Below are 54,429 nucleotides of genomic sequence, written 5' to 3' on the forward strand. Positions count from 1 at the left end.
CTTCTTTATAATCAAAACAATGGATTTTAAATAGTGTTTCAAAAATTTTCTTATGTTGTAAACTCAAATATTTTTCATCCCGTAATAGCCGATAATGAGAACAAGGTATTGCAACATTGGAAATAGATTTCTCTTCTGATAATTTCAAAAATTCCTCAGCAACATTAACGATTAACAAAGCAGTTAACTCTTCAATATTTTTTTGATTTGAAAATGTTTCAAAAATACTAATTCTTTTTACTAAATAATCATCCCAATCGTATTCAACATCAAAATTCACTTTAATTGCAGCAAAAATTTCAAATACTCTATCCTGTCTCTTTATAAGATACTCAACTAAAAGCTTGCCAGCATCATTAAATCGCCCGTTTCTAGACAATAAACTGAGTATTTGGATTATTGGATCTATAATCTCATCATTTCCTTTTTTTGTTTGAAATTCCGATTGAGATACATTGTATTTTATAACTTCTTCCTCTTGTATTTTTCTAAAAACATAAGCGAATGCTTCCGTAGGTACAAATGCTCCAAATCGAATTAAAAATTCTTCTCTATTTTCTTCCTTTATCATTGCAAAGTTAACATATTTTAGTTCATTAGCTAAATACTCCGACCACTCTTTTGAAGAATCATACCCATCAATATGTGCGAGCATTTCTGTAATTTCATTTGCATAAGTAGGATATAATTTACTAAAAAAATTCCTAATTTTGAAAATTTGCCTGTTTGAAATAAAGTCAATCAATACAAAATCAGATAAACTTTGATCACTAACTTGAGCAATTCTGCTTTGGAATATATCACACAATTCTTTTTCATGCAGGTGAGTAACTGCATCTATGAAAACAGCAACATCTAATCTAAAAAAAGACAATAATTCATTCAAAAGTTCATGATTTTCAAGATCAACTTTGTTCATAAAACTAAGAATAAATAAAGTCACTTTTTCATTTTTGGAAATGGAATTTTCTTTAAGAATTTGATTGTAATAGATATCTAATATTCCTTTACTATTTTCAAAAAAATCACTGTTCCTATTTTCCATCATTGCTGCTAAAACAGCTATTCTAGGATTATTGTGCGCTAGTTTCATAATTTTATTTATGGCGTTTGTGTTAATCTCTGAAAGTACTCTTTTAATCAGCATTCCAAGTTTGATATCATCCATTAAGGGGACTTTTTCAACTCTGGTTTCAAATGATTGTAACAGAAAGCTTATTTCAAAAATTGCATATTCTCTAACTGTAAGAATGACTTTCAAATTTTGTTCATACTCTTTTAGTTTCAAAAGATTAATGATAGCGGAAAAATTGGTAATCGTGTTTGCATCATCTAAAAACAAATAATTTGGCCTATCATTTTCCAATGCATCCTTAATATCTTGATAGACAGGCAGGCTATTACTTTTTACGCAAATAACATTGCTATCAACTGATAAACACTTACATATTTCAATTGCCAGTTTAGTCTTTCCAGCACCTGGTGCACCAGATAATAAAAGTATTTGACTATCGTTTAGTTTATCTATTGACGTATGAATAATGTTCCTATCATCAATATACTTAATATTTAAAGGGGCATTTGTTTTACTTTTATCATGAATCTCGATAAATTGCTTGATAGACCAAACCTGTTCAGTTGTTTCAGCAATTCCTAAATACTCTCTTACTACATCCTGATATCTAAACTTTAGTAAATCCTGCGCTAATGTATCTATCCCTATGAGGGTCAATTTTGCTGGCTTAGCTAATTCTCTAAGTTCATTATCTTTCTTCACAGATAGATTCGATGACGTATGACAACAAATTATTTCTTGAATACTTTTTTTATCAACTTTTGTTTTAGTAATTGCGTCCTTAATATCTGATTCTAATTTTGCTGTTGAATCTTTTCTTGTTCCAGACATAACAAATGTATATCGCTCCACTTGGTCAGAAAAATTGTATGAATCAGGATTTCCGATTGTTGTTTTATCTGTTCCCTCCATGGACCCCAGTGAAACGATATTTTCCCAATTCATTTTTATATAAATGTATTTATCACACAATTGCTGAAACTTACCGCCCTCTAATTGTTTAATTTCATTTTGAATTCTATTTAATCTTGACATTATTACACCCCATCGCTCATACTTCTATTCATACTTCACCGATAGTTTACATTACCTACTACGGGGTTCACAATATGACAACTAACTTTAGTTACCATGATTATTGTCCATGTCTGATTCGAAAAAACGTAAATCTGAAAATTAATATATTGATCACGTTTTTATAGTTTAGACTACTTATATGAGAGGTGGTGGTTTCCTTGCTAAACAAAAAAAACATCTATCAGAGTGCATTACCAAAAATCAATGAGAATATGATTGTTATTAGACCACATCCTTTATTATGCCCATATATTGCCAACTACACTTTTACCGATCCCAGCACAATGCCTCACCAGCAAACGATCCTCCCAACTATCAGTTCAACCCTCGTTTGTACTTTTCAAAACGGACATTTCACTGCTGGATTGCGGGGCGTCAATACTAAACCAACAGCGATCGCCAACTATGCGCGTCAATTTGACTTTATGTTTCTAATCGAATTTCATGCCGCCGGATTCTATCCATTTTTAAAGATCGATCAGCATTACTTGGCCGATGACGGCTTTCTCCTCTCAGAGTTGGATCCGATCTTACATAAACAAATCGCTGAAGGATATTACACAGCCAAAAGTATCCTTGAGCTGACCAATAAACTTGATAAGATTTTTTTGACTAGAATCAATGACGCCGAAGTCAATCCTACCTTTCAGATTGCTTTCGAAAAAATCCTCTCATGCAATGGAACAATTCGCGTCAAAGATTTGGCTACTGAGAGCTACTACAGCGAGAAGCAAATGAATCGCCTATTCAGGAAATATGCTGGCGCAAAAGTCAAAACCTGTTCGCGCATTATTCGTATGAAAAAAGCCGTTGAGCTGTTGAATACCGAAACCAATATTGGTTTGCTTTTTGAACGAACAGGACATCATGATTACGCTCATTTTGTCCACGACTTTCGCGCAATCTATGGAATCACTCCGAAGGAATATCTAGAAAAGATGTCACTTTTTTACAATGACCCTTACAAACTGTGAAGGTATACTTTTTACTATAGAAATAAAAAGGTGGTTGATTTTATGTTTACACCCTACATCAGTTTTAATGGTGATTGTGAAGAAGCTTTTTTATGGTATGCGCAGCTCTTCAATGGCAAAATTCAACATATGGCTAAGTATGATGACATTCCCGAAAATCCTGAAATGCCGTTAGACAAGCGGTTGAAAAACAAAGTCATGCACGCGCGACTAGCCGTGACAGAATTTGATGGATTAACCGGCGCTGATTATCTGGAGCCGGTCGAGAAAAATGGAAACATTGCTATTCAGGCACACTTGCCGGTAGAATCATCAGCTAGAAAAGTCTTTGCGGAATTTGCAAAAGAAGGAATTGTGGTAACGGCAATCGCTAGCAATCCGCCGCCCGACGATGCCAGTATCAGCGGATGTGTGAAGGATAAATTTGGCGTGACGTGGATTATTTCAGCGATGAAGGAAAGCTAATTCAATAATAAGGATGAGCCAATAGCCAAACAGCTATTGGCTTTTTACAATACGTTGTTTGACCTGATAGATAAATCCTGTTACACTCAGATTGACCTAACAGGTAAAGGAGTGATAACTTTGACAGAACTCAATACAAATGATCCCAAGATCCAAAATATTTTGAATGCGGCGTTGAAGGAGTTTTCCCAACGAGGATATGAGGAGGCTTCGACCAACCGGATCGCTAAGGCAGCTGGAATATCCAAAGCATTAATGTTTCACTATGTAAAAAGCAAAGAGGAATTGTTTTTACTCTTGCTGGACTATTGCCAAAAGACAATTGCTGAGGATTATTGGAATAGGCTGGATTGGCAGGAAAAAGATATTTTTAAACGCCTACTGCAATCCTATACATTGCAGATTGATTTGAAGAAGCAGAATCCGTGGATTTTTGATTTTACCAATTTGCCGATCGAAACAAAATCAGAAGCGATCAATCAAAAAGTAGCACACAAGGCCAAACAACAGCCTTCCCATTGTGCAGAGGACTTCTTTAAAGATATTGATGAAACAAAATTTCGGAATGGACTTGACGTTGCTCGTTGTAAGCAATTGATTCTTTGGGGAAATATTGGCTTTACAAATGAGATATTGGAGGAACTAAAGCATGCCGATCATAGTCAGATCGATTACCAAGCGATCATTGATAAATTGACACAATATCTTGAAGATCTTCGAACCGTTTTTTATGGAAAATAATTGAGGGATGATTGATGAAAAGAATGCTGATTATCGCTGGCGGCGTCCTAATTTTTTGGTTAATCATTTCGTCACTTGCTGCCAAAAATAATCTGCAACAGAAAGAAGGTTCTGTGATGCATAAAGAAACTGTTATTATTGACTTTCCGCTGCGTGGCGAATGGTACACGGAAACAAGCCCGGCTGATCGTGTTCCCAGTCATGGAACGGATCGCTTTGGACTGAGCTATGCCTTTGATTTTATTCAAAAAGATCAAAAAGATGACTCGCATACTGGCGGTTCGGCTAGTTATCTTCTTGGCGGCATTCCATTGGAAAAGTATTATTGTTTTGGCCAACCCGTCTATGCCTCGTTTGCTGGTGAAGTCGTCACCGTGAAGAACAATACCTCTGATGGTGAGAAGGCTTCTTGGCTTCATGACCAGATGACTGCGATCCGGCATTCCCTTTTCTTCAATCCAGAACGAGACGGCTTTGAAGCAATTGCGGGTAACTATGTCATCATTAAACAAGCCGTAGGTATCTACGCTGCTTTTTGCCATCTGCAAAAGGACTCGATCACTGTTGCTGAAGGCGAAAAGATCACACAAGGAACCTATCTGGGAAATGTTGGGCATTCTGGTAATTCCACTGAGCCGCATTTGCATTTCCAGCTAATGGATTCTGCTATAATCGAATCAGCAAATGGTCTTCCCTTAGTTTTTGCAGCCTATGAAAAATTCAATGGTACGTCTTGGGAGATCGTCAAAAACCAAATTCCAGCTACGGGCGATCGGATTCGCTCACTGAAATAAATGCTGACAGAAACTAGGTGAAGTCCTTGAAAATGACTAATTTATATAAACCTCAGAATCGACAAGACCTGAGAGAATGGTTGGCAGAACATGCTGCCACTACAAAAGATTGCTGGGTGGTGATCGATCGCGATCAATCGAACCTGACCTATTTGGACATCGTTGAAGAAGCCCTTTGTTTTGGCTGGATCGACAGCACGAAGAAAAAGCTTTCTGAAACAGAAGTCGCACAGCGATTGTCTCCTCGTACCAAGAAAAGTCAGTGGACAGAGCTGAACAAGGAACGGGCCCGCCGTTTGATTTATTTGAATTTAATGACGGATTTAGGCAGAATGACCTTGCCTGATCTATCCCCAGATAGTTTTGTGATTGATCCGCAAATCTTGCAGGCACTTGAAGCAGACCCTGAAATTCTGCAAAATTTTTCAGCCTTTCCTGAACTCTACCAACGGATCAAGATCGACAATATTCAACGCTATGGCGCTGATGCTGAGCTCTTTGATCGAAGGCTGCAGAAATTATTGATCAGCACTAAAGCAAACAAAATGTACGGTGTCTGGGACGATGGCGGACGCTTAAGTAACTATAAAAATGAATGACCAGTCAAACCTCGGAAGTGAATCAATTGATTTACTTCCTTTTACTTACTCAAGCCTTCTTTTTAATCGTTCGAACAACCGGTCTCTTGTTTTCTCTTTTGGTAGCGAAGATGCTATTTTTTCGTCTTCTAGTTTTACTAACAGCCTGAATCGAATTGGATGCGTTCCTTCTATGGCACTAAAATCTTCCAGTATTCCACCCTCTGGCAGCATCGCTGCGACCAAATCTAATGCCTCTCTTTGAGAAATGTCTTGTGGTTCCATTCCCTTAGGCAGTTCAAATAAAATTTCCTGCATTCCAGGTATGACTTGTCTTTGCTGAAGGATCAGCTTTTTCGGATCTAAAATTGTGGGTTCAGCCTTCTTCTCGCTTATCACTTGAACAGGTGCTGTTTCCTGTTTTTGTGCTTTCGTCTGTCTCTTCTTGCGCTCTTTCGGCTTTTTCTCAATAATCCATCGCTCGTTTGTTTCAATAAATTTAGCCGTAACGACCTTTTCGATAAAATTAACACCATCTTGTTCAAAAACATCCAAGGTCGCTAACTTTTCTAGTGACGTCTTGATTTCTGCGTCTGGCTTGGTTGGATCGGCATTTTTCATGCGCCACGTGTGTTTTCTCCCGTTACTTTTTTCAAATGTCGCTGATAGACTGATCATATTTTTTCTCCCCTTTCTTCATTTATTTTTGAATTCAACGTCAAGAACCTGCCAAATTTGCTAATGGTTCCTTGATGAACTGATCGCGGAGTTTTTCGATTTTTTCGCTTAAGTAATTTTTGATTGAAAAAAGCCGGATGGAAACGACTTTCCATTCGTTTGAAGAAAAGTAATCTTTGAAGTAGAAATAATAGCGGCGTAGAATCCGGGAGGTTTTGGTTTGGAGCAATAATTTTTGAACAAGGTCCTTCATGAAAAATGAGAAGCCTTCATCACCTAATTCATCCCGTACCTGAAGCGCTACCAAATATTGGATCGTCGAATTTACATCACGGGTATCTTCATAATAGTCGTTGATGCGCTTTTGCAAGGTCTTTGGTTTTAACGAAAAAATCTGCTGAGTCGTAAATAATGGTTTGGACATCATAGTGCTCCTTTCATTTTTGGTTTGTGATCACGCCTAGACTATAATCCTCTTAAATTACTCTTGTCAATCGGCAAAAATTTTTAAAAGGCTCTTTTACAAGACCTTTTCATGCACAAATCCCTTCGTTATTCGGATCAGTAAAAAACTATCTTACTTCTTTATTTTTTATTAAAAAAAGAAAAAGTGAATTTCCTCCTATTTTGCGTATCTTATATTTTCGTTATCACCGACAAGTAGCGTAGAATGGACATAGAACGTTAATGAAAGGTTGTTTGCGATGGAAAATTACGTTACCAGAATCGATATTCCCGAAGTCGATGAATACCTAGCGCTGCGTCAGATTTGCGGCTTATCCACTCGAGGTAAAGAAGCGAGCAAAACTGGCCTATCTAATAGCATCTATTCAGTTATTATAAGAAACAGCGATCAGAAGTTGGTCGGTATGGGGCGGATCATTGGCGATGGCGGCACCGCTTATCAGATCGTCGATATTGCCGTTCACCCAACTGAACAAGGAAAAGGACTCGCAAAAGAGATCATGGACTTATTGATGACTTATGTTCACAACGAGATTGATCCCCAGGCTTACGTGAATCTTATCGCTGATCTCCCAGCAGATAAATTATATAAACAGTTTGGATTCGTTGAGACCGCGCCGGAAAGTATAGGCATGTATCTGAAACGATAAAAAAATAGGATTCCTTCGCGAAGGAATCCTGTTTTCTCGTTTATTTGGTAAACACTACAAAGCCTGGTAATTCTGGATGATCGATCACGAACCCTTCATGAATCGAACGTGCGCCCCAGAAAATCATCAAATCGCCTGCCGCCATAAAAATGTTGAAGGCCGAGAGCAAGATCAACTCTGTATTCGGAAACAGCAGCGATAGGAGAAAATATCCGCCGCCTAGTACAATCACCGGTGCCAAGACACCGATTTTATACGCTTTTGCCTCTAAGGCTTCTTTGCAATGGCAATAGGGCATTAATTCTCTAACATTGAATCCAAAGCTAATACTTTTCATTTTATTTTTAGCATAGTTCGCCCACGCCAATCCATGAATCAGTTCATGTACTGGAATTGAGACAATAAACAAAATGATGAACAGGAGAAAATTGATCTCCCACAATGGCGATGCGGCCGCTCCCCAACGCCAAAAATAACCAATCACGACCAACACGATAAACGGTATTGGCAACAGCATTCCCTGTGTTCCAGCTTCCTTAGCAGAAAAGGTTTTATCCTGCTTGTGATAATCCCTTTCCTCCATTTCTTGACAAAGCGCATCAAACAGCTCATACTTTTTGTTCTTCTTGCTTCTCCGCTTTCTTTCCATACCATAACCCCCTTTTTCCTATGTCCCCACATAATTTTTAACACCTTTTTTAACCCTTCCTATGGTCATAATATACGTTTTCACACTGCCACGTCAAAGGTTGGATACCATTTACTGTTTTTGTGAAAGAAGTCGGATTTTTTTGAATCACTTCTAGGAGAAAGATTGAATCCCCTCTTTTTAGATGTGTCATATTTGTTATAAATAAATAATCTTTACGGCAAGTCACCATGAAATAATACCGAGTGCTCTGGATGTACTTTGATAAACTCACGTAAACTTTTTCGTCTAATTCGCCCTGATTCTCTGCTCTTTTTTGGACAGCATTGCAGCCTTGAGCTATCTCATACTAACAAAACAGCTAAAATCACTAATCAATCGATCAATAATTCTAGCTGTCTCGCTTAAACTGTTTCCTTTTTAGATAGTCCATGCAATAGGGACTGATCAACGCTAAGAAAGCAATCAACAAACAAACTGTCGTCAAATGAGTAAAAATCTCGTAAGCCGGATAGATCGCACTAAAGGCGATTAAAAACCAGAAAGCTATCTGAAGAATCCCGCTTACTATGCTGCATACCCGATGAGCTTTTTCGTTTCTGCTTGAATCCATGCTTATTTTCCTCCCGTATGAATGCCCGACTACTTGTCAATAATTCAGTGCAACAACAAAAATAACCTTACAGAGAACGCTTACACTATATATAAACCAATCTCCCCTTACTATTATTATAAACGCTTGTTCATCGTTTCACGTTTTCGTTTTTTTGATATTTCCGTAAATTATTGGTAAATAGAAACAGTAATAATTACTATTATTTAGAGAAATAAGGCCAACAGCTGCTGCCATTGACCAATAGAGGTTTCTTCATTACTGAAGCTAAAAATAAAACAACTCTTCAAACTTCACATCCAAAGCGATGCACAGGATCAATGCTAATTTGGCGGTGGGACTGAATTGTCCGGTCTCAATCGAACTGATCGTTGTTCGTGAAACGCCGACTAGCTTAGCGAGCGCTGCTTGAGATAATTTTTTTCTTTTCGGGCTTCGTTTAAGTGTTTTTTTAAGACTAATTTTTCTTCAGACATACGACTCACCTAGACCGCTTTTGTGCCCGAGCGTAACTGGGCAATATGTAAGATGATGAAGATGAGTCTGACTACTAAATAGATCACACCAAAAAGTAATTCCCTGCGTCGTCTTAAGTAAAAGTATCTGACTAAGAAGTCTGTTGTCCCATAAGCAAAAGCCACTGCGTAAAGCCCAAATTTAAAGCCCCTATCCATGACCAGCTGGATCAGAATAGTAGTAAGTAGTAGGACTGACAAATAAATATTCGAAAAAAAACGGCGAAATCAATCGCTGGCTGATTCAAAACCTCATTCTAACGCAGTTTCTGATTAATTTGTTCAATCTCACGTTTGTATTTCAAATAATAAAAAATCCAAATAGCAAAGAAAATGAAGAAAAATGATAACGAAGCGGATAGCACTACCTGCCATTTAAAGGGAAACCATTGATTTAACCATGCAGCGATCATAAAAGCGATAAAGCTGCCTCCCATATGGATCAATGTTTGCGCTAAAATCGGCAGACTCTTCACGTTATAAATCAGACTCAGCAAGCCAATCACCACCGACAGTAAAACAAAGCTTACCACAATTTTTCTAACCTCACTATCTGCAAAGATGAAGGCAAACAGCATACAGATCGTACTGCCGATCCCGATCGATTGACCTAAGATTTTAACTATTTTTTTCATGATAACTCCCCCTTTTAAATTCCTAAATGACGTTTCAGCTGATCAACAAAACGACGGGAAACTGTGATTTTCTGCTGATTTTTTAAATAAGCGTACATACTGCCTGAAAAGGCGAGTTCCAGTTTTTGAATTTCCTTTGTATTGACCAATGCTGATTTTGAAACCTGCAGGAATTGCTCGCTAGGCAGTTCTTCCTTTAGTGCGACCAAAGATTTGCGAAAGGAGTAATTTTCCTTAGCTGTATAAAGCGTGACGATTTTATTGAATACCTCCAAGTAAACAATCTCCGCTTTGTTTAAAAAGATGAACTCATCCTTCACCTTAATCACTAATTGATTTTCTTGATAATCCTCTAAGCGATCAGCAATTTGCTTGCCGAGTTTTTCCTCCGCCGCACGAATGTGCACCTCTGGCTCTGTCCACTTTTTCTCGATCTCCATTTGAATCTTCAACCCTTTAAACATGTGCCACCCCCATCTGTATTCTTATAGTAAGCCATTTTGCATGATGAAAATAGTCGTTTTTCCTTTCCGGTAGGGTGCGTGTCCTATCCGGTAAAAGACGAAAAAAGAATCCTGTTTTCAAGGATTCTTTAGAAATTATTCTTCTGTTTGGCGCATTCTAAATATATCTACCTTTCGCTCTTCAGCCATTCGATCCAAGTTTTTATCCAAATAATCACAGGCTTCTCTATTAGAATTGGCGCGTTCAAAAACCTGGATCATGCCAAATGAATCTTTAACTTCGACACCATGAGTGGTCAGCACCTTAGACAATGCTTCAAGCACCGTCAAATCTTCACATTCAAAATGAAGAAGAAAATCACTTTGAAAGAACAGTTTTACCCTCAAATCTAAGTGGAATCTTTTTACGGTAATACTCATGATCGCGGTTATTTTTTTGACCGGATTTAGCTCGATCATTTCAATCGCTGAATATGGCAGAAACTCTAAGACAGGATCTTTTTCTTTATTTGTCAGCAGATTCAGTTCGTGGATCGCAAGACCTTCATCGTCAAAAGTCACACAACAGATCGGCGGGAACTTGGTAGGCATCACAGGATACAGCTGATCGTTGATTCTAATGGTAGTCATTAATATTCGATTTTTAGCAAACTCTTTAAAAGTCCGACTGTCCATCTAAAGTCTCCCCTTTTCCAATTGTATCTACTATCTTCATAGTAAACACGATTTTCCGCAGCGTCAATAGCTGCTACTACCATCAAAAAAAATATCCGAGCGAAGATTCCGCTCGGATTACTATTACTTTCCTTGGACCATTTCAACGCCAGCAGGTTCAGTTGCATAATCACATTCGCTATCCGTTTCCATGGGTCTTTCTTTTAAATCAACCGCTAATTGATGCTCCTGCAGCATACCGATCTTTTGGGTGATCAGTACTAAAAGCTGCTTCAAACTTTCTTCTGAATTGATCTTATTCTCAACGATCGCCTGACAAAGATATTCGATCTGATGACTTTGCTCGAATAGCTCCAAGTAGCTCTCGCTATGGTGATCGCCTTCACGAATTAAGTGCCAATCCGTATCATGATAATATGTATCATACATAATGAAATCTAGACGATACACAGCTAGTACGAATAAGTCTCTCACCTTTTGGCTTTCTCTTAATAGCTTCGCCAGTTCTGTTGAACCGTTTCTAATTTCTCCACCCAACTCTACCAACACGGAATAATTGTTTTGATATTCCTTTTTCAGCTTAGCAAACAAACGCGCTGTTTTGTTGATTTCCTTCTGCTTCTCGCGATATCTCAAATACTGAAACATCAGCAACGCTGCTAAAAATGAAAAGAAGCAGCCAAAGAAAGCCGTTGAGGCATTAACAAATGTTTTAATCATATTGATGTGTTCGCCGAAAAATTGCCTATTGAAATAGATCAGACCGATACTGACCACCGCAATGACTTCACCGACCAATAAAACGGCTAAAGAAACAATCGCTAGTTTTTGTTTTTCTGAAATCATTTTTCACCACACATTCAGGTTGAATGCTTCTCCTTATATTTTTTCTCCCAAACCCCTAAAAATAAGAACTCTCGCCTCCTTATTTTACTCATTAAACACTCTAGAAATTAATTTCTACATATTTAATTAATAAAATGACTTTTTTATAACAAAATAGATATTTTAGCGTTTAATAACGTTTTTTATTATATCATTTATTGATTATTTAATAAAGTCCTCATAAAGTTTTTGGATAAAAAATTTTATTTATAATTTTTAGTGAAAATGAATAATTCACATAAAAAGCACCATTGCTTACGAATCGTAAGCAATGGTGCTCGTTGCTATTTCATATTGTTATAGACCGGTTCGGAGACTTTCAAGGCTTCCGCATAGCGATCAACAAGGGGTTGATAAACGTCATGCAGCTCCATATTTGGTACAAACTTCTTTGTTTTTGTAACGAACTTCTTCGCGGTCTCCTGCATGTTATCAAAGATTCCCACACCATGACCCGCAATGATCGCTGTTCCCCACATCGCTGCATCGCCGCGATCAAGATTGTAGAAGGTCTTGCCCGAGACATCTGCCATCATCTGCATCCAAACTTCTGACTTGGCACCGCCTCCGATCACATTAACAACCTCGGTATTATACTCTGGATATAACTTATCAATATTCCGCATTGACAACGCAAAATCAAAACTAAAGCTTTCCAAAAGTGCCCGATAGAAATGTCCGATTCCATGGCACCAGTCAAAATTGTAGAACATGCCCTTAAGCAAACCATTTAACGGCATCGCGCTGCCGCCCAGCAAACCGATCGCACCTAGATTATTTGAACCCGGTTCGACCTTCTCTACTTCGGCTTCCACTCGTTTGAAGGCTTCAGAGATTTTCTCGCCATCTTTGCGCACGAAGGTATTGACGAACCAATCGATGGTGATCCCAGACCCAGCAATGAAATGCGTTGATAAGAAATGATTAGGAATCGCTGATCCTAAAACATCCAAACGGCCTTCCGCCATATCAGGACGATACTCCTCCACACAACAGCTGATTTCCCCATAAGAGCCCGCTTCAAAAATCATATCGCCGGGTGTCACGATCGCCGCACCTAATGCACCGGCTACCTTGTCGCCTGAACCAGAAACCAGAGGAATTCCCGCTTTCAACCCTGTTTTCGTCGCTGTTTTTTCTGACAGATGACCACAGACTTCACTGGCGTTGACAATCTTCGGCAAATACTTCTGATCCAAGTCAATGGCAGCACAGATCTTGTCTGACCAAGCATTTTGGTTGATATCCGATAATCCGGTCCATGCCAGATAGGAACGATCAATTGTTGCCTCTTCAATCGGAATATCACTCAGCTTGCCGATAATGTACGAACTGATCATCATATATTTCGCAATTTTCTTACTCTCCTCTGGAAAATCCTTCGCAAACCACTCGAATTTCGAAGCCATCTGGGGAGAATTCGTCCCTGCCAGCTCAAGAAAATCATTTTTCAAAAAGGTCATTTGCCGTTCCGCATACGGCATATAGCGTGTATCCAGAGAACAGGACCAAGTCGTGATGTCGTTCCAATCCTTGTCGACCCCGATAAAACCAGCCATCTGCCCTGTGAATCCAATGGCGGCGATCAGGTCTGCGTCATCACCGATCGTGACGACGACTTTCTTGATACAGTTTACGACTGATTGAAATAACTCATCGCCCTTTTGAATGAAGCTTCCCGGACTCGGCCGATAATCCTTCACCGGCTCAAGTTCTTCAGCGATACATTGACTCTCCGTGTTATATACTCCCGCTTTAATAAAACTCGTCCCAAGATCAACTGACATTAATAGTTGTTTACCCACATTTCCACCCCGTTCTCTCTTTATAGCGCTTGCGCTAACTCGATATGTTCCCCATCTGGACCGCGGAAGAAGATCCATTTACTACCGTTTTTCAGCATCGCAGGCTCATGAACCAACTCGTCAGTCTCAAATTCAATCCCTTTTCCCGCTAAATCAGCCATAACGCCTTCTAAGTCGTCTACTTGAAAAGCGATGTGATCAATCACACCATCCGTGCGGACATCACTTTCCTTGCGCTGAACCAGTTCCAATACAGCAGTGCCACTTTGTACGATTGATACGGTAAAATCAGTATTGTCCGCTCCGCCGAATTGGCAATCCCAAACAACCTCAGTTCCCAAGAAGGTACTGTAAAACTCCTTTGATTTTTCAACATCATTTACGAAGATCCCTACATGTGCTAACCCTAAAATTTTTGTCATTATTTATCCCTCTTTCTATAAGAATAGTGATAGTAAAAAGCCTGCCGCGATGCCGCCAAGGACTGCACCTGAAACATTCGTTACTGATTTTCTTAAGCTGCCGCCCATTGCTGCGGATGCGACATACACACCGATCCCTGCTGCCAACCCCATATCGACCCATGAAACGCCGCTTTGAAAAATCATCGGACTGCTGATACCATGATTGATCGTCCAAACCGTCCCTACGATAAAGGCTGCTGCCATCCAGCCGCCGATTGGGCCCCATGATTCGACCATTTTTCCCCAGATCATGCGAACCATGAACGGGAATAGAAATCCTCCTGCGAAAGTTGCTACTGCTGCTGCTATCGTCATTTTTACTCCTCCAATCCTACTTGAATCTTCTTATCCGCCACTGTCTCAGATTCCTTTTCCGCGTCTTTTGCCATATTCTTTTCAATTGCTGCCGCGACCAAACCGCCGCAGATCGCCCCTAACGCGACCATCCCGATTGTCGGTAAAGCACCCGTCAAAGCACTGACGTCGTTTAAGAAAACATCGCGGAAAATTCCGGCTACTCCGATCGCCAACCCCATATCAACAAATGCCGCGTCGTCAGGATTGCCTACCAGGTTCACATAATGATTCATGAACCACATCGGACCGATAATAATAAGTGCTGCTAGATAACCGCCGAAAATCCCCACTGAGCCAAGCTCGCCCCAGACTGCCATGACCAAGGAACCCGCGATCATGTACCCAATAAAAGCTCTTAAAAATTTCATTTCCATACCTCCTGTTTTTTATCTATTCCAACGAGTAAAAGCCAAAGTACGGTCAACCTGCACTTTTACTCGTTCAAACCTTCATCCCACCGTATGTTGCCGCTTACATTTTTAATTCAAGGAAAGAAACGTCTTTCTTTCCTCCTGCTTCTATGGTGTAATAACAACCTTCATCGCATTATCCCTTATGATGGCTGAGAAGCCTTTTTCGATCTCAGTCAAAGATACTTCAGTGCTGATGTATTTCTTCAAATTTAATTCTTTTGCTTCCACCATTGCTAAAATTTCCCGCATCAGTGCTGGTGTCGTCGCATGGACACCACTGATTTGCAGCTCCTTATAATGGATCGCATTGGAATCGATGAATCCAGTGCTCTCGCCGACTAATCCGCCAAATAATGAGATGCGCCCCATCTTCGCTGCGATTTTTTGCGCTTCTACTTGACAGCTGGGAACTGAGTTCGCGACAATCACGACATTCGCACCGCGTCCGCCAGTGATTTCGTTGATTCGTTCTTCGGTATTTTCCTTTGAAGGATCAATCCAGATCAGCTCCGGTACAAATTCGCAGGCTTGCCGCGCACGAACTTCGGCTAGTTCGACGATGATCAGCTTCGATGCTCCGCGAATCTTCGCCAACTCGATGTGCATGCAGCCAATAAAACCAGCCCCATAAACGACTACATAATCATCTTTCTGCACATTGACATACTTCTGAGCATTCAAGGCACAACCGATTGGCTCAACAAGTGACGCTTCTTCATCTGTTACCGTATCAGGTGTCTTGATCAGATTTCCCATCTTCAACGCCTGTAGTGGAATCTCGATATACTCAGTAAAGGAACCATCATACTGAAAGCCGATCGTCTGCAGATTGTCACACATATTAGAATGACCTGTTTGACAGGACCAGCACTCACCACAGCCTATTGCCGGTGCCATTAATACCCGATCGCCTTGCTGAAAATCAGTCTCCACATTTTTACCCAGATGATCAATTGTTCCAGAAAATTCATGGCCTAGTACTCTCGGCGGCGCGATCTTTTCGCTGCCCTTCAAATAGGTGCGGACATCGGTGCCGCAAATCGAAGTTTTATGGATTTTGACGATCAGGTTATCATCCGTTTCTTTGGGTTTTTCGACATCACGCAGCACTAATTGCCGCTCTTCATTCATTACATAAGCTAACATCACAGCTCTTCCTTTCTAGGCTTCAGGTCCATTCGGATAAAACATGACCTTGATGAAATAAAATGGATCTTGATCGATATCTTGGAAAACCTTCGGCACATCATCCAAGGTTAAGCGTTGAGTGATCAATAAATCTGGATTCATCTTCTTCTCTTCCATCAAACGAACCGATTCGGTCCATTCTTTTCCTGGGAAAGGTGCAGAGAATGAATTCCAGCTGCCGATCACGCTGATTTGATAACGTAGGATTCGATCAACAGTCGGTGCCGGGAAGGTCAAACTGTGGTTACTAATCCCTAGATAAACCACGCGACCCATTTTAGAAGCACTGGCTACCGCTTGCGCTTGGCAAATCTCGGTGCCTGACATTTCCAGTGCAACATTCACGCCCTCGTTGTTGGTCAATTTTAAAATTGTTTCAATCGCATCGGTTTGCTTACTATTAATCGTAGCTGTTGCCCCTGATTCTCTCGCTACTGCCAATTTCTTGTCATCAATATCAACAGCAATGATCGTTTTCATCCCGATCGCTTTGGCGTATTGCACGGCGAACATCCCGATCGCGCCTAAGCCAAATACTGCGATCGTATCACTGGCTTTGGCATCTGCTCTGAGAAAAGCATGGACGGCATTAGCCGCCGGATCAACCGTTGCCCCCCATTCGTAAGGCATGTCATCCGAAAATTTCAAACAATTCTTTTCCTTCACTGCTAAGTATTCCGCAAAGGCGCCATTATTCCGTGAGCCGTAATACTTGTAGCCCTCTGATAATGAGAATTCACCTTTCTTGCTCCAAGGATCGTTGTAGTCTGGTAAAAGCGGAGCAACTGCCACTCGATTTCCCAGCGCTAAATCTTTCACATCCGAACCTAATTCAACTACTTCACCAGCAAACTCATGTCCCAGAATAATTGGTAAGACATGCGGACCTTTTTTATTAGCCCGCGGAATATCTGATCCGCAAATCCCCACCGCTTTGATTTTCAATAGTACCTCATCACTTTGCGGCACTGGTTTCTCCACATCATTTTCGACCCGTAAATCTTTGACCCCGTACATTTTTACAGCCTTCATTTTTTTGTCCTCCCTATTTCTTACGATACAATTTGAATCCCGTTAGACGTTCCCAGACGAGAAGCACCTGCTTTGATCATCGCTTCCGCATCTTCCTTCGTGCGAACACCGCCGCTGGCTTTGACTAAAGCTTTATCGCCCACTGTTTGTTTCATTAAAGCTACGTCGTCAACCGTCGCGCCACCTGTCGAAAAGCCCGTCGACGTTTTGACATACTCCGCTCCCGCTTCTACCGCTAGTTTACAGACCAAGACTTTTTCTTCATCGGTTAACAAAGCTGTTTCAATAATCACTTTGACTAAAGTCGAACCCGCTGCTTCAACGACTGCTTTGATATCTGCTAGGACAACCTCGGTTAACCCGCTCTTCAAAGCACCAATGTTAATGACCATATCGACTTCTTGCGCACCTTCTTGAATCGCTTGTTTCGCTTCAAAGGCTTTGACTTCCTTCGTATTTGCACCTAAAGGAAAACCGATCACCGTACAAACTTTTACGTCGCTGCCAGCTAATAGATCGGCTGTTTTTTTCACCCAAAAAGGATTGATACATACCGAAGCAAAATCATTTGCTAAGGCTTCTTGGCAGACCTTTTCCACTGCTTGTTCCGTGGCATCCGCCTTTAAAATTGTGTGATCGATCATTTTGTTCACTTGTTCCATTTACAAACACTCCTTGTTTCTTTAATTATCTATTTATTAGAAGTTCTCGAAAGAACCTGACTAATCATTTTTTTGCTTCTTGATCAATGAAAGCAACTCGATAGCTGCTGCCTCATCGATAAAGATCGAATTGACATAGCCGCCGTTCAATGCTCCTAGTAGCGACTGGGCTTTTTCCTTTCCGACAACGATTGCGATTGAATGATCCTTTTCTTTGATTTTCTCCAAATTCACCCCAACGACGCGATTATATAGTTCCGCATTCTCATGCGTACCATCCTCTTTGAAGTAGCGCGAACAAATATCGCCAACATACCCCTCACTCCGCAGCTGGTGATAATCGGCTTTTCTGAAGTAACCCGCTTTGACCAAAACAGAATCATCGCTGATACTGCCGACACTGAAGATCGCGATGCGCGCCTTTTCCGCAAATTGGATCGTCTCTTTGATCGTCGAATCCTTTAAAAAAGCTGCCGCAATTTCCGAAGAGTCAACGATCGATGGCGTGCTTAATCCAAATCCAGTTGCATGAAAATGCTCAGCAAATCCTTTGATGACATCATCACTCATAGATGAAACATTATTGCGGGAAACGCCGCCGTTCAGCTGAACGATTTTGATATTTTCCTTCTTTTCGATATGCGATAAGTTTTTTGCGACCGACTTCATGGCATTTCCCCAAGAAACACCGATCGTGTCATTATCCTCAACGATCTGATTCAAATGTAACGACAACGCGTCGGACAGCTGTGAGTATATTACCTTGCGATTATCCGAGATCGCCTCCACGACACTGACATGTTTCAAATTAAATTTTTGGAAGAGCTTTTCCTCCAGATCACTGACACCGATCGGCGGTAAATCCAGGCTGACTTTGACATAGCCTAAGGATTTAGCCTTGTTGATGATGCGGGAAACCGAAGCTTTGGAGATATTCTCCATCTCCGCAATCTCCTCCATCTTCATGTTTAACAAATAATAATTCTTAGTCACTCGTACAAGCTGTTTAAGATTGATCTTCTTCATAGAAAGCGTCCCTTCTGTTTTTGAAACTTTTCTCATGTATTGCAACTTTTTACACACACATTATAGAGCTTGTTTTTCAGATGTCAATCATTTTTTTGGAAAAGTTTGAAGAAAAAACACAAAAAAACTCGAAACACCTTTTTACAGCGTTTCGAGCAGTGATCCTTTATTTTTCTATCAACCCTTCAACCTGCGGCAATCCAATTCCGGCGGTGTAAACTTCAACCAATCCAGATGGCAACTCAAGATCATCCGTATGCCCTTTGACATTCATGTGAATGGTATCTTCCTTGTCTGCCAATATCTTTTCTTTGAAATCGGGATCAGACAATGCTGCCACTCCCATTGAAGCTACATCGCCATAGTTCAACGCATCCAGCGCTTCATCTGCTGAACGAATTGTTCCTGAGATAACAACTGACACTCTGCCTGCGACAAATTTCTTGATCACTAAGCTGACTGGATCAGTAAACTCACCTCTTTGCGGCATCGCTTTGTAGGCATCCTTACCAAAATTACCGCCAGCTGCTGAAGACAGATCAAGGAAATCAAGGTCTTGTTCTAATAGCTTATCAATCAATTTTAGCGAATCGTCTAAATCATAACCAACCATCTCACCATGAATTTCTTCGGGTGAGATTCGGTAGCCCACGATCGCTTCAGGATTTTCTTCCCGTGCAACTTTTATGACTTCCTTGGTCACTTCGATCGCAAAATTCATTCGTTTCTCAAAGGAGCCGCCCCAATAATCCTCTCGTTGGTTCGAATAACTGGAGAAGAACTGCTGAATCAAATAATGATTCGCGCCATGAATCTCTACCCCATCAAAACCAGCCTTCAATAAGCGTTTAGCAGCTAATCCGAAATCCTTCACCACTTGCCAAACTTCGTCTTCGGTCAGTTCTGTTACTTTATATTGTAAAAATGGAAACTCGATAGCGCTTGGTGCATAGGCCTTGCCGGTCACATAGCAGCCATACGCTCCTTCACGTCCAGGATGCTGGATCTGACCGATCGCTTTACTGCCATTGCTCTTCATCGCTGCCGCCATCTTACTGTAAGCGTCGATCGCATCGTCATTAAAAATCGACAATTGCTTCGGATGGCCTTGGATATTTTCCTGAACGGTGATCGCCCCAGTAATCAACAAATCAGCAAACTTGCTGCGTCGCTCAAAATACTTGATATCTTCTTCCGTTGGTCGCCCTGTTGCCGGATCAGCGGCAAAAACCACCATCGGACACATGGCGAAACGATTCTCTAAACGCCCGCCATGCTTTAAAGCGATCGGTTCAAATAATGGTGCATACTTTTCCTTCATTTCGATTCCTCCTTCAATAAACTAAACTCTTGCATGTGTCGTATACCAGCCACCATCAATTGTGATCGTCGCACCGGTGATGAAGCTAGCTTTAGCCGATGCCAAGAAAGCAAACAGTTTTGCCGGTTCCCAATCTTCCCCGATCCGCCGACTAGGGATTGCTTTCAACGCCGCTTCTGTTCCCAGCATTTCCCACGCTTGATCCGGCATCAAATTTGTGCGGATTAATCCCGGGCAAACCGCATTTACCCGAATGAAGGTATTGTCGCCCTCATCAATTTCCGTCACCGCTTTTGGTCGACCGAACATATCTGCTGGATTATTATTTAATAGTGCCGCTGCACTTTGTCGCGTATAGTTCAGCAACGCTGCTTTCAAAACATTGTAAGGAACTGAGTCCCCAATCATGAAGGATGCCACTGAAGCGGTATGAGTGATACTTGGATTTTCCGACTTGCGCAAAAGCGGCACGCAGTATTTAGTAAACAGCGCCGCATGCAGCACATACAGCTGGAATGCTCGTTCAAACTCGCCCGAATCAACCTCTTCAACCGTACCCACGATCGCTGAACCCGCATTACAAATCAAGCTGTCCAGCTTGCCAAATTTTTCCTTCGCAAAAGCCACTGCTGCTTTGATCTGCTCTTCATCGGTCACATCACATTTAACCGGCAAGAAGTTTTCGCCCAACTCCTTCGTTCGACTAAAATTTCGTCCGATCCCGATCACTGTTGCCCCCTGATCCAGAAACTCCTTGGTTGTCGCCAAGCCGATGCCGGAGGTCGCGCCAGTAATCATTACGATATAATCTTTTAACATTTTATTTTCCCCCTTAGTTACTGACCGTCATCAAGCCGCCGTCGATTAACACATCGGCGCCATTGATGTACTGTGCATCCGTCGAGGCTAGAAACGCGATCAAGTCCGCCACTTCTTCCGGTTTTCCTGTTCGCCCGCAAGTGACCTTCGCCATCTGATCGTACATCGCCAACACATCATTTTCTTCCATATTAACACCATCACGCTGGAAAATCGGTGTCTGGATAAAGCCTGGTGACACACTGTTGCAGCGCACGCCAATAAAGCCCTGGGCTTGCTGCTTGGTATACAGCACCACGGCGTTTTTCGCTAAGTTATAAAAGGGATTTTCAGAGCTGACAGTTCGGCTGGCGGCAGAAGCGGTGTTAATAATACTTGCGTTGTTTTTCGGAGCATTTAGTAAAAGAGGATACAATTCTTTGGCAAACAGCATCGGTGCCCGTAACAAGAGACTGAAGCAGCGGTCAAACTGATCGACCGTCACATCACGAATCGTGGTGTTCTCACCAAACCCCGCATTGTTCACAAACACATCCAATTCATTACCGAAAGTTTCTTTGATAAACTCACACGTCTTCACGATCTCCTCAGCATCCCGCACATCACAGGTCCGAGGAATAAAACGATCACCTAAATCCTTCGTCTTGCTAAAATTCCGACCGATCCCAATCACCGTCGCGCCCTCCTTGATAAACAGCCGAGCCGTAGCCAGACCAATACCAGAAGTTGCACCAGTAATCACAACTTTGTAATCTTGGAACATCGTTCTACCTCCTAAATTCGTTTAAAAATAGGACAGCTGAATTTGTTCAATTGAGAGACTGTTTGTGGATTTTGCTTACAGACATGTGTCTTGATGGTTCAAATAAAATGGGGAAATAGTTATGATGCTAGTTTAATGATAGCACTAATCAAGGGTGTAGAAAACGGGTTCATGAAAAATGCACAAAATGTTTTATTTGTGAACTAGCTTTTACTGGCTCTGTTATCGTTCACTGTCGAATGAAAGCTTTTTAATCTAATAGCCAGCTTTCTTATAGATTAAATCCAGTCTTGACATTCAATTTCGATTAAGATACGGTTAATCAAAGAAGTTTTATTCAAAGATTGGGGAAATGAGTATTTTGGACGACGAGGACTCGTTGTGTTTTAAAAAAAGATGTTCGTGTGATTAATAATAATGATTTCAACGTGCGCTGTTTGCATACAGGGTGCTTTTTTGCATTGGTTGAAAAATATAAGGAGGAAGCTTTTTGGATAATTTAAGTGTCATGATGGTTGTATTGGTAATTTTGCTGGCTCTGTCAGCGTTCTTTTCTTCGAGTGAAACGGCCTATTCTTCATTGAATCGAATCCGCATCACTAAATTGGCAGAGGAAGGGAATGATAAAGCAAGGAGCGTTTTGGAATTGTTTCATAATTTCGATCGGCTCTTGTCAGCAATCCTAATTGGAAACAACATCGTGAATATTGCTAGTTCTTCGATTGCAACCGTGATATTTGTCCGCTATTTTGGCAACATTGGTGTGACACTTTCGACGGTTGTGATGACGATTCTGGTTTTAACCTTTGGTGAGATCTTTCCCAAAACATTGGCAAAAGAAGCTCCTGAGACGTTCGCGCTTGCGGTTGCCCGTCCGTTAAAGGTTTTGATAACCATTTTTTACCCACTGACGCTCTTTTTCGCTGTCCTAAAAATCGGGCTAATGAAACTATTACCAAATAGAGAAACAACCCCATCGATCACCGAGGATGAATTGATGATTCTTGTAGAGGAAGCAGCACAAGAGGGTTCGATTGATGAAGAGGACGAACTGCTGATCAAAAGTGTGGTCGCATTTAACGATTTGGAAGTACAGAAAATTTTTATCCCACGTACGGATATCATTTCCATTAACAGTAAAAAGAGTACAGAAGAAATAGCGGAAGTTTTTGAATCCTCCGGCTTATCTCGCCTGCCCTATTGCCAAGACAGCATTGATGATGTGACCGGCGTGGTGAATCAAAAAGATTTTTATTACCATGTATTAAAAGGTGAAAAATCAATAGAAGACATCGTTAAGCCAATCAGCTTTATCCCAAAAAGTATGAAAATTTCCGAGCTAATGAAAAAATTTCAAGCCGATCAAATCCATATCGCAATCATCATCGATGAATACGGTGGGACCGCTGGTCTCGTTACGCTAGAAGATATCATTGAAGAATTGGTTGGGGAAATCTGGGATGAATATGATAGTAAGAAGCTGGACTATTACAAACTGGCAGATGGCAGCTTCCTAGTAAATGGACGTTCAGACTTCGATTGCTTAGAAGAGCTTTTCAATATTACCAATACCACGAACTCAATCTCCGTCGCAGGATATATATTGGCTTCAATCGAACGAATCCCTATGGAAGGCGAAACGATTCAGTTAGATGGGTTGGAGATTACTATTTCGAAGATGCGGAATCGTAGGATAGAGGAAGTGGTTATTGAGCCGGTTGCTGAGGGTGGGTAGATGGATGATGTTAGGTTGCGCAGGAGTATTGGTAGGATGAATAAGACATTGTCTCGTCATTTTATTTCGTGACGAGACTCGTTTTGTCTTCAAGCGTTATTTTTACCTAGCCAAATCTTCTATAAAAAAAGAAACCCTGTATATAAGGGTTTCTATCACATAAATGAGTTATTCTTCTAAACACTGAACAGTCAAACTTCTACTTCTATCAAACAGACTGCTTTATCGTGAAGGAATAATTATACCGCATTAATGGTGCAATCGCTTCGTAATATCCTCCTCATATGAAACTGAAATTCAAAATGCATCTATTGTAAAATGATTGTGAAAATTAGATCACTGACAGAGATTTCATTGAAAATAGTAATACAAAACGGTGACATTGATGATGGTACAATTATGGCTAGGCAAATCTTTTTTTAGTCAAGGAGGATAAATCATTTTCAAATGATTAATAACCTTTAGACACGATTGGTATAATTTCTTTATTAATCATCAATATTCTCTTTGACAACGTAAATATCCTCCGCAATGTTCTTTAAAGATACCTGAATTTTTTCACTTGCAAAAATCTTCATTCTCCTAGGACTACTTTTTGTTACATAAATGCAACCGTTATCCGATGACAAAATATTGTATCCTAATAAATTAAATATTGGGTTCATAAAAAACTGATTATTCTTAATATAAAAAATACCTATTATAAAAAATAAACTGAAATTTACAAACAAACTTCTGTAACTATTAATATCCATCGAAATTAATGGAACAATGTAGGTTACGATATATCCCAAAGTGTCCGCTCTTTCAAAATTAGTCCCTTGCACATGACCTGGAGAACCTTCAGCTTTAATATAGAAAATAAAAAAAGAAAAAATACTCACTGCTGATGCGATTATAAATAGAATAACCGCTATCCAAAAAAAACTCTGTGGTGAGATAATTTTGGGAATAAACTGGTGTAAAAAAGCTTTCACATTTAACAAAGCTCCTCGATCATCCCGAATTCTTATATTTTGAATTAACAACAAAATGAATAATGGAAAAAAAGAGGATAAATACAATAACGTCTTGTTAATATTGTTCAGAAAACCATTTCTCATGATTGCATCACATCCTTTTTATTTCAACTTATCTTCACCAAGCTTTCCTTGTAACAAAGTAATATAGTATTTATCAGCAATACATGATAAAATTTGAGTTCTCTCTTCTCTAGTTCCTTTATAGTCAATATTACCATTAGAATCCATTTGGATAACCAAAGACATATCTTTAATTACATTTGGCAATTGATCAATGTGATTAAAAAAACCATTGATTAGTTCAGGAGTATTCACAATTTTTGTCAGTCGTTTTGTAGCAGTACCATCATTCTTACAATCTCTTTCAAAAGTAGAAAAGTTATTTATTTTTTTATATCCTTTAATTACTTCCATTGCCTGATCGGTTTTCCCTGAAAAATAATCACTTAAATCGAAAATAGTTTGCAATGCATATCTGTTTATTATAAGTGCTTCTTCTCGATAGACAATGATATCTATATCCTCGTCAATGCCCACCACCTCATCTTCTAATTGAACAAAATTATTTCCAGTAAAGCGCCCTCTAACTCCTTTACGTAATTTTTTTTGTTTATTGAATCTTCTAAAAAAATAGAAGTTCTCTCCAGATAGATTAAAATTAATTACATAATAATTTATTTTATCTAATTTCATTTCAGTTAAATCATGGCATCGATTTTCCTCGAAATTAATTTGATTAATAATTGAATCAATTTTACCTACTTCTAAAGTTGCAACATCTATAACATCATCAATTTTGCCTAATTCGTTATAGGGCTGTTGTTCATATTGGAAAACGGGATAATCCAACACTCTCAAATACATATCTACAATATTCTCTCTCAAACTCTTCGAAATTTCTGGAACGAATGAAGTAATCCCGTTTTTACGTTTTTCAACAAATGAAAGTTTCACACTACCGTTATTACGAAAGTTTAATCCTAGCATACTATTTTTTAAATCTTCAATATTCAAAATTCAATCCTCCATCGATTTAATTTGTTAAGTAAATTAAATCAGACGCGTGTTAAAAAAACAATTGTTTTTGTTAATAATTCGTTTTCTATCTCTTTTGAAACTATACCGAACGTACGTTCTATAGTCAAGACCTTTCTCTTTTGATTTTTTAAGGTAATTTACTTTCCAATTAAATTTAGTTGTCTCCTACTGATTCTATTCCCCATCCGATAATAAATTGGATTCCCAACCATAGTCTGTTAAATACTGATGAACTGGAACAATTTCTTCTTTAAATGTACTTATAAGATATTTACCGAGTATTTATGTCCGAAGACCACATCCTTATCAATGTATCGAAATCGTTCTCTCTGTCCTAAGTTTGAACTAGCTTATCCAAACAATCATTCTTCTATTTCAAGCTTAAGATTTGCTTCATCTAATTCAAAAATTATTCCGATTTTCGTGAGATCAAAATCTTATATATTTAGCATTTTAGCCACATGTTTTTTGGCTTTTTTGTTATGACTGTTTGGCACATTTTTGAAGAGCTTTCGTTCTGTTACACAGATCATTATCTCTTATTTTTCTGAGTTATTGGATGTAAGTCTGATTTTTGGAGTCGGTACGAAATCCATCCACGTTTCAGTTCTAAACATGTTTAAGTTACCATGATTATCTATACTCATGGAACTCCACAAATGATTGAAGATACAGGTGAAAAATTCGTTAATTACATTGGTTTTTTAGACGGTGTAACCAAAGAAAACATACAAACAAAAAAACTAGAACCCCCATATATCAAGGTTTCTAGCTTATTAACAAGTATTACCCCACAGACCCTTCCACTTAGAGTCTCTAATACCAATAAGTGATTTTATCCGTCATAGCAACAAAACTGATAAGAAATCGGAAACACTTTTATCAATAAATATCATTGCATCAAAATGTTTCCGGTGTAAATTTCGGTGTAAAAAACTTGGGGCACATAGGTAAGGAAATTACTATTTATACAAGGATTCACCGTTTGTTTCAATAACTTCTTGATACCAATGGAATGAATCTTTCTTGAATCTATCATACGTTCCATTTCCTAAATCATCTGCATCAACATAAATAAAACCGTATCTTTTTTCCATTTGAGAAGTAGAGGCACTAACAATATCAATTGCTCCCCATGTTGTATAGCCCATTACCTCAATACCTTGTGAAATAGCGATATCTACCTGCTCAAAATGACGTCTAAAATAATCAATTCTATAGTCATCATGTACTGTCCCATCTTCAAAGGTATCAATCGCTCCAATACCACTTTCAACAATGAATAAAGGAATACGATATCGATCATAAAGATCAATCAGTCCAATTCTCAAGCCCACTGGATCAACTTGCCACCCCCATTCACTAGTATCCAAATATGGATTCTTAACACTAGTAATAAGGTTGCCACCAACTTTTTCCATATTTTCTTCATCCACCGTTTTAATCATAGACATGTAGTAACTAAAAGATAGAAAATCTACTGTATGCTGTTTTAAAATTTCGTCGTCTCCGACTAGCTTTTCAATGACTATTCCTTCTTGTTCTAAATATTTTTCAACATGTTTTGGATACTCACCAAAAACTTGTACATCTGAATAGAAGTAATTGTCACGATTATGCTTTTGAGCGAGAACATTGTCTCCGGGATTTGAAGTTAACGGATAGGCTAATGTTCTAGTAAGCATAGCCCCAACTTGAGCATTTGGATTTTTTTCATGAATATATTTTGTAGCTAAACCGCTAGCAATAAATTGATGGTGTAATGCTTGATAAATTGCTGCTTCTGCTTCCTTCTTCGTTTCATATTTTTCTTCAACTACACCTACAGTTGTGAAAGGATGACGAAACACACTATCAATTTCGTTGAACGTTAACCAGTAAGTGATATACTCTCCAAAATTATCAACACAGACTTTAGTAAAGCGATCAAAAAATTCTACCACTTCTCTTGAGACCCAACCATCATAATGGTTTACCAAATATAATGGCATTTCATAATGAGACAATGTAACTAAAGGTTCGATTCCGACTCTTCTCATTTCTTTAAATAGATCAACATAAAAATCAATACCTGCTTGATTAGGTTCTTCTTCGATTCCATTTGGAAAAATTCGTGTCCAAGCAATCGAAGTCCTTAAGCATTTCATCCCTAATTCTTTAAAGAGAGCTAAATCTTCTTTATAGCGATGATAAAAATCAATTCCTCTTCTTTTTGGCCAATATTTTGTATCATCAGTTTTCATGCCTTCTTCAATTTGCTCTGGGCTAACATGCCATTGACTTACATAGTCCTTCACATCTAACTCAGGACGTAACTTTGCAACATCTGCTACTGATAGTCCTTTTCCTCCAATATTCCAAGCTCCTTCTGCTTGATTCGCAGCGATTGCGCCACCCCATAAAAAATCTTTAGGAAAATTACTCATTGTTTTGAACGGCTCCTTCTAGTTCTGTATTTATCACTAATTTAGTGACATCTGCTTGATTTCTGTCTACTACTTTAAAATGTTCTTCCTTAATTCCACCAGTAAAAATGAGCATTGTTGTCGGATCAAATCCTTGCTCTTTAATCTGTTTCAGATCAAATGAACCTAGTTTTTGACCTCTTATCACACTTTCTCCTGGTTTTACTAAAATATTGAAAATACCTTTTTCCAAATCAACAGTATTTAAACCTATGTGAATAAGTATTTCTGTCCCGCTTGGCGTTTTGATTCCTACAGCATGCCCGGTAGGGAAAACAGTTACTATTTCGCCTGAAACAGGTGAATATAATTGACCATCGGTTGGATACGCAGCCAAACCTTCCCCCATTGCCCTTGAAGAAAACACTTCATCTTGAACATCATCAAGAGTAATGACGTCACCGACTACTGGTACTTCGACAACTAGCATTCCTTGATTTTCAGAAGAAAGCTCTTCTTTCGCACCGACTTCCCCCAAGCCAAGGAAATATGTTAGTACCGCGGTTCCAAAGAAAGCTACTGTGATCCCAATCAAGTAGTAAACAAACGTATCTCCAAAGAAAGCTGGTAATGTTGTCAATGCCGGAAAGACATAAACAATCGCTTTTGTTTGCATTGCTCCCATGAAGGCTCCTGTAACTGCCCCAACAATGGCTTGTGCAATTAATGGTTTTTTATACTTTACTGATAACCCATACACGATAGGTTCAGTTATCCCACCTAAAAGTGCAGGCAATATAGAAGATAAAGCCAAACCTTTAGTGTCTTTATTCTTCGATCTCAAAAATACACCTAAAGCAACACCAGCACTTGCGAATGTTGCAGCAGCGATCATTGGACGCAAAGTGTCATAACCATAAGTTGCAAGATTATTTACCATAATTGGCACAACTCCCCAGTGGATACCCATCATTACTAAGAAAGTCCATCCTCCACCGATTAAAGCTCCTGCTAACAAACCACTTTTATCACTAATAAAGTTCATGGCATTCCCTAAGCCATCACCCAACATCACACCAATTGGACCAATTACTAAAACCGTTAATGGGACCATTATCAACAATGCCACCAATGATAAGGCAAATATCTCCATGCTCTTAGGAATAATCTTCTTTAATAATCTCTCAACATGAGAATAAACGTAAATTGAAACAATAGCCGGAATGACTGTTCCCGAATATCCCATCAAAACAGCAGGAATACCAAAGAAATCTACAGTTACACCATTTTCCGTTACTAAAGCAGTAAAATTGGGTTCTAATAAAGCTGCAACGATTGCTAATGAAATAAACATATTTACTTTAAATATTCTTGCAGCACTGATTGCTAAAAATAATGGCAAGAAATAGAATACACTGTTTCCAGCAGCGGATAAGATTTTATAGGTACTTCCATCTGCACTTAAAAAGTTATAGGTAGTTAAAACAACGAGAAGAGCCTTTAACATTCCTGCACCAGCTAATGCAATAATGATTGGGTTGAAAATTGAAGATAAAACATTGAAGAACCGAATAATGATATTTCCGGATTTTTCTTCTTCTACGTTATTTTCTCCGTTATCTTCTAGCGCATTTGTGATAGTATAGTTACTCATAATAGTTTGAAAAACATCTGAGACATGGTTGCCGATTACAACTTGAAATTGTCCATTACCTTCAATTACTGAGAGTACGCCATCAAGATTTTGAATAGTCTCTTTATTCTCTCTAGCAAGATCACCATTTTTTAATTTGAATCTTAGTCGTGTGATACAGTGATATAAACTAATCACATTTTTCTCTCCACCAACCTGTGTTATAATATCTTTAGCTAGCATACTGTAATCTTTAGCCATAACGATTATTCTCCTTACAAATTTTTATTTGTAAAAGCGCTTTACATTACATACTATATCATCAACAATTTGACTTTATTGAAAAGTTCGCAATTTGGAAACCACTTAAAGAAGGTGAAGTATATGGGACTATTAATTATTCGTTTGATCACTTTTTTAAATAGTCAATCAATCGAAAGCACCAATCATCATATCGCTGTTACAATGCTTGAAAATTATGAACATATCCATAATATGAGTATCGGTGAAACAGCGAAACTATGTGATGTTTCGAAGTCTACTATTTCAAAATTTGCTAGAACAATCGGTTTCGATGATTACCTGGATCTTAAAGACAATGCCTCATTCATTGAAAATCGCTTCAATAACCCACTTAACTATTTATCAAATATTCTTACCTCCATCGAAGAAGAAGGTTACGATCAATACTTTGATGCTGTTATCAAAGATGTCCAGTATTATAAGAGTCATTTAGATATTTCTGCAATTGATAGAACAGCAAAAGCCATTTACGAATACTCTAAAGTAGTCGCCTTTGGATTAGTTTTTTCAGAGTCAGCTGCAATGGATCTTCAATATAAGTTGGCGTATAACAGTAAATTTATTCATACATTCCAAGATGATTCAGTTCAAGAAGAATTTTTAAAAAATGCAACAGAAGACACTTTGATTATTGTTTTCACCAATTCCGGAAACTACTTAACGAAACAACAAATACGTACTGGAACTCCTAGAAAAAATATTTTTTCTCAAACAAAGGCAAAAATTATTGTAATCACTTCAAATCCAAATGTCTTAAAATTACCTTTCGTTAGCGAAGCAATCATTTTCCCACATCAAACGAAGTATCAAACTCATGCCATTATGTATCAAATAATTACTGATATGATTGTTTCAAGATACAGATGTTTCATAAATGAAGAAGACAAGTAGCTATGTCAACTACTTGTCTTCTCCATTTATGCCTTTACGAAGGGCATCATTTCTCTTAACTCTTCACCAATTGTCTCAATTGGTAACTTATCTGCTTTTGCTCTGAAGTTTTTAAATTTCGGGAAACCAGCATTGTAATCATTAATAAACTCATCTGAAAACTTCCCAGACTGAATATCCTTTAACACAAGTCGCATATTATCCTTTACTGCCTCAGTAATTATTTTCGGTCCAGAAATATAATCGCCAAATTCAGCTGTATTCGAACATGACTGACGCATCTTTTTAAACCCACCTTCGTAAATTAAATCGACAATAAGCTTCATCTCATGTAAAACTTCAAAATAAGCCAGTTCAGCAGAATATCCTTCTTCAACCAGTACTTCAAATCCTGCTTCAATCAAAGCTGTTAAGCCGCCACATAAAACTGCCTGTTCTCCGAATAAGTCTTCTTCTGTCTCTTCTCTAAAAGTCGTTTCAAGTAATCCTGCTTTAGCAGCTCCTAATCCTTTTGCCCATTCCATTGCGATGTCACGACAGTTACCAGACGCATCTTGATGACAAACAAAGAGAGCAGGTACTCCAAAACCATCCTCATAGGTTCTCCTTACAAGATGACCTGGGCCCTTAGGTGCAACCATAAAAACGTCGACATTTTTGGGAGGAGTGATATAGCTAAAATGAATATTAAAACCATGTGCAAATCCTAAAGCATCACCATCATTCAACTCAGGTAGAATTTGCTTTTCATATATTTCTTTTTGAAGTTCATCTGGCGTTAAAATCATAATCACATTGGCCTGTTTGGAAGCCTCTCTAATAGAAAGAACAACAAATCCATCCTCTTCCGCTTTCTCGAACGATTTTCCTTCACGAACGCCAATTACAACATTATAACCAGAATCTCTCAAATTTTGTGCGTGAGCGTGACCTTGGGAGCCATAGCCAATGATTGCTAATCTCTTTTCCTTCAAAAAACTGCTTTCAACGTCTTTTTCGTAATACATCTTTTCCATATGCATAACCTCCATTTTTTCTAATCATATCAACTTTGTATTGTCTCTATGTATAAGTTCGAAAAATGGAAACTGATAATACTCTACGAATTAAACAGTATTTCAACAAACTAATGATCTAGATTAAAATCAATAATTATCCTGATGTTCAAAACAAAATTATTGAATAATTTAAAAAGCTAGAAACCCCACAAATCAAGGTTTCTAGCTTATAAACAAGTATTACCCCACAGTTCCTTCCACTTAGAGTTTCAAGTGTCAGTATTGGAAATTTACTGTCATTTCGACGACTATTGGAAGTAGTCAGATAGAAGTATATCAATAAAAATCACAGGAACTAAAAAATACTGGTGTAAGTTTCGGTGTAAAAAAGTTGGGACACATAGGAAAGAGGATGAATGAATTTAATCGAACATGGGCGGTGATTGTCTGATCCTTAATCATTTATAATTAACCTCGCATCTGCTCGGTTGAACTCTACTTTTGATAGCGAAATAAATCTTTTTCACCTATCAAAAGTAGAGTCTTATTTACTATGCTTTTTTCTCTCATCGAAAAAATTATTTAACTATTAATTCAGCTTGATAGTCACATCGGTCATATTCTATACGATCAACAAATACTTCCTTAAATCCAAATTTTTCATACAAATGAATGGCAGGTTTTAACTTTTTGTTGGAAACCAATGTGAGTTTTTTTGCTTGCTTCTCTCTAGCATAATCAATACACGCCTTGAACACAGCACTTCCAGCACCCTTTCCTTGATACTTTTCGTCTGTCGCAAGTTTTGCCACTTCCCACGTCTCTTCATCAGTTGGTATGATCATACACGTCGCTAACACATTGTCATCTTCAATCGCGAAGTAGATCATCGCACCTTTTTGTAAATAGGCATCGACATGTTCGATTATTTCTCTGTCCTCATCTTCTAAAGAAAAATATTTTTCTATCCACGCGATATTTAGATCGATGAAAGCTTGCTTATATTTTTCATGATACTGTTTGATGACCATATCTGCTTCCCCCCAGCCTATTTATGCAATTCAAATCCTTTGAATAGCTTATCAACATGTGTTTTCTTTCCTCTAAGGGCGACACCAACTAGATTCAAATCGCCTTCATGAATTTCCGCTATGACTGCCCGATTGTCTTCATCATTGTAAGTGGTAAACAATTCTTCCGTATATATCGTACTAACCACTTGCTTACTCCGACTTTTATTTAATAATTGAAGCATCTTTTCTCCATTAGAAGAGTAAATCATGATGGGTTGTTTTGACATCGGCAAGTACTCATTTCCGTCTTTGTCTTTATAAACCTCACCAATTATATCTTGCGTTCCTGCAATTCCACTCATTAAAAAAGCAGTCACATTTAGTTTTTGCCACATTTCCAAATCTTCACGTAACACAATACCTATTTTTGTATCAAACATAACCACACCTACTTCCTTTCAAATCAATTCAATGATCGAACGATTGCGATCAATAAACTTACATGTTAGTATAACTTGAGATAAACATTGAATCAAATCGAATTATTCGTTTGTTTGATTCAATTAAATTGAACTGGAGAAGACTATGGAATTAAAGTACTTATACACGATCAAAAAAATCGTTGAAACAGGCAGTTATCAAAAAACAGCTCACGCACTGAACTACGCCCAATCAACGATTACGTTTCAAGTCCAACAAATTGAACGAGAACTTGACGTACAATTATTTGAAAAAAAAGGAAAACGAATGGTTTTGTCACAAGCGGGGAGAGAAGTCTTTCCATTGATTACACAAGTGATTGACTCTGCTGAGAAACTTGCTTCTTTTAACCACTCTAAAACTGATTTACATGGCTCTTTAAAAATTGCTTTACCAGAATCATTGATCACCTATAAAATGCAGCCGATACTTAAAGCATTCAAAGAAAAAGCACCTTTTGTTCACCTATCGCTGCAAGTAATGAATTGCTATAAGATTTACGATGAAATGATGAACGGAACGATCGATCTTGCTATCCACTATGATGTCAAAAAATACTCACCAAATATTCGCACGAAAGAAATCGCTTCGTATCCGCTTACTCTCGTCTCTTCACCTTTGTTAGATGACGTAGAGAAGGATTTTACTAAGCCTAATCAAAAGAAGGCGATTTGTCATATCCAAAATGATACGAATGCACTGTACTTAAAAATCTTTAATCAATACCTCAAGGAAAAGAAAATCGTATTAGAAACCGAAATGGAGCTTTGGAGCATTGAATCTATCAAAAGAAGTGTGGAGAGCAATTTAGGTGTCGCTTTTCTTCCAAGATTCACGGTAGAAAAAGAGCTGGCAAATAGAAAGTTGATTGAGCTTGAAACAGATCTATCTGAAACAAACTTTACCGCTATCTATGCTGTGAATTCCAATCGATGGATGAGTCCAGAATTAGAACTATTCACAAAGATTTTAGATGACTACTTCACTGTTTGAAATCTTCAATAGGTAGGGCGTTAATGTTCGGGGCACAATTCGGGGCACAGCGCAAAATGTAAAAAAAGAAAGGTCTGAGAATGTTGATATATCAGCATTCTCAGACCTTTAAAATCAATTATCCCACAGACCCTTCCATCTCATACTGAATCAGACGGTTCAACTCTACAGCGTATTCCATTGGTAATTCTTTGGTAAATGGTTCAACGAATCCCATAACGATCATTTCAGTCGCTTCTTGTTCCGAGATACCGCGACTCATTAGATAGTACAATTGTTCTTCGGAGATTTTTGAAACTTTTGCTTCGTGTTCCAAAGAAACATTCCCATTCAAGATTTCATTATACGGGATCGTATCTGAACTTGATTGATCATCCATGATGATCGTGTCACACTCGATGTGGCTGAATGAGCCAGCACTGTTTCGACCGAAGCGGACGGTTCCGCGGTAGTCTACTGCGCCGCCATCTTTGGCGATGGATTTTGAAACGATCGAGCTAGAGGTGTTTGGTGCGTTATGGATCATGCGCGCGCCGTTATCTAGCACGATGTTCTTGCCGGCTACGGCGATCGATAGCATCGTACCGCGTGCGCCTTTGCCTTCCATGTAAACACTTGGGTATTTCATGGTTACTTTTGAGCCTAAGTTGCCGTCGACCCATTCCATTGTCGCGTTTTCTTGGGCTTGTCCACGTTTGGTTTCCAAGCTGTAAACGTTGTTTGACCAGTTTTGGATCGTCGTGTAACGGCAATAGCCGTCTTTTTTAACAAACACTTCAACGACAGCGGCATGCAGGCTGTCAGAAGAGTATGTTGGAGCCGTACAGCCTTCGACATAGTTGATGCTGGCTCCTTCGTCAACAATGATCAGCGTCCGTTCGAATTGTCCGGTGTTTGCCGAGTTGATTCGGAAGTAAGACTGGATCGGAATATCGGTTTTCACACCTTTTGGCACATAGATGAAGGTTCCGCCAGACCAAGCAGCTGAGTTCAACGCAGCTAGTTTATTGTCTGATGGCGGTACTAATGTGCCGAAGTATTCTTTGAATAATTCAGGATATTCCTTCAAGGCTGAATCTGTATCAGTAAAGACGATGCCCAATTTGGTGAACTCGTCTTTCATGTTGTGATACACCACTTCCGATTCGTATTGGGCAGAAGCACCGGCTAAGTAAGCACGTTCTGCTTCGGGAATCCCTAAACGTTCAAAAGTTGTCTTGATTTCTTCTGGTACATCGTCCCAATCGCGGGCTGGTTTGTCGCTTGAACGAATGAAGTAGTTGATTTTATCGTAATCCAATTCGGACAAATCGGGTCCGTAATCGGGCATGTCTAATTTTCTGAATGTTTCTAGCGATTTCAAACGGAAATCCAACATCCATTCTGGTTCTCCCTTTGCGCGGGAGATTTCGCGAATGACTTCTTCCGATAGACCTTCACCAGTCGTAAAGACAGGTTCGATGTCATCATGGAAGCCAAATTGATATTCCTCTTGCATTTCAGGTACACTCATGTATTCCCGCTCCTTATTCGTTTTAATGTATTTCTATTCTTACTAATCTTTATGAAATTGACCTTCCCGGGCTTTGCCTTCTTCATCGGTCAGCGCTTTGCCTAAGGCTTTCCATGCTAGGGTCGAGCATTTGATACGGGCTGGGAATTTTGCGACCCCGCTAAGCATCGCTGCGTCTCCCAATGCTTCTTCATCCTTTTCAGGAATCGGATTGCCTTGGACCATTTGGGCAAAGATCACGGCTAAGTGTTCTGCTTCTGAGACAGGTTTGCCGATTACTGCGTCAGTCATCATAGAAGCACTAGCAGTTGAAATCGAACAGCCGCTGCCGGAAAATGCGATATCTGTGATTACGTCGTCTTTGACGATTAGTTCAAGCTCGATCACGTCGCCGCAGGTGGGATTGTTCATCTCGATCGTTTTCGTGGAATCACTTAGCTTTCCACGATGATGGGGATGAGCGGAATGATCCAAGATCACTTGCCGATATAAATTGTCTAATTTATTTAGCGCCATCTTTGAAAAACTCCTTCGTCGCCTTGATTGCTTCGATCAAACGGTCCGCGTCTTCTTTCGTATTGTAGAAATAGAAGCTGGCCCGTGCCGTCGCTGGCAGATTCAAATAGTTCATTAACGGTTGTGCACAGTGATGACCGGCACGTACCGCGATACCTTCCATGTCTAAAGCAGTCGCTACATCATGAGGATGGATGCCATCCAGATTAAAAGCGATCACGCCGGTATGGTGTGCAGGATCTTGTGGTCCGTAAGTGGTGATCCCATCAATTTCATGCAGCTTCGGTAACACGTAGTCAACCAATTCTTGTTCGTAACGGTGGATGTTGTCCATCCCGATTTCGTTCAAGTAATCAACCGCCGCACCTAGCGCGATGGCTCCGGCGATGTTCGGTGTCCCTGCTTCGAATTTCCATGGCAATTCTTTCCACGTACTATCGAATAGATTGACGAAATCAATCATCTCGCCGCCGAATTCCACGGGTTCCATTTGCTCCAGCCATTTGCGTTTTCCATATAATACACCGATTCCTGTTGGTCCGCACATTTTATGTCCGCTAAAGGCGAAGAAATCTGCGTCCAAGTCTTGAACGTCGACTACCATATGAGGAGTAGCTTGCGCACCGTCCACGATCATCACCGCATTATTGGCATGAGCCATTTCCGCCAATTCTTTGATTGGATTGATGACACCTAGTACGTTTGACACGTATGCTAATGAAACGATCGCTGTCTTCTCGTTGATGATCTCTTTTGCGGCTGTCATATCAATGAAGCCTTCGTCGGTTAATGGTAAGTAACGCAGGGTTGCTCCTTTGCGTTCGACTAATTGCTGCCACGGAATAATATTGGAATGGTGCTCCATATAAGAAATGACGATCTCATCGCCTTCTTTAATGAAGGCATCGCCATAGCTGCGGGCCAACCAATTCAAGCCAGTAGTCGTTCCTCGTGTAAACAAGACTTCTGCTGTTTCCTTCGCATTGATAAAGGCGCGAACTTTTTCACGACTATTTTCATAATCGGCAGTCGCCCGTTCAGCTAACGTATGCACACCGCGATGGACATTGGCATTATCATGTTCGTAATAATGACGCAAAACATCTAAAACCTGCGTCGGCTTTTGCGTGGTCGCCGCATTGTCTAAATAAACAAGTGGTTCATCATTTACTTCTTGGAAAAGAATCGGAAAATCTTTTCTAATAGTAGAAAAATCCCTCATTATTTACTCAACTTCCCTTCGATCGTATCGATCAGTTGCTCTTGAGTGGCTTTGACTGGAATAGCAGTAATGACAGGTCCTAAGAATCCGCGAATAACCAAACGTTCCGCTGCCGCACGCTCTAGCCCGCGACTCATTAAATAGAAGAGTTCGTCTGGATCAACGCGACCAACGCTGGCAGCATGTCCGGCAGTCACTTCATTTTCGTCGATCAAAAGAATCGGATTGGCATCCCCGCGAGATTTCTCAGAGAGCATCAATACACGACTTTCTTGTTGAGCGTCGGCACCCTTTGCTCCTTTTAAGATATGTCCGATCCCGTTAAAGGTCAAGGTGGATTTATCAAGAATAACCCCATGCTGCAAAATGTGCCCGATGGTATGCGGGGCTTTATTGGTTACGCGAGTATCGATTCCTTGGATTTGTTTGCCATCGCTGATCGCTACGATCTTGACTTCTGAATGTGAGCCTTCACCGACTAAATCAGAATCAAAGTCCGCGATCACATTGCCATCGTTCATAATGCCGATTGCCCAATCGATCATAGAATCGCGCATTAAGTAGCCGCGTCGGTTCATATAGGTTGCGATATTTGCGCCCAATGAGTCCACAGCTGAGAATTTCACACGCGCTCCTGGTTTCGTAATCACTTCCACCACTACGTTCCCAGAAAGCTTCTTCGCAGTATCGCCTTGTGATTCGAAGCGTTCTAAGTAAGTGAACTCACTGTTGTCTTCCGCCACGATCAACACGTGTTTGAAGAAATGCGCATCGTCGTCGCCATTGTGTAAGAAAAGACTTTCGATCGGTTCTTCGATCACCACATTTTTTGGCACATATAAGAAAATACCATTGTTCATGAAAGCGGCATGCATCGCAGTCAATGAGTTTTCCTCAACTGGTACGGCTTTTTGCATGTAGTATTCTTTGACTAATTCAGGATGCTCCTGCATCGCTGTCACTAAATCAGTGAAGATCACCCCTTGATCGGCAAGCTTTGGTGAGATTTGTTCGAAAACAGTCGTTTCGCCAGCTTGTACGATCATAGGGTTGTCCTTCATTTGATCAAAGCTTGGGATGGTCCCAGTTGCTTCTTGATGTTCTGGCTTTATATTGTAAAGGTTCCAACGAGCGAATTTTACTTTTTCAATCACTGGTAAAGGCAATTCGTCGATTTTGTTTAATGCATTGACCCGCAAATCGGTCATCCATTGAGGTTCGGCCCATTCGGCTGAGAAAGCTTTGACGGCCTCAAGATATTCTGTCCATTTTTTCATCTATCTTGCCCTCCTAAACTTCTTCTTTGTAATCGATACCTAATTCAGCAGAGATGCCTGCGTAACCTTCAGCTTCCAAACGTTTCGCTAGTTCTGCGTCACCAGTCAAGACTACTCGGCCATCCATCATGATATGCACTACATCAGGCACAATGTAGTTCAATAGACGCTGATAGTGGGTAATGATTAAGGCACCGAACTCTTCGCCGCGCATTTCATTGATGCCTTTCGCTACGACCTTCAGCGCATCGATATCTAGACCTGAGTCGATCTCATCTAAAATCGCGAAGGTTGGTTCGATCATCAATAATTGCAGGATCTCGTTGCGTTTCTTTTCTCCGCCTGAGAAGCCTTCATTTAAATAGCGTTCCGCCATTTCTTCTGGCATGTTCAACAATTCCATTTTTTTATCTAATTTTTTCAAGAATTGCATTACCGAGATTTTTTCATCTTCTTCACGACGAGCGTTGATAGCAGCCCGCATAAATTCTGCATTACTGATTCCTGGGATTTCGCTTGGATATTGCATCGCTAGGAATAATCCTAGACGTGCTCGTTCGTCGACTTCCAAGTCTAAGATATTTTTACCATCAAAAAGGATTTCGCCTTTTGTGACTTCATAGTTTGGGTTGCCCATGATCGCTGCTGATAATGTTGATTTACCAGTTCCGTTTGGTCCCATGATGGCGTGGATTTCGCCCGTCTTCATTTCAAGGTTTACACCCTTTAAAATTTCTTTATCGTCAATGGCAACGTGCAAGTCTTTGATTTCTAAAACTGACATGAAAGTACCTCCAAATATTTTTTCTCGTTCTCACCTATTTTAGACTAAATGAGAATGGAATACAAACCGATTCATGAATTTTCTTCTGAAAAAGAACCCTTTATTTAGAATTATTATAAAATCAATTGTTCACTCCGAATCTGTAAAGAGTTTCTGCAAAAACGCTTCCTCAGTCAGCTTCTCCGTTGGCTCTTGATAATGGAAGAAAGCCGGCTTTTGATCATAAAAAATTTCTTCCTTCAGCTTAGCCTGATCGATCTCATCAAATAGTCCCGCAGGAAAATAATACTCGTCATCCGCTAAGCTATGATAAAACAAGCTGCTGCCGCATTTCTTGCAGGAACCTCGCTCTGCCCATTCTGAAGACATAAAACGCTGGATCTGTTCTTTTCCGCTGATTTTAAAATCATCCGGCAAAACACCCGCCAAAGACAAAAATGGTCCGCCGAAAAATTTCTGACACATATGACAGTGACAGGCGGTGATTTCCTCTGCCACCTGTGGGATATCGATCGTGACTGCACCGCATAAGCAGCTTCCTTTTACTTCCATTAATATGCACAACCTTTCTGTTGATTTTACCCTTTCTAAAAAACTCATAAATTTAGTGTAACAAAAAAAGACTCCTACCAACAGATGTCTGTAAGTAAGAGCCTTGTTCAAATTAATTATTTATCAACGGGTTTAACAGAACCATCCCATTTTTCCAAGATCCAATCTTGTACTTCTTTTTCATGTAGCACTTTGTTTAATTTTTCAATCCGAGGATCGTCCTTATCTTCGGTACGAACAGCAAGAATGTTGGCATATGGTGACGTATCTTTTTCAAGTAAGACGGCATCCTTCACAGGATTCAAACCAGCACCATAAGCAAAGTTGGCATTGATTGCAATTAGGTCGCCTTCATCGTTGTTGTAAGTTGTCGCTAACAAAGCTGGATCAATGGAATGTTCGAATTTCAATTTCTTAGGATTTTCAGCGATATCATCGAAGGTTGATGTTTCCAAATCAACACCATCTTTAACTTTGACTAAACCTGCATCTTGCAAGATCGTGATGATGCGGCCCCAGTCAGATTCTGAGTTTGATGTAATGATCGTTGCGCCTTCTTTTAAATCCTTGATGTCTTTGATTTTCTTAGAATACAAGCCCATTGGTTCAATATGAACGGCACCCGCATCGGTAAATTTGTAATCATTTTCCTTCACTGCTTTTTCAAAGAACGGTTTGTGTTGGAAGTAGTTGGCATCGATATCTTTGTCTGCTAACGCTTTGTTTGGTAACACATAGTCATCAAATTTTTTGATTTCTAAGTTGACGCCTTCTTTTTCAAGCAATGGTTTCACGTGCTCTAAGATCTCCGCGTGGGGTGTTGGTGATGCTCCGACTACTAATGTGTCGCTCTTTTCTTTACTGCTGCTGTCTGATGAGCCTGAACCGCTGTTTCCACATGCTGCCAATCCGACTGTCAATAACGCTACTGCCGCAAAACCTAAAATTTTCTTTTTCATTGATAGTTCCCCCTAATATTGTTGGTTTATTTTTTAGAATAATAGCTATTCTGTATTAACGCTTATCTGTTCGCTTCGTCAAGAAATCGCCGACGCCTTGAACAATGAATACGATGATCAAAATGATCACAGTCGCTACAAGTGTCACGGTGTAATTACCTCGTTGATACCCTTCTTGCCAAGCCAATGCCCCAAGACCGCCTGCGCCGATCGCTCCCGCCATTGCGGTAAAACCAATCATCGAAACTGACGTCACTGTCAAACCTGAGATCAACGCTGGCAAGCTTTCTGGAATCAAAACTTTGTAGATCGTTTGGAAATAACTTGCTCCCATCGAATCCGCTGCTTCCAACACTCCAGAGTCGACTTCACGAAAGGCAATTTCAACCAATCGTGCATAGAACGGTGCCGCTGATAAAACCAATGCTGGTATAGCTGCTTTCGCTCCTAGCATCGTGCCTACCAAAGCTTTGGTAAATGGAATGATCAAGACCATTAAGATCATGAAAGGCGTCGATCGGAAAATATTGCTGAGAATCGAAACCAAACCGTATAAGATACTGCGACCAGCAGAATTCTTGCGACCTAATGTGTAAAGTAGTAATCCTAGTAGTAGTCCTAGAACAAACACGATCAGCATAGATACGATCGTCATGAACAAGGTATCATTAATGGCTTCCTTCAAGGTATCCCACGACACCTGTTGGAAATTTAAGTATGTTTCTGAAAAGCTCTTATCCACGATGCAGCACCTCCACTTCAACTTGTTGACTTTCAATAAAGGCGATCGCTTCTTCAACCTTATCAGCATCACCTGTTACTTGAACGGTCAACGTGCCAAAGGAATTTCCCGTTGCTCGTTCGATATTGCCATAAACGATGCTGATATCAACTGGAAACTTACGAATCACTTGTGATACGACTGGTTCGTTGGCATTGTCTTCTAAGAAATGCAAGGTTGCTAATGTGCCGTTTGGATTTTCTTTAATAAATTCCTTCAATAAATCAGAAGGATCGGCTTTTGGTTCAAGATCCTGTTGGACGAAAATCTTGGTCACTTCCTGTTGTGGATGGCGGAAGACTTCGCGGACCGAACCTTCTTCTACGATTTTTCCTAACTCCATCACAGCGACCTTGTTGCAGATTTTGCGGATGACATTCATTTCGTGAGTAATTAATACGATCGTCAACCCAAGCTTCTGATTGATATTGGCTAACAACTCTAGTACTTCCTCGGTTGTTTGTGGGTCAAGTGCACTAGTTGCTTCGTCACAAAGTAGGATATCTGGATCATTGGCTAAGGCTCTTGCGATCCCGACCCGCTGCTTTTGTCCGCCAGATAATTGAGACGGATAGGCATCGCCTCTGCCATCAAGTCCAACTAAGCTTAATAGCTCTTCCGCTTTCTTGCGCCGTTGTTCTTTGGATACACCTGCTAATTCTAATGGTAATTGAATATTTTCAATGACTGTTCTTGACCATAGTAGATTGAAATGTTGGAAGATCATCCCAACTTTTTTGCGAAATGTTCTTAATGATGCGCCTTGCAGTTTGGCAACATCTTCACCGTTGACTAATACTTGTCCATCAGTCGGTGTCTCTAATCCGTTCAATAAACGAACCAATGTGCTCTTCCCAGCTCCTGAATAACCGACGATACCATAAACGTCTTTTTCTTCGATTGCCAAATTGATTCCATTGACTGCGTGGATCGGTCCAGTTTTGCCGGCAAAACTTTTCCCCACTTGATTTAACTCAATCAATGCCATGTTTCTTACACCCTTTCTCAATAACTGAATAGCTTATAGCTAGTTCAGATATGTAACTATTTTTCATTTCGCTTGTCATTGGACTAATCTGCGTCAATTTTGATGAAGCAGTTTGACAGCTATCTCGGAAGAATAGTAATCATTTTTCCAAACCCACGAAAAATGAATCTGATTCTCGCTTCGCATACGATTCCACTAATCACGCTGAAAGCGTGAAGTGGAACTCGCAAAAAAAGCCTCCGCCCTAAAATGTACCAATGTACACTTAGGACGAAAGCTTTGACTTCCGTGTTACCACCTAAAATTCGTTCTGACCTTGAGATCACAACCTCTGCCAGTACTTGCTTCATGCTTATACTGAGGTGCTGTAACGGGCACTCCCGTGATAGACTTAGCACCTGCTTCGTCCATCCTGCTCAAAGACCATTTTCCATCTCATTGCCATAACTCCTTTTCAGCATACCGGAGCTCTCTTTGTACTTTAATCAGATGTACTTTTCTTTTCATCGCTTTCTCATGTGTATGAAAGGATTATATCAGGCTGATTTTCTCCTGTCAAACAACAAGTGAAAATTTCTTTACAAGTTTTCAAACTCGTCTACATCGACCTCGCGTAATGACAAGATCCATGCATCCAATTCTTCTTTGACATTCAATGCTGCTGGATCAGCTACTACCTTTTCACTAACAGAAGAAACGACACCAGTTAACGGGCTTTTGAATTCCTGTACCGCTTTTTCTGCTTCAATCTCTAGTAAGGGGTCTCCTGCTTTAACGGTTTGACCGATTTTCGGTAATGAGATAAAAGTAACCTCGCCTAGTGTCTCTGCCATATCGGATGTTAACCCCATGCAGAAGTCTTTGTCATTGTGTAAGATCCATAATCCATCAGTTTTTTTCAAGTAACTCATTTATTTGAACGTCCTTTCGTAAGTAGTATCTTTAAATCCATTTAATAAAAATTGATCATTTTTAATCAGTAATGGGCGCTTCACCAGCATCCCGTCACTTGCTAGTAGTTCACTCGCTTCTTTCACAGATAAATCAGCCATCTTATCTTTCAAGCCTAGTTCACGATATTTCATGCCGCTGGTGTTGAAAAATTTGCGAACTGGCTGTTCACTACCCGTTATCCATTTTTCAAACGTATCCGCTGAAGGCGTATCCTGAACCAAGTCGATTGTTTCAAAATCCACACCAGCCTGGTCTAACCAAGCTTTGGCTTTGCGACAGGTTGAACATTTCGGGTACCAATAAAATTTAAGCACTACGTGTCCTCCTAATAGGTTGTTTGTCTGCACTTTGATAACGCATAGATAAAATTAATCCGATCCCGATCATATTCCCTAAAATCGATGATCCCCCTTGACTGATAAAAGGCAGTGGAATCCCTGTTAATGGCAAAAGACCGATATTCGCTCCGATATTTTCAAAGACATGGAAGAGCATCATCATTACAATCCCTGATGCGATGTAAGCATAGAACTCATTATTCATGTCAAAGCATAACCGAATCATCCGATAAATCAAAATGAAATAAATCAAGATGACAAAAGCGCCACCGACGAATCCAAAGTTTTCTCCAATTACCGTAAAAATCATATCCGATTCACGGACAGGTACATAAACATTGCTGACATTGTAGCCTGTTCCAAACACTCCGCCAGAACCGATCGCCATTAAGGCATGGGCCAATTGAAAACTCTTTCCTTGAGGATCATGAAAAGGCTCTAGCCAAGAGTCAATCCGAGCAAATTGATAATTTTTGAAACCGATGTTTGTGAGGATATCTCGTCCCGAATCAGTCGTGACTAGAAAGATCAGGGTGCCACCTAAAACAATTGCCAGAATAATAGTTGGGACTAATATCAACCATGAAATTCCAGATATTAGGAACATTCCTGCGAAAATGGCAAGAAATACCAACATCGTACCAAAATCTTCCTGTGCCAAGACCAAAACTAAAACCGGAATCGTGACTAACATCATTTTACCGATTAAAAATGCATCGGTTTTAAGTGTTCGGACTTTATTCATCACATTGTGCTTGGTAATAATCAATGCCATCATCAAAATATACGCAATCTTCATCAATTCTGAAGGCTGAAAGGTCAGGGTTCCAAATTTGAACCAGTTTTTCGATCCCGTTGAAGCCTCGAGAGCTGGATCGTAATATTTCAGTAATGCCAGCATAACCGCTAAACCGATGACATACAAAAATGGGGTCAAACGCCACAAAAGCTTTGCATCAAAATGTATGATAATTACAACAGCTAATGCGCCAACCACATACCAAACAGCTTGCATCGCCAAACCGCGAAAAACATTCGGATTTCTGGGATCATGTGTCAGAGCGACATATAGAGCAAGCATCCCGATTAAGCATAATATAAAAACAGGTAAAATAACGCCGTAATCAATCCGGCTATCATTGTTATTCTTTTTTAATCTATCCATTGTTCATCTCTTTTCCACCAGTATACTCGCTTTATTATAGACGCTTCTTTGCTTAAAGAAAAGCAAGCATCGCTGACTTTGTAAAATCTTTATTCTTCTAGTTGATCATGCTGCAAATAATAAATGAGACCCCAAAGGCCCAACTGTAAAAGGCTGAACATCAAGACAAACTGCAATTTTCCCGCATTCCAATTACCAATCAATAAACTCAAAACCTTTAGCGGATGAACCACTAATTCGATCGAATGGACCCGATCAAATCGTCCGATATAGATTGCGATACTAGAAAGGAACGATAATGCAGCGAAGCCAGCAATTTTCTGAGACGCCTGCAACTTAACCGCTAAAAACAATTTAAAAACCTGCGACATGCCAACAAACACCATGATTAACGCTGGTAGCAGTAACAATAAATACGACCACCACGAGCTGCTATCATTTAAAAAATGTCCGCCAGGCTGATACACATCTAAACTAGCAAAATGAAATAAATCAGTCATTAAATAAGGAACATTCGGGAAAAACAATAACCACAGCGGCGCAAAAATCCAACGCCAGTTCCTTTTTACTTTCAAGAATAGCCGTGCAAAAACCAGCGGCAGCCACGCCAAAAAAACATTCAACGCCATAAAGGAAAAGGTTTCCTGACAAAAATACATGAATAAAATATAAATCCAAACACTAAGATGGAACGCATAGACTTTCTTCATATTTCTCCCTCAAAAAATACTAATGATCTGTTGGTACACTATTCTTTCATTCAGACAATCTCCGCCCAAAACGCAAAAAAATGTAAAGTAAAGCCCGTCACCATCGAAGGATTAACCTTGATATGACGGGCTTTTTCAAGTAGTGCCAGCTGCAGGATTCGAACCTGTGACCTACGCGTTACGAGTGCGTTGCTCTACCAACTGAGCTAAGCTGGCGTTTAGTACAAATGAAATTATAGAAAACTTCTGGGAAAAAGTAAAGTAAGATTCTTCTCAAAAAGCGATTACATGAAAAAATCTTGAAAATATGCTAAAATTAAGTATGTAATAAAAGGGGGCGTTCAAAACAGATGGCTACATTTGGCAAAATAGAGACGCAAGTTGATCCTTCCGAAGCTGGGAAAAAGTTTCCCGTTAAGACACACGTCATGTTCACTATTCGCGGCAAATCCCAAACCGGGGTGGTCGCTAAACAATTGAAAAACGCAGCAGTCATTGAAATTGATGAGAAGCAAGACAACGAAGAGTTGATTAATCATTCCAATGGCGTTGTCGTCATCAATTATAAACAAATGAAGAAGATTTAGTTTTTTACGAAAAAGAAGGTGTGCCAGAAAAATGGCACACCTTCTTTTATTTGATTATTTAGTTCCGAATAAACGGTCACCAGCATCGCCCAAGCCTGGAACGATGTAACCTAATTCGTTCAGCTGTTCATCTAAGGCAGCAGTATAAATATCAACATCTGGATGCGCTTCTTGTAAAGCTTTCACGCCTTCAGGTGCAGCGACTAGACAAACAAATTTCATGTTTGAGGCACCGCGTTTCTTCAATGAATCGATCGCCATGATTGCTGAACCGCCAGTAGCTAACATTGGATCAACAATGAATAATTGACGGCTGTCAATATCTTCTGGCATTTTGAAGAAATATTCATGTGGTTCCAAGGTTTCTTCATCACGGAACATACCGATATGACCAACCTTAGCAGCCGGGATCAATTCCAAAATACCATCTACCATGCCGATACCCGCACGCAGGATCGGTACGATCGCAACTTTTTTCCCTGACAATGTTTTTTGCGTAGACACGGTAATTGGTGTTTCAATCTCAATATCTTCTAGCGGCATATCGCGAGAAACTTCATACGCCATCAACATCGCAATCTCATTGACTACTTCACGGAAAACTTTCGTTCCACAGTTTTTATCACGAATAATCGTTAATTTGTGTTGGATCAATGGATGATCAATTACTTGAAACTTGCCCATAATAAATTGCTCCTTACTGATTTTGAAGTATTCATTTTCCTCAAAGAAAAATGAAGTGGATTTTCATGCTGTCTCTTTTCTAATTAACTACAGAAAAACCGACATTCTTACTTTGCATTTCTATTAATTATAAGACAACTACTAGCAGAAAACTAGTCTTAATGTGACTGAATTGGATGAGAATCTGTTAATGCTAATACCGCTTGACGGATTTCAGCCAGCTTCTCTTCATCACCGTTTGAACGCAGGGTCTCAATGATCAATTCGGCTACTTCTTTCGCATCTTCTTCTAGGAATCCGCGACTTGTGATTGCCGGTGTACCGATCCGAACACCACTGGTTTCTTTGAAGCTTTTTGATTCAAACGGAATCGAATTTTTATTGACTGTGATATGCACGCTGTCCAGCAATTCTTCTGCTTCACGACCAGTGATATCAAAACCAGTTACTTCAATTAACAGCAGATGGTTATCCGTAGCACCAGAGATCACCCTTGTTTCTGGCGCTTGATTGAATACTTTGACCATTGCTTGGGCATTTTTCAACACTTGCTCACTGTAATCCTTGAACTCTGGAGCCAGTGCTTCTTTGAATGCAACAGCTTTAGCCGCCACGACGTGTTCCAATGGTCCGCCTTGCAAACCAGGGAATACCGCACTGTTGATCTTTTTAACCAACTCCGCATCGTTGGTCAGGATCAAGCCGCCGCGCGGTCCGCGTAAGGTTTTATGTGTCGTTGAAGTCACGACATCCGCATAAGGTACTGGGTTAGGATGTAAACCAGTGGCTACTAGTCCCGCGATATGAGCCATATCCACCATGAGTTTTGCGCCGACCTCGTCAGCGATTTCACGGAAGCGGGCAAAATCGAGCGTACGACTATACGCACTTGCACCTGCCACGATTAATTTCGGTTGATGTTTCCGCGCTAAAATACGAACGACTTCATAGTCGATCGTTTCTGTATGAGGATCCACGCCATAGCTGACAAAATTGTACAGCTTGCCGCTGACATTCACCGGTGAACCATGAGTCAAGTGGCCGCCTGCTGAAAGATCCATTCCTAAAACAGTATCGCCAGGCTGAATCAATGAGAAATAGGCTGCTTGATTCGCTTGTGAACCAGAATGTGCCTGTACATTCGCAAATTTTGCATCAAATAATTCCTTTGCACGATCGATTGCTAGATTCTCAACGATATCGACAAATTCACAACCACCATAATAACGTCGGCCGGGATATCCTTCCGCGTATTTATTTGTTAAGACGCTCCCTTGTGCCATGCGCACTGCTTCTGACACGATGTTTTCTGAGGCAATCAACTCGATATTCTGTTCTTGACGCTCCGCCTCTTGTTCAATTGCTCCCCATAGTTCGGGATCTAGTGCTTTGTAATCCATCCCAACGCCACCTTTCGATTTTTCTGACTTAAGTATACGAAAGATTCAACAGATAATCGAATCTTTTGTCTATTTTTTTGTAAAATATTTTTGGGCTGCGGCTTTCTTCAGACGATTCATATAAGCCAAGCCTAAATGATCCTCCGGAAAAACTTCTGCAAAGATAATGTCCGTTCTGTTCGCTTCATCTAATGCCCGCAAGCCGCCGAATAATCCTCGAGTCGCCGCTTCAATCGAATTATCTTCAAAAACAAAACGATCCGCTGATTGGTATTGATCAGCAATTTTGGGTGTTGCCAACAAACCAACCTTTTTGTCGTTTGCTTCAGCCCACTCTAAGGCCTCCTCCCAATCACCAGCCTTGATCATCAACACCTGTGTGTCAGGTGAGTAATGCTTGTATTTCATCCCGGGCGCTTTTGGTGTCTCACTCTCTTTGACTAAATGCTTGTCTAATGGAACTTCGATCCCTAAGACTTCCTCTAATTTTTCCTTCGTCACTGCACCAGGACGTAAAATCGTCGGTATCTCTCCACTTAAATCCAAGACCGTCGACTCCACACCAATCTCTGTTGCACCATCATCTAAAATGCCAGCAATCTTGCCTTTTAAATCGTGATAAACATGCATCGCTGTTGTCGGACTTGGTTTGCCAGAGGTGTTCGCGCTAGGTCCGACCAGCGGTGCACCCGTTTCTTCAATTAAAGATAATGTTTTTTTATTATCTGGCATTCGAAAGGCCGCTGTGGATAAACCACCGGTCACAACTGGGCTCAAGCTACCTGATTTGATCGAAAAGATCAACGTTAGGGGTCCGGGCCAAAAATTTTTAATGATTTTTTCCGTCAATGGATGATAGCTTTCCACAAAGTTTTTGGTCATGGAAAAGTCCGCCACATGAACGATCAAGGGGTTGTCACTGGGACGCCCTTTGACCGCAAAAACCTGCTTCACTGATTCCGGCAAAAGCGCATTAGCGCCCAATCCGTAGACGGTCTCCGTGGGAAATGCCACCAATTCTCCTTGGCGTAATAACGCCGCCGCCTGTTTTATTTGATCCGATTGAAAAACAATTGTTTCCACAGCTTCTCCACAGCTCCTTTTCTTTCACTTTCTTGATTTATTAACTTTCTTTCTCGACTTATCCCCGTGCTGTGGATAATACGATTGTCAAGTGTGTATAACCATGTTGATAACTTTTCGAGTGATCGAACATTGCTACACCAGTGTTTTTTTATTATTTTTCACGCTAAAAATAATTTCAGCGGACGATGACCATTCGATCATTTCCTGACATGTCCTGATGAATCGTGACGCTTTTCTCAGTGAAGGTCGTTTGAAAGATTTCTTGCACGACTTGTCCCTGCCGAAATCCAATTTCCAAGAAAATCATCCCTTCTGGCTGCAGCAAATCACGACTCTCTGCCGCGATCTGCTGGTAAATGGCTAGGCCTTCATTCTCAGCAAAAAGCGCCAGCTTCGGTTCGTAGGTTCTGACGCTCTCGTCCATTAAATCCCACTCGCTTTGGCTGATGTATGGCGGATTACTAATGATGATGTCTTGCTTCTCCGTCACCGCTGATAAAACATCGCTTTTTTTGAAGCAAATCTCCGCCTGCAGCTTCTTCGCATTTTCTTCAGCGATTTTCAGCGCTTCTTCAGAAATATCGAGAGCCGTCACTTGCCATGCTGGACGCGCCAGCTTCAAACTGACGGCGATTGCGCCTGTTCCCGTCCCGATATCGACAACTTTTTTTGCTGCATCATCATTCATAGACAAACACAGTGCGACTAACTCCTCTGTCTCTGGACGCGGAATCAGCGTATTCTCTGTTACTTTGAAACGATGTTCAAAGAAATATTCATAGCCTAATAAATATTGCGGCGGAATATTTTCCATCAAACTAGCTAAGTCCTTTTCTATCAGTGCTTCGTCTGCGGGAGATATTTCCTCACGCATATGCAGTAACCACTGAGTTTTATCCCAATTCTTGCGGGCCAGAAAAAGATACTCGATCGCATAACCTTCTTTACCAGCCGTTTCTAAAAAAGAAGAAGCCCTCGACAGGACTTCTACATAAGTTTTAGCCATTTTGCATCTCTTCCAATTTTTGGGTTTGATCATACATAATCAAGGCATCAATAATCTCATCCAGCTTACCTGCTAGGATCTGATCTAGTTTTTGGATCGTTAAACCGATACGATGATCCGTCACACGATTTTGTGGGAAGTTGTAAGTACGAATACGTTCGGAACGATCCCCGGTACCAACAGCCGATTTACGACTTGCATCGTATTCGCTTTGTGCTTCCTGTGAAATTTTATCGTACACACGGGCACGTAAGATTTTCATCGCTTTTTCCCGGTTTTTGATCTGAGAACGTTCATCCTGCATCGCCACCACGATACCGGTTGGGATATGGGTCAAACGAACGGCAGAAGCTGTCTTGTTGACATGCTGTCCGCCAGCACCAGATGCATGATAGATATCTGTCCGAATATCGTTGTCCGCGATGTCGATCTCTACTTCTTCCGCTTCCGGCATAACCACGACTGTCGCTGTCGAAGTATGGATCCGACCTTGCGATTCCGTTGATGGAACGCGTTGCACGCGGTGTGCGCCACTTTCATATTTTAGTTTAGAGAAGACATTGTCGCCAGTGATCATCATGATCACTTCTTTGTAACCACCGATGCCAGTGACACTGGCTTCCATTACTTCTGTCTTCCAGCCTTGACTCTCGGCATATTTTTGATACATATTGAAAAGATCGCCGGCAAATAAAGCCGCTTCGTCTCCTCCTGCTGCGCCACGGATCTCCATGATGATATTTTTATCATCGTTAGGATCTTTCGGTAATAGCAAAATCTTGATCTCTTCTTCTAAAGCTTCTTTTTCTTTTTTTAGATCCGACAATTCCTCTTTGGCCATTTCAGCCATATCAGCATCTAAATTTTCACCTAATAATTCTTCTGTGTCACTAATCCCGTCTACCACTTTTTTGTAACGGCGATACGTTTCGACTGTGCCGCGGGTATTGGCTTCTTCTTTTGACAGCTGCATGAAGCGTTGAGTGTCGCTGATGACTTCTGGGTCGCTCAGTAATTCGCCAAGCTCTTCATATCGATCTTCGATTGCTTGCAGTTGATCGTACATGGATTAACTCTCCTCCTAATTCAATTTAAAGTATTTATTTTTCCCAGGAAAAATAAGTTTGATTTTCATCACGTATATCATTCCACTAGACTTCTGAATAATTTGATTCTGCGAAAAGTGGAACTGACATCCTAATTCACTTTAAAGTAACTATTCTTCAACATGTCTACCAAACCGCTAGAGGTCTGGCACATGATTCACTTCAATTTCAGGGTGCAAATAATGTTTACGGCAAACTGGGTAATAGGCTTCGTTGCCGCCAATTTGCACTTGATCGCCTTCATAGACCGGACGACCATCGATATAATGCAGATTCATTGTCGCCTTTTTGTGACAGAACCAGCAAATCGTTTTTAATTCCTCTAATTTATCTGCATAAAGCAGTAAATATTTTGAGCCCTCAAACATCTCGTTGCGGAAATCATTTTTTAAGCCGAAAGCCATTACTGGAATGTCTAACTCATCAACTACCTGCGCTAATTGCACCACATGTTCTTTTGACAAAAACTGAGATTCATCGATTAATACACAATAAGGTTTGTAATCAAGATTTTTGATAAATTCAAAAACATTGGTATCCGAAAATATCGGTACCGCAGGACGGCTCAATCCGATCCGGCTGGAGATCGTTCCCACGCCTTCACGAGTATCTAGCCCGCTGGTCATCAATACTACCGGTTTGTTTTGTTCCTCGTAATTATGAGCGACTTTCAATATCTCGATCGTCTTGCCGCTGTTCATTGCACCATATTTAAAAAAAAGCTGAGCCATTCTTGTCACCTTTCTCGTTTGTTCCTATCGTATTATAGCGGAAAAGCACAATTATTTACAGTAATAATTTTCATCGCTTGATCATCTTAGAAGAAACATCGACTAATTTCAATAAATCCAAAGGTTATCTTTTTAAGAAAATAAGCCTTCAATGCTATACTTTTAAGTGTAATTTTATTTAACTACTTATTTTTCCTAGGAGGCTTTTTTATGGAACAACCGGTCAAAAAGAAACGCAGTTTTCCTTCCGCTTACACAGTTATTATCATTGTACTGATTATGGTTCAAGCTCTGACATTTTTTATTCCTTCAGGTAAGTACAGTACCCTGACGTATGATAGCGGAAAAGATCAATTCGCCATCACCAATGCACGTGATAAAACGATCATGGAACCGGCGACACAAGAAACGTTGGATAAATATGATATTCACATCAAAGTCGGCAAATTCCGCGATGGCACCATCTATCGCCCAGCCGCAATTCCTAATTCTTATGAACAAATCAAAAAACCAAAACGCGGCATCACTGGTACCATTACTCAATTTCTCAAGGCACAGGTCCAAGGAATCTCCGATAGTGTCGATATCATCATCTTTATTCTGATACTCGGCGGCGTTATTGGAGTCGTCAATGCGACTGGCGCGATGGATGCAGGGATGATGCGTTTGTCCGAGAAACTGAAGGGTAAACAAAAATGGCTGATTGTTATCGTCACAACCTTGATCGCTCTAGGCGGAACGACATTTGGTCTGGCAGAGGAAACAATCGCCTTTTATCCGATCCTGATCCCTATCTTTTTACTAGCAGGCTACGATACACTGACGGCCGTCGCCTCCATTTATCTGGGAACCGCGATCGGAACCATGAGTTCTACCATCAATCCTTTTTCAACAGTAATTGCCTCCAATGCAGCGGGTATTACCTTCACCGATGGCATGCCGCTGCGGATACTAATGTGGATCGCTGCTGTAGGATTATCGATTATTTATACTATGCGTTACGCGGAAAAAGTTCGGTTGAATCCCGCTTCATCATTGGTCGCTGACCAAGCAGAAACTGACCGGAAGCGGTTCTTAGGCGATCAGTTTCTCAGCAAAGTTTCGACCTTCACTAAGCGACAAAAACTCACCCTGCTTATTTTTGCTGTAGGCTTTGTCGTGATGATTTACGGTGTGCAGCAGTTGGGCTGGTATTTCACTGAGATCGCCGTCGTATTCTTAGGGGTAGCTTATGTATTAGCCCTTATCACCGGTTTAGGCGAGAAGAAATTCTTGGACAGTTTTGTATCTGGTGCCGCTGAATTGTTAGGTGTTGCTTTGACTGTCGGATTAGCGCGTTCCGTCGGTATTGTGATGGAGAATAGCTTCATCAGCGATACCATTATGAACTTCTTTAGTAACGCGATCAGCGGCATGAACAATGTGATTTTCATCTGGTTTATGTTCTTAGTCTATATCGTCTTAGGCTTCTTCATCCAATCCTCCTCTGGTTTGGCGGTACTCTCGATGCCGATCATGGCACCGTTGGCCGATGTGGTCGGTATTGATCGTGCGATGATCGTCGATGCTTACAACTGGGGACAAGGCTTGATCGGGCTGGTTGCACCGACTGGTCTAATCTTGGTTTCTCTAGCCGTTGTTAATATTGGTTTTGACAAGTGGATGAAATTTGTCACCAAGCTCTTAGTCATGACGATCGGACTGATCCTCGTCTTCCTCGCTATAGGCGTCTTGATCTAAAAAAATTGATGACACAAAAAGTACCTGAAAAAAATT

Annotated in this window: 57 protein-coding genes, 1 tRNA gene, 1 pseudogene and 1 other annotated feature; of the genes and pseudogenes, 11 read left to right on the top strand and 48 right to left on the bottom strand. The window is 40.2% G+C overall.

The genetic code is table 11. The features are described 5' to 3' along the window. Positions 1-2,110: nSTAND3 domain-containing NTPase (locus AC4J95_RS13925; protein WP_494550399.1), on the bottom strand; the 2,110-nt coding region annotated here is incomplete at its 3' end. A gap of 191 nt (positions 2,111-2,301) precedes the next feature. Here AC4J95_RS13925 and AC4J95_RS13930 point away from each other — a divergent pair. The 5 genes from AC4J95_RS13930 to AC4J95_RS13950 all read left to right on the top strand — a co-directional run bounded on the left by AC4J95_RS13930 (position 2,302) and on the right by AC4J95_RS13950 (position 5,725). Next, the gene (locus AC4J95_RS13930; protein WP_494550400.1) at positions 2,302-3,126 is read left to right on the top strand and encodes an AraC family transcriptional regulator; all 825 of its coding nucleotides are present in this window, start codon (positions 2,302-2,304) and stop codon (positions 3,124-3,126) included. 42 nt (positions 3,127-3,168) lie between these two features. Next, a complete protein-coding gene (locus AC4J95_RS13935; protein ID WP_494550401.1) occupies positions 3,169-3,591 on the top strand; it encodes a VOC family protein in 423 nt (140 codons plus the stop codon). 111 nt (positions 3,592-3,702) lie between these two features. Beyond that, the gene (locus AC4J95_RS13940) at positions 3,703-4,332 is read left to right on the top strand and encodes a TetR/AcrR family transcriptional regulator (RefSeq protein ID WP_494550402.1); all 630 of its coding nucleotides are present in this window, start codon (positions 3,703-3,705) and stop codon (positions 4,330-4,332) included. A gap of 14 nt (positions 4,333-4,346) precedes the next feature. Then, positions 4,347-5,126: a M23 family metallopeptidase gene (locus AC4J95_RS13945; RefSeq protein ID WP_494550403.1), complete on the top strand. Its 780-nt coding sequence runs from the start codon at positions 4,347-4,349 to the stop codon at positions 5,124-5,126. Between the two features lie 32 nt (positions 5,127-5,158). Continuing rightward, the gene (locus tag AC4J95_RS13950) at positions 5,159-5,725 is read left to right on the top strand and encodes a YdeI/OmpD-associated family protein (RefSeq protein ID WP_494550404.1); all 567 of its coding nucleotides are present in this window, start codon (positions 5,159-5,161) and stop codon (positions 5,723-5,725) included. 45 nt (positions 5,726-5,770) lie between these two features. Here the strand turns inward: AC4J95_RS13950 and AC4J95_RS13955 are convergent, their stop codons facing one another. Then, positions 5,771-6,382 carry a DUF2922 family protein gene (locus AC4J95_RS13955; RefSeq protein WP_494550405.1) on the bottom strand — a complete coding sequence of 204 codons (612 nt, stop codon included), beginning with the start codon at positions 6,380-6,382 and terminating at the stop codon, positions 5,771-5,773. Between the two features lie 40 nt (positions 6,383-6,422). After that, entirely contained in the window at positions 6,423-6,806 is a 384-nt protein-coding gene (locus tag AC4J95_RS13960; RefSeq protein ID WP_494550406.1) for a hypothetical protein, read from the bottom strand. Positions 6,807-7,086: 280 nt separating this feature from the next. On the opposite strand from AC4J95_RS13960, the gene AC4J95_RS13965 reads away from it, so the two are divergent. Then, positions 7,087-7,497 carry a GNAT family N-acetyltransferase gene (locus tag AC4J95_RS13965; protein WP_316403902.1) on the top strand — a complete coding sequence of 137 codons (411 nt, stop codon included), beginning with the start codon at positions 7,087-7,089 and terminating at the stop codon, positions 7,495-7,497. A gap of 40 nt (positions 7,498-7,537) precedes the next feature. On the opposite strand, the gene AC4J95_RS13970 is transcribed toward AC4J95_RS13965, so the two are convergent. From AC4J95_RS13970 to AC4J95_RS14055, 18 genes and pseudogenes are all read right to left on the bottom strand, one after another. Continuing rightward, complete coding sequence (locus AC4J95_RS13970; RefSeq protein WP_494550407.1) at positions 7,538-8,146, bottom strand: DUF3267 domain-containing protein; 609 nt, start codon at positions 8,144-8,146, stop codon at positions 7,538-7,540. A 391-nt stretch (positions 8,147-8,537) separates the two neighbouring features. Further along, complete coding sequence (locus AC4J95_RS13975) at positions 8,538-8,759, bottom strand: hypothetical protein (protein ID WP_316403905.1); 222 nt, start codon at positions 8,757-8,759, stop codon at positions 8,538-8,540. Between the two features lie 267 nt (positions 8,760-9,026). Next, positions 9,027-9,235 (bottom strand): annotated as a pseudogene (locus tag AC4J95_RS13980) (helix-turn-helix transcriptional regulator). Positions 9,236-9,531: 296 nt separating this feature from the next. After that, positions 9,532-9,909, bottom strand: a complete 378-nt coding sequence (locus AC4J95_RS13985; RefSeq protein WP_316403914.1) for a DUF3021 domain-containing protein — start codon at positions 9,907-9,909, stop codon at positions 9,532-9,534. 14 nt (positions 9,910-9,923) lie between these two features. Continuing rightward, a complete protein-coding gene (locus tag AC4J95_RS13990; protein WP_494550408.1) occupies positions 9,924-10,373 on the bottom strand; it encodes a LytTR family DNA-binding domain-containing protein in 450 nt (149 codons plus the stop codon). Between the two features lie 135 nt (positions 10,374-10,508). Beyond that, positions 10,509-11,048: a hypothetical protein gene (locus tag AC4J95_RS13995; RefSeq protein WP_494550409.1), complete on the bottom strand. Its 540-nt coding sequence runs from the start codon at positions 11,046-11,048 to the stop codon at positions 10,509-10,511. A 123-nt stretch (positions 11,049-11,171) separates the two neighbouring features. After that, positions 11,172-11,894: a hypothetical protein gene (locus tag AC4J95_RS14000; protein WP_316403918.1), complete on the bottom strand. Its 723-nt coding sequence runs from the start codon at positions 11,892-11,894 to the stop codon at positions 11,172-11,174. A gap of 323 nt (positions 11,895-12,217) precedes the next feature. Then, positions 12,218-13,738 (bottom strand): xylulokinase, encoded by a 1,521-nt coding sequence (locus AC4J95_RS14005; protein ID WP_494550410.1) that lies wholly within the window; start codon positions 13,736-13,738, stop codon positions 12,218-12,220. 20 nt (positions 13,739-13,758) lie between these two features. Further along, a complete protein-coding gene (locus AC4J95_RS14010; protein WP_494550411.1) occupies positions 13,759-14,160 on the bottom strand; it encodes a VOC family protein in 402 nt (133 codons plus the stop codon). Positions 14,161-14,175: 15 nt separating this feature from the next. Continuing rightward, positions 14,176-14,517 (bottom strand): Lin0368 family putative glycerol transporter subunit, encoded by a 342-nt coding sequence (locus AC4J95_RS14015; RefSeq protein WP_494550412.1) that lies wholly within the window; start codon positions 14,515-14,517, stop codon positions 14,176-14,178. A gap of 2 nt (positions 14,518-14,519) precedes the next feature. Beyond that, on the bottom strand, positions 14,520-14,927 hold the full coding sequence (locus AC4J95_RS14020; RefSeq protein ID WP_494550413.1) for a Lin0368 family putative glycerol transporter subunit: 408 nt from the start codon (positions 14,925-14,927) through the stop codon (positions 14,520-14,522). Between the two features lie 150 nt (positions 14,928-15,077). Further along, positions 15,078-16,118: an alcohol dehydrogenase catalytic domain-containing protein gene (locus tag AC4J95_RS14025; protein ID WP_494550414.1), complete on the bottom strand. Its 1,041-nt coding sequence runs from the start codon at positions 16,116-16,118 to the stop codon at positions 15,078-15,080. 15 nt (positions 16,119-16,133) lie between these two features. Then, the gene (locus AC4J95_RS14030; protein ID WP_494550415.1) at positions 16,134-17,192 is read right to left on the bottom strand and encodes a galactitol-1-phosphate 5-dehydrogenase; all 1,059 of its coding nucleotides are present in this window, start codon (positions 17,190-17,192) and stop codon (positions 16,134-16,136) included. A 20-nt stretch (positions 17,193-17,212) separates the two neighbouring features. Next, positions 17,213-17,854: a deoxyribose-phosphate aldolase gene (gene deoC, locus AC4J95_RS14035; protein ID WP_494550416.1), complete on the bottom strand. Its 642-nt coding sequence runs from the start codon at positions 17,852-17,854 to the stop codon at positions 17,213-17,215. 60 nt (positions 17,855-17,914) lie between these two features. Further along, positions 17,915-18,880, bottom strand: a complete 966-nt coding sequence (locus AC4J95_RS14040) for a sugar-binding transcriptional regulator (RefSeq protein WP_494550417.1) — start codon at positions 18,878-18,880, stop codon at positions 17,915-17,917. Positions 18,881-19,046: 166 nt separating this feature from the next. Further along, positions 19,047-20,201, bottom strand: coding sequence for an oxidoreductase (locus tag AC4J95_RS14045; RefSeq protein ID WP_494550418.1), 1,155 nt, complete (start codon positions 20,199-20,201; stop codon positions 19,047-19,049). Between the two features lie 21 nt (positions 20,202-20,222). Continuing rightward, entirely contained in the window at positions 20,223-21,020 is a 798-nt protein-coding gene (locus AC4J95_RS14050; RefSeq protein WP_494550419.1) for an SDR family NAD(P)-dependent oxidoreductase, read from the bottom strand. Between the two features lie 13 nt (positions 21,021-21,033). Continuing rightward, positions 21,034-21,783, bottom strand: a complete 750-nt coding sequence (locus AC4J95_RS14055; protein WP_494550420.1) for an SDR family NAD(P)-dependent oxidoreductase — start codon at positions 21,781-21,783, stop codon at positions 21,034-21,036. Between the two features lie 490 nt (positions 21,784-22,273). On the opposite strand from AC4J95_RS14055, the gene AC4J95_RS14060 reads away from it, so the two are divergent. Continuing rightward, positions 22,274-23,518 carry an HlyC/CorC family transporter gene (locus AC4J95_RS14060; protein ID WP_494550421.1) on the top strand — a complete coding sequence of 415 codons (1,245 nt, stop codon included), beginning with the start codon at positions 22,274-22,276 and terminating at the stop codon, positions 23,516-23,518. 488 nt (positions 23,519-24,006) lie between these two features. On the opposite strand, the gene AC4J95_RS14065 is transcribed toward AC4J95_RS14060, so the two are convergent. The 4 genes from AC4J95_RS14065 to AC4J95_RS14080 form a co-directional block, all read right to left on the bottom strand. Beyond that, on the bottom strand, positions 24,007-24,621 hold the full coding sequence (locus AC4J95_RS14065) for a KwaA family protein (RefSeq protein WP_494550422.1): 615 nt from the start codon (positions 24,619-24,621) through the stop codon (positions 24,007-24,009). A gap of 18 nt (positions 24,622-24,639) precedes the next feature. Continuing rightward, on the bottom strand, positions 24,640-25,554 hold the full coding sequence (locus AC4J95_RS14070; RefSeq protein WP_494550423.1) for a Kiwa anti-phage protein KwaB-like domain-containing protein: 915 nt from the start codon (positions 25,552-25,554) through the stop codon (positions 24,640-24,642). A gap of 986 nt (positions 25,555-26,540) precedes the next feature. Beyond that, positions 26,541-28,004: a glycoside hydrolase family 1 protein gene (locus AC4J95_RS14075; protein WP_494550424.1), complete on the bottom strand. Its 1,464-nt coding sequence runs from the start codon at positions 28,002-28,004 to the stop codon at positions 26,541-26,543. Continuing rightward, entirely contained in the window at positions 27,997-29,877 is a 1,881-nt protein-coding gene (locus AC4J95_RS14080) for a beta-glucoside-specific PTS transporter subunit IIABC (RefSeq protein WP_494550425.1), read from the bottom strand. Before AC4J95_RS14080 ends, AC4J95_RS14075 begins: the two co-directional genes overlap by 8 nt. Positions 29,878-30,000: 123 nt before the next feature. On the opposite strand from AC4J95_RS14080, the gene AC4J95_RS14085 reads away from it, so the two are divergent. Next, a complete protein-coding gene (locus tag AC4J95_RS14085) occupies positions 30,001-30,810 on the top strand; it encodes a MurR/RpiR family transcriptional regulator (RefSeq protein ID WP_494550426.1) in 810 nt (269 codons plus the stop codon). A 26-nt stretch (positions 30,811-30,836) separates the two neighbouring features. On the opposite strand, the gene ilvC is transcribed toward AC4J95_RS14085, so the two are convergent. From ilvC to AC4J95_RS14100, 3 genes are all read right to left on the bottom strand, one after another. Next, positions 30,837-31,826 (bottom strand): ketol-acid reductoisomerase, encoded by a 990-nt coding sequence (ilvC, locus tag AC4J95_RS14090; protein ID WP_494550427.1) that lies wholly within the window; start codon positions 31,824-31,826, stop codon positions 30,837-30,839. Positions 31,827-32,386: 560 nt separating this feature from the next. Next, a complete protein-coding gene (locus AC4J95_RS14095; protein ID WP_494550428.1) occupies positions 32,387-32,839 on the bottom strand; it encodes a GNAT family N-acetyltransferase in 453 nt (150 codons plus the stop codon). A 17-nt stretch (positions 32,840-32,856) separates the two neighbouring features. After that, entirely contained in the window at positions 32,857-33,261 is a 405-nt protein-coding gene (locus tag AC4J95_RS14100) for a DUF2000 family protein (RefSeq protein WP_494550429.1), read from the bottom strand. Between the two features lie 145 nt (positions 33,262-33,406). Between AC4J95_RS14100 and AC4J95_RS14105 the strand changes: the two genes are divergently transcribed. Beyond that, positions 33,407-34,294, top strand: a complete 888-nt coding sequence (locus AC4J95_RS14105; protein WP_494550430.1) for a LysR family transcriptional regulator — start codon at positions 33,407-33,409, stop codon at positions 34,292-34,294. A 118-nt stretch (positions 34,295-34,412) separates the two neighbouring features. Here the strand turns inward: AC4J95_RS14105 and sufB are convergent, their stop codons facing one another. The 14 genes from sufB to AC4J95_RS14175 all read right to left on the bottom strand — a co-directional run bounded on the left by sufB (position 34,413) and on the right by AC4J95_RS14175 (position 46,269). Then, entirely contained in the window at positions 34,413-35,807 is a 1,395-nt protein-coding gene (gene sufB / locus AC4J95_RS14110; RefSeq protein ID WP_102872502.1) for a Fe-S cluster assembly protein SufB, read from the bottom strand. Positions 35,808-35,849: 42 nt separating this feature from the next. Continuing rightward, positions 35,850-36,323, bottom strand: coding sequence for a Fe-S cluster assembly sulfur transfer protein SufU (gene sufU / locus AC4J95_RS14115; protein WP_494550431.1), 474 nt, complete (start codon positions 36,321-36,323; stop codon positions 35,850-35,852). Then, positions 36,310-37,545 (bottom strand): cysteine desulfurase, encoded by a 1,236-nt coding sequence (locus AC4J95_RS14120; protein ID WP_494550432.1) that lies wholly within the window; start codon positions 37,543-37,545, stop codon positions 36,310-36,312. Before AC4J95_RS14120 ends, sufU begins: the two co-directional genes overlap by 14 nt. Next, positions 37,545-38,822 carry a Fe-S cluster assembly protein SufD gene (gene sufD / locus AC4J95_RS14125; protein WP_494550433.1) on the bottom strand — a complete coding sequence of 426 codons (1,278 nt, stop codon included), beginning with the start codon at positions 38,820-38,822 and terminating at the stop codon, positions 37,545-37,547. The genes AC4J95_RS14120 and sufD overlap by 1 nt, the downstream gene beginning before the upstream one ends. A gap of 13 nt (positions 38,823-38,835) precedes the next feature. Then, complete coding sequence (gene sufC / locus AC4J95_RS14130; RefSeq protein ID WP_016180483.1) at positions 38,836-39,606, bottom strand: Fe-S cluster assembly ATPase SufC; 771 nt, start codon at positions 39,604-39,606, stop codon at positions 38,836-38,838. Between the two features lie 129 nt (positions 39,607-39,735). Continuing rightward, positions 39,736-40,158: a GFA family protein gene (locus tag AC4J95_RS14135; protein WP_494550434.1), complete on the bottom strand. Its 423-nt coding sequence runs from the start codon at positions 40,156-40,158 to the stop codon at positions 39,736-39,738. A 116-nt stretch (positions 40,159-40,274) separates the two neighbouring features. Further along, positions 40,275-41,117, bottom strand: coding sequence for a MetQ/NlpA family ABC transporter substrate-binding protein (locus AC4J95_RS14140; RefSeq protein ID WP_494550435.1), 843 nt, complete (start codon positions 41,115-41,117; stop codon positions 40,275-40,277). Between the two features lie 55 nt (positions 41,118-41,172). After that, positions 41,173-41,859 carry a methionine ABC transporter permease gene (locus AC4J95_RS14145; protein WP_494550436.1) on the bottom strand — a complete coding sequence of 229 codons (687 nt, stop codon included), beginning with the start codon at positions 41,857-41,859 and terminating at the stop codon, positions 41,173-41,175. Then, on the bottom strand, positions 41,852-42,886 hold the full coding sequence (locus AC4J95_RS14150) for a methionine ABC transporter ATP-binding protein (protein WP_494550437.1): 1,035 nt from the start codon (positions 42,884-42,886) through the stop codon (positions 41,852-41,854). Before AC4J95_RS14150 ends, AC4J95_RS14145 begins: the two co-directional genes overlap by 8 nt. 263 nt (positions 42,887-43,149) lie before the next feature. Further along, positions 43,150-43,402: a binding site (T-box leader), on the bottom strand. A 62-nt stretch (positions 43,403-43,464) separates the two neighbouring features. Further along, a complete protein-coding gene (locus tag AC4J95_RS14155; protein ID WP_494550438.1) occupies positions 43,465-43,797 on the bottom strand; it encodes a glycine cleavage system H family protein in 333 nt (110 codons plus the stop codon). Further along, entirely contained in the window at positions 43,798-44,154 is a 357-nt protein-coding gene (locus AC4J95_RS14160; protein ID WP_494550439.1) for an arsenate reductase family protein, read from the bottom strand. Continuing rightward, positions 44,147-45,343, bottom strand: a complete 1,197-nt coding sequence (locus tag AC4J95_RS14165) for an FtsW/RodA/SpoVE family cell cycle protein (RefSeq protein ID WP_494550440.1) — start codon at positions 45,341-45,343, stop codon at positions 44,147-44,149. The genes AC4J95_RS14160 and AC4J95_RS14165 overlap by 8 nt, the downstream gene beginning before the upstream one ends. An 89-nt stretch (positions 45,344-45,432) precedes the next feature. Beyond that, on the bottom strand, positions 45,433-46,053 hold the full coding sequence (locus AC4J95_RS14170; RefSeq protein WP_494550441.1) for a DUF1361 domain-containing protein: 621 nt from the start codon (positions 46,051-46,053) through the stop codon (positions 45,433-45,435). A 143-nt stretch (positions 46,054-46,196) separates the two neighbouring features. Then, positions 46,197-46,269: transfer RNA gene (locus AC4J95_RS14175), tRNA-Thr, on the bottom strand. A 134-nt stretch (positions 46,270-46,403) separates the two neighbouring features. Between AC4J95_RS14175 and AC4J95_RS14180 the strand changes: the two genes are divergently transcribed. After that, positions 46,404-46,640, top strand: coding sequence for a hypothetical protein (locus tag AC4J95_RS14180; protein ID WP_316403957.1), 237 nt, complete (start codon positions 46,404-46,406; stop codon positions 46,638-46,640). Positions 46,641-46,694: 54 nt separating this feature from the next. On the opposite strand, the gene upp is transcribed toward AC4J95_RS14180, so the two are convergent. From upp to AC4J95_RS14210, 6 genes are all read right to left on the bottom strand, one after another. Continuing rightward, a complete protein-coding gene (gene upp / locus AC4J95_RS14185; RefSeq protein WP_316403959.1) occupies positions 46,695-47,324 on the bottom strand; it encodes a uracil phosphoribosyltransferase in 630 nt (209 codons plus the stop codon). Between the two features lie 158 nt (positions 47,325-47,482). Further along, entirely contained in the window at positions 47,483-48,724 is a 1,242-nt protein-coding gene (gene glyA, locus AC4J95_RS14190) for a serine hydroxymethyltransferase (RefSeq protein ID WP_494550442.1), read from the bottom strand. 69 nt (positions 48,725-48,793) lie between these two features. Continuing rightward, entirely contained in the window at positions 48,794-49,807 is a 1,014-nt protein-coding gene (locus tag AC4J95_RS14195; RefSeq protein ID WP_494550443.1) for an L-threonylcarbamoyladenylate synthase, read from the bottom strand. Between the two features lie 178 nt (positions 49,808-49,985). Further along, complete coding sequence (prmC, locus tag AC4J95_RS14200; RefSeq protein ID WP_494550444.1) at positions 49,986-50,816, bottom strand: peptide chain release factor N(5)-glutamine methyltransferase; 831 nt, start codon at positions 50,814-50,816, stop codon at positions 49,986-49,988. Beyond that, complete coding sequence (gene prfA, locus AC4J95_RS14205; RefSeq protein ID WP_316403963.1) at positions 50,809-51,882, bottom strand: peptide chain release factor 1; 1,074 nt, start codon at positions 51,880-51,882, stop codon at positions 50,809-50,811. Before prfA ends, prmC begins: the two co-directional genes overlap by 8 nt. Positions 51,883-52,059: 177 nt before the next feature. Continuing rightward, positions 52,060-52,653, bottom strand: coding sequence for a thymidine kinase (locus AC4J95_RS14210; RefSeq protein ID WP_316403964.1), 594 nt, complete (start codon positions 52,651-52,653; stop codon positions 52,060-52,062). A gap of 210 nt (positions 52,654-52,863) precedes the next feature. On the opposite strand from AC4J95_RS14210, the gene AC4J95_RS14215 reads away from it, so the two are divergent. Next, positions 52,864-54,393 (top strand): YfcC family protein, encoded by a 1,530-nt coding sequence (locus AC4J95_RS14215; RefSeq protein WP_494550445.1) that lies wholly within the window; start codon positions 52,864-52,866, stop codon positions 54,391-54,393. The last annotated feature ends 36 nt before the right edge of the window (positions 54,394-54,429 follow it).

This window comes from Enterococcus sp. GPZ-007, assembly GCF_059374735.1.

Coding starts and splice junctions, on each gene's coding strand:
- AC4J95_RS13935 (WP_494550401.1), top strand. CDS start 3,169: ATGTTTACACCCTACATCAGTTTTAATGGTGATTGTGAAGAAGCTTTT.
- AC4J95_RS13945 (WP_494550403.1), top strand. CDS start 4,347: ATGAAAAGAATGCTGATTATCGCTGGCGGCGTCCTAATTTTTTGGTTA.
- AC4J95_RS13950 (WP_494550404.1), top strand. CDS start 5,159: ATGACTAATTTATATAAACCTCAGAATCGACAAGACCTGAGAGAATGG.
- AC4J95_RS13955 (WP_494550405.1), bottom strand. CDS start 6,382: ATGATCAGTCTATCAGCGACATTTGAAAAAAGTAACGGGAGAAAACAC.
- AC4J95_RS13960 (WP_494550406.1), bottom strand. CDS start 6,806: ATGTCCAAACCATTATTTACGACTCAGCAGATTTTTTCGTTAAAACCA.
- AC4J95_RS13965 (WP_316403902.1), top strand. CDS start 7,087: ATGGAAAATTACGTTACCAGAATCGATATTCCCGAAGTCGATGAATAC.
- AC4J95_RS13970 (WP_494550407.1), bottom strand. CDS start 8,146: ATGGAAAGAAAGCGGAGAAGCAAGAAGAACAAAAAGTATGAGCTGTTT.
- AC4J95_RS13975 (WP_316403905.1), bottom strand. CDS start 8,759: ATGGATTCAAGCAGAAACGAAAAAGCTCATCGGGTATGCAGCATAGTA.
- AC4J95_RS13985 (WP_316403914.1), bottom strand. CDS start 9,909: ATGAAAAAAATAGTTAAAATCTTAGGTCAATCGATCGGGATCGGCAGT.
- AC4J95_RS13990 (WP_494550408.1), bottom strand. CDS start 10,373: ATGTTTAAAGGGTTGAAGATTCAAATGGAGATCGAGAAAAAGTGGACA.
- AC4J95_RS13995 (WP_494550409.1), bottom strand. CDS start 11,048: ATGGACAGTCGGACTTTTAAAGAGTTTGCTAAAAATCGAATATTAATG.
- AC4J95_RS14000 (WP_316403918.1), bottom strand. CDS start 11,894: ATGATTTCAGAAAAACAAAAACTAGCGATTGTTTCTTTAGCCGTTTTA.
- AC4J95_RS14010 (WP_494550411.1), bottom strand. CDS start 14,160: ATGACAAAAATTTTAGGGTTAGCACATGTAGGGATCTTCGTAAATGAT.
- AC4J95_RS14015 (WP_494550412.1), bottom strand. CDS start 14,517: ATGACGATAGCAGCAGCAGTAGCAACTTTCGCAGGAGGATTTCTATTC.
- AC4J95_RS14020 (WP_494550413.1), bottom strand. CDS start 14,927: ATGAAATTTTTAAGAGCTTTTATTGGGTACATGATCGCGGGTTCCTTG.
- AC4J95_RS14025 (WP_494550414.1), bottom strand. CDS start 16,118: ATGTTAGCTTATGTAATGAATGAAGAGCGGCAATTAGTGCTGCGTGAT.
- AC4J95_RS14030 (WP_494550415.1), bottom strand. CDS start 17,192: ATGAAGGCTGTAAAAATGTACGGGGTCAAAGATTTACGGGTCGAAAAT.
- deoC (WP_494550416.1), bottom strand. CDS start 17,854: ATGGAACAAGTGAACAAAATGATCGATCACACAATTTTAAAGGCGGAT.
- AC4J95_RS14040 (WP_494550417.1), bottom strand. CDS start 18,880: ATGAAGAAGATCAATCTTAAACAGCTTGTACGAGTGACTAAGAATTAT.
- AC4J95_RS14045 (WP_494550418.1), bottom strand. CDS start 20,201: ATGAAGGAAAAGTATGCACCATTATTTGAACCGATCGCTTTAAAGCAT.
- AC4J95_RS14050 (WP_494550419.1), bottom strand. CDS start 21,020: ATGTTAAAAGATTATATCGTAATGATTACTGGCGCGACCTCCGGCATC.
- AC4J95_RS14055 (WP_494550420.1), bottom strand. CDS start 21,783: ATGTTCCAAGATTACAAAGTTGTGATTACTGGTGCAACTTCTGGTATT.
- AC4J95_RS14065 (WP_494550422.1), bottom strand. CDS start 24,621: ATGAGAAATGGTTTTCTGAACAATATTAACAAGACGTTATTGTATTTA.
- AC4J95_RS14075 (WP_494550424.1), bottom strand. CDS start 28,004: ATGAGTAATTTTCCTAAAGATTTTTTATGGGGTGGCGCAATCGCTGCG.
- AC4J95_RS14080 (WP_494550425.1), bottom strand. CDS start 29,877: ATGGCTAAAGATTACAGTATGCTAGCTAAAGATATTATAACACAGGTT.
- AC4J95_RS14085 (WP_494550426.1), top strand. CDS start 30,001: ATGGGACTATTAATTATTCGTTTGATCACTTTTTTAAATAGTCAATCA.
- ilvC (WP_494550427.1), bottom strand. CDS start 31,826: ATGGAAAAGATGTATTACGAAAAAGACGTTGAAAGCAGTTTTTTGAAG.
- AC4J95_RS14095 (WP_494550428.1), bottom strand. CDS start 32,839: ATGGTCATCAAACAGTATCATGAAAAATATAAGCAAGCTTTCATCGAT.
- AC4J95_RS14100 (WP_494550429.1), bottom strand. CDS start 33,261: ATGTTTGATACAAAAATAGGTATTGTGTTACGTGAAGATTTGGAAATG.
- AC4J95_RS14105 (WP_494550430.1), top strand. CDS start 33,407: ATGGAATTAAAGTACTTATACACGATCAAAAAAATCGTTGAAACAGGC.
- sufB (WP_102872502.1), bottom strand. CDS start 35,807: ATGAGTGTACCTGAAATGCAAGAGGAATATCAATTTGGCTTCCATGAT.
- sufU (WP_494550431.1), bottom strand. CDS start 36,323: ATGGCGCTAAATAAATTAGACAATTTATATCGGCAAGTGATCTTGGAT.
- AC4J95_RS14120 (WP_494550432.1), bottom strand. CDS start 37,545: ATGAGGGATTTTTCTACTATTAGAAAAGATTTTCCGATTCTTTTCCAA.
- sufD (WP_494550433.1), bottom strand. CDS start 38,822: ATGAAAAAATGGACAGAATATCTTGAGGCCGTCAAAGCTTTCTCAGCC.
- sufC (WP_016180483.1), bottom strand. CDS start 39,606: ATGTCAGTTTTAGAAATCAAAGACTTGCACGTTGCCATTGACGATAAA.
- AC4J95_RS14135 (WP_494550434.1), bottom strand. CDS start 40,158: ATGGAAGTAAAAGGAAGCTGCTTATGCGGTGCAGTCACGATCGATATC.
- AC4J95_RS14140 (WP_494550435.1), bottom strand. CDS start 41,117: ATGAAAAAGAAAATTTTAGGTTTTGCGGCAGTAGCGTTATTGACAGTC.
- AC4J95_RS14150 (WP_494550437.1), bottom strand. CDS start 42,886: ATGGCATTGATTGAGTTAAATCAAGTGGGGAAAAGTTTTGCCGGCAAA.
- AC4J95_RS14155 (WP_494550438.1), bottom strand. CDS start 43,797: ATGAGTTACTTGAAAAAAACTGATGGATTATGGATCTTACACAATGAC.
- AC4J95_RS14165 (WP_494550440.1), bottom strand. CDS start 45,343: ATGGATAGATTAAAAAAGAATAACAATGATAGCCGGATTGATTACGGC.
- AC4J95_RS14170 (WP_494550441.1), bottom strand. CDS start 46,053: ATGAAGAAAGTCTATGCGTTCCATCTTAGTGTTTGGATTTATATTTTA.
- AC4J95_RS14180 (WP_316403957.1), top strand. CDS start 46,404: ATGGCTACATTTGGCAAAATAGAGACGCAAGTTGATCCTTCCGAAGCT.
- upp (WP_316403959.1), bottom strand. CDS start 47,324: ATGGGCAAGTTTCAAGTAATTGATCATCCATTGATCCAACACAAATTA.
- glyA (WP_494550442.1), bottom strand. CDS start 48,724: ATGGATTACAAAGCACTAGATCCCGAACTATGGGGAGCAATTGAACAA.
- prmC (WP_494550444.1), bottom strand. CDS start 50,816: ATGGCTAAAACTTATGTAGAAGTCCTGTCGAGGGCTTCTTCTTTTTTA.
- prfA (WP_316403963.1), bottom strand. CDS start 51,882: ATGTACGATCAACTGCAAGCAATCGAAGATCGATATGAAGAGCTTGGC.
- AC4J95_RS14210 (WP_316403964.1), bottom strand. CDS start 52,653: ATGGCTCAGCTTTTTTTTAAATATGGTGCAATGAACAGCGGCAAGACG.
- AC4J95_RS14215 (WP_494550445.1), top strand. CDS start 52,864: ATGGAACAACCGGTCAAAAAGAAACGCAGTTTTCCTTCCGCTTACACA.